This window comes from Bacillus sp. MN7755, assembly GCF_054771475.1.
On the sequence record NZ_BTRL01000013.1, the window covers coordinates 1 to 57,671 of the forward strand.

Below are 57,671 nucleotides of genomic sequence, written 5' to 3' on the forward strand. Positions count from 1 at the left end.
ACTTTTAGGGGTCACTTCAATTCCTCCATACAATAAAATATGCTTGTCCGGTTAAAAGGTGAAAAGGCTTCATAAAATCATTATTTTAAAATTAAAGAGCACCTAAGAGAGCGCTCTTCGATCACAACAATATTAAAAAATATTTGATATTATATGTAATCTTTTTAGCTTTGTGATTAATTAAAAGTTTTTCGAATGGTTTTTGGATGGTAGTACATGCTGTTCTATTTTTTCGTAAAGATTAAGTAGTTGTTTGATGAATGTAATTTGTGGTGTTAACCAATACGAAAATAGTGCTGAAATAATTCCTATTAGAGCTCCTGTAAGGACATCGAAAGGATAATGAACTCCTACCCAAATTCGGGAAATAGCTACGCAGAATGCAAGCACAAGCCATAACCATCTAGCCTTTTTATGAACAAGCCAGAATGAAAAACAAATTGAAAAAAATAGAATCGTATGATCGCTAGGAAATGAATTATCAACTGCATGATCGACAAGTTTATTAACATTAGGTAAAACTGCAAATGGTTGATAATTTAAGTGTAATTTCCCTGCTAATTTTCCAATTATTTCAGCAGTTATGAAAGCAATCATTGCTTGAATAATCACCATTTTGTTTTGTCTAGATTGAGTAAACCAATAAGCGATAATAATTAAACCTAAAAAATACACCATATATTCTGCTAAAAATACCATAGTTGAGTTTAGAGATGAATATTGCTTCCCTAAATCATTGATAGCTCGAAAAGCATCAATATTTAATTGAGAAAAAGACATTTTTAAATCGCTCCTTATATTGTGTCTATAACTTTATTACGTGAAAAAATTTTTAACTGAGGCTTAACAGTCTCTTAATTAATTCTTAGTTATTTCTTAACAATTCTTGTTTGTGTATAAGGGAAATTATAGTAAAGAGTTTATAGTGAAAAAATTGATTTTAGTGACATTAGTATTACAAAACTGTAAGGATTAGCTCATTAAAGATTATTAATAAAATAGTTATTTTGGAGAAAGGAAGAATGAATATAGAACGAATCGAAACTGCTGAGGAATTACTTGAGGATATGAAGGAATGCTTTTTGAATGGAACATCTTTAAAGGTGATTTTAATCTCGTATCTTCGTTGATTGAAGAAGTGAAGCGTATAACAAAATAAAAATTTCATTTTGTAGAAAAGGGGAATGGATATGTGTACTTATTGGGAAAATGCAGTTAAAGAATTCTTCAAGAAGCAAGAGCAGGAACGAAATAAAAGAGCAGCTAGCAAAAGCTAACTGCTCAATACAAGGAGATACAGAGAAGACTACTTTAAATGAATGTTGGCATACAGCCTACATACAGTATTGACCGAATATTTATTTTAAATCCAATTTATTTTAGGAGTTTTTTCTTTGTTTGAAAGTTCGAAAAGATATATAATAATTTTCTGACTATTAAACTGGAGGGATACAAATGAAAAATGAAACGTTACATATTCAAGAAGATATTATTGAAATGCTTGATTCATTATTAAGACCGGCAGAACCATTTTGGAATGAATTTTATAAGAATAGAGAAAAGGATGTTCCGTTTTTTGAAAATGTTCCAGATGAGAACCTAGTTTCGTATATACAAAAAAAGCGGGTTTCGAAAGGAAAAGTACTAGAACTTGGATGTGGTCCGGGTAGAAATGCAATTTATCTAGCAAATGAAGGGTTTGATGTAACAGCGGTAGATTTATCTATAGAGGGCATTAATTGGGCGAAAGAGAGAGCGTTAGCAAAAGAAATAGAAATTCACTTTATTTGTGATTCGATTTTTAATTTAGAGGGTCAAAATGATTTTGACTTTGTATACGATTCGGGCTGTTTACATCATATTCCACCGCATAGAAGAATAAATTATGTGAATTTAATTAAAAACTCCTTGAAATCGGGTGGTTATTTTGGATTAACATGTTTTGCGGCAGGTGATTTAGATGAACGAAATGGCTCGGAAATATCAGATTGGGACGTATATAGAGGATGGAGTCTGCAGGGTGGTCTTGCATACTCTGAAGAGAAATTAAGAGAGATATTTAAAGAATTTGAGGTGATTGAAATTAGAAAGATGAAGCAAATTGAACAACCAAATACTATGTTTGGAGAATCATTTCTTTGGACAGCATTATTTAAGAAGAAATAAGAAAGTAGATAATTGACAAACTTATCGTTTTTATAGACAATAAACTCATGGGAATGTACGTTCGTTTTTTGTTGGCCGATGTATGTTTTACATAAATACATAACAAGGGGTTGTCTCTATATGAGTAACACAAATCAAAAAATTACTACGTTTTTAATGTTTGAAGGTAAAGCTGAAGAGGCGATGAACTTTTACACGTCGCTATTCGATCAATCAGAAATTGTAAGTATCTCTCGCTACGATGAAAACGGACCTGGTAAAGAGGGTACTGTAATTCATGCAACTTTTACTTTACACGGACAAGAGTTCATGTGCATAGATAGTTATGTAAATCATAATTTTACATTTACACCAGCTATGTCTCTTTATGTAACTTGTGATACGGAAGAAGAAATTGAAACGGCTTTTAATAAACTAGCTCAAGATGGAGCAGTACTTATGCCTTTAGGTGCCTATCCGTTTAGCAAAAAGTTTGGCTGGTTAAATGATAAGTATGGTGTGTCTTGGCAGTTAACGCTTGCGGAATAAAGATTTAAAAAGAAAAGCGTAACTATAAATAGGTTACGCTTTTCTTTTTAAGCATTTTGCTTTCCGAATCTTTTCCCAAGTTTAGCTAACAATTCAGGCTGATCCCCTTGGCTCATTATAACTTCAACAAAGATAAGTTGATTCTTATTTAAAGTTATTTCCGTTAAAACTTCTGCTAACCCTGTTTCATATTCCACTTTAAATGTTAGGCTTTTCTCTTCTGATCCGAATACGTTCGCTAGTTTTGTGTAATCCCACATTTGTATGTCATTATACGGTTCGTTTTGACCATGAATTGCACGTTCAACAGTGTATCCGTTGTTATTAATTAAAAATATAATCGGTTTTAAATTTTGACGTAGTATAGTCGATAACTCTTGGACAGTTAATTGAAATGAACCATCACCAATAATTAAAATGTTGCGCCGTGATAAATCAGCGAGTTGTGTACCAAGTAGAGCAGGTAATGTATAACCAATCGATCCCCATAATGGTTGCGCAACATATGTAGTGTTGTTTGGTAAATGGATAGCGGCACTACCAAAGAAAGGTGTTCCTTGCTCTACGATTAAGACGTCGTTTTCTTGTAAGAACTGGTACATTTGCTGCCAAAAACGTTTTTGCGTAACCATTTGTGGCTTTGGATTAAACTTTTCAGTAATAGATAGTGATTCTGAAATAAATGGCTTAATATCAAGCGTTTCTTCATTCCGATGTTCAATTACATCACTTAACTGTTGTAAAACATCTTTCATTACAACTGGTCCATATTTTTTATCTATAATTTTAACAGTGTAGGGATGAATTTCTATAACTTGCTCTTTCGTAAAACCTTGTGTGAATCCGCCTGTAATAGTATCAGTCAATTTCACACCAATACTAATAATACAGTCAGATTCATCAATTCTTTTTCGTAAGTACGGAGAACTAACATCACCAGTATAAATTCCTATAAACTGAGGGTGTTTTTCAGGGAATATACCTTTCCCCATACTTAACGTTGCGATAGGAAACCCAGTTTGTTCTACGAGTTGATATAAATATTCTTTAGCGTGAAATCGATCTACTTCAAAATCCGCTAAAATTACAGGTTTTTTGGCGCTTTTTATTTTTGAAGTGGCATGTAAAAGCATTTTATCCAGCGTTTCTTTATTACTTAAAATCGGTTTATGTAAAATTGGTTCCGTAGGTTTATTAATTGGTTTATTATACACATCAATCGGCAAATTAATATGAACTGGGCGTTTCTCGCGCCAACATGCGCGTAACACGCGATCGATTTCCTCAGCTGCATGTTCAGGGGTTAAATTTGTTTGTGCTACAGTAATTTCTCGATACATATTGGAAAAGTGATCAAACTTTCCATCGCCTAAAGTATGATGAACAAGCTCTCCATTTTCCATTACTGTTGTTGGTGGTGTCCCCGTGATTTTTATAACTGGTACGTTTTCGGCATATGAGCCAGCAACTCCGTTTAGAGCGCTTAATTCTCCAACGCCAAAGGTGGTAATAAGAGCTGCAATTCTTTTTATGCGAGCGTATCCATCTGCAGCATATGCCGCATTTAATTCATTACAATTGCCAATCCACTTTAAATTTTCATGTGCCATCACATCATCTAAAAAGGCAAGATTATAATCACCAGGAACACCAAATATATGCTCGATTCCTAATTCACGTAGTCGATCTAATAAATATGTACTTACGGTATATTGCGTTTTCAAGTGAATCATCTCCTAATTGTGCAACGAATATTTCAATAAACTAAAGAAGTTCCAATGCGTTCATTAAAATATAGATTACTGGATTGTGGTATAATTTACATACAGGGGGAAAGTAGATGACACAACATAAAGAAGAACAGATGAATGAAGCATTAGCACTATTTTACTTTGCATATAAAACATTTACTGAAAAGCCAGATGAAATTATAAAAGAGTATGGTATACAACGAGTACATCACCGAATTTTATTTTTTATCGCACGCTTTCCAGGGATAAGTGTTAATGAGTTATTATCGCTGTTAGAAATAAGTAAACAAGCTCTTCACGGACCACTCCGTCAACTTGTGGAAAAGAGCTTAATTGAGAGTAATGAAGCTACACATGACCGCCGTGTGAAACAGTTGTCTTTAACAGAAAAAGGTGTGAATTTAGAGAGAAAACTGAGCGATGTACAAAGGCAACAAATGAGTGCTATTTTTTCAAAATTTGGTGAATCATGTGAAGAAAACTGGCATCAAGTTATGAATGAAATGGCAAATAGTCGTTCTGGTTTTGATGCATGGATATCAAAACGAGAAATACCAGTTGATCAAAAGTAATGAATAAAAACTTCTGTTTTATAGTTTGAAAAAGATAAAGTTTTATCCATACATTTGGCAAATATGAATAAATCATAGTATGTGTGGATAAAAAAATTACATTACCAAAAACTTTATATGTGCACGCAATGGAGCATTAAAATTCATATTTCCGAGAGGGGAATTATAATGATAAAACTTGTACTTATTCGTCACGGACAAAGTTTATGGAATCTTGAAAATCGTTTTACTGGATGGACAGATGTTGATTTATCAGAGAATGGATTAAGTGAAGCGAGAGAAGCAGGAGCGATATTAAAGAAAAATGGATATACTTTTGATGTTGCTTATACATCTGTATTAAAACGAGCTATTCGGACGTTATGGATTGTACTTCATGAGATGGATCTTGCCTGGGTCCCAGTACATAAATCTTGGAAGCTAAATGAAAGACATTATGGTGCATTGCAAGGGTTGAATAAAGATGAAACAGCTCAAAAATATGGTGAGGAGCAAGTTCATATTTGGAGAAGAAGTATTGATGTAAGACCACCTGCTCTTACTGAGGATGATCCTAGGTATGAAATGAATGATCCAAGATATAAAGCACTGAAAAAAGGTGAGTTTCCATTGACAGAATGTTTAGTGGATACGGAGAAAAGAGTACTTGATTATTGGCATTCAGAAATTGCGCCGAAATTAAAGAATGGTAACAAAGTAATCATTTCATCACATGGTAACACAATTCGCTCGCTAGTAAAATATTTAGATAATCTTTCAAGTGATGGTGTTGTTTCATTAAATATTCCAACGAGTATACCGCTCGTTTATGAATTAGACGAAAATTTACGTCCGATTCGCCATTATTACTTAAGTATGGATGGAGAAGTACCTGAAGGGGAAATTCCGAAACATATTACTTTTTAACATGAACATTTGAAAAGCATGCTTGTCTACATATACAATGTAGATTCAAGATAAAAGACGTGGCACCTTCTAATGTATATGCGATGTAGCTAAATTTAGAAGCTTGTCCACGTCTTTTGTCATAAAGAGAGCTGCTTGTGCATGTAATGATATCGTGAGTAGTTTTTGAATGGAGGGTGATGTCATTGGTGATCTCTAACATTCGAATCGGCCTATTTATTTTAGCAATCGTTTTTCTAGTACTTGTTTTCTTTTATTGGAAAAACGAAGAGTTGTACGAGGAGAAGAAGCAACGTATTAGAAAGACTTGGTATGGGTTGTTTATAATATCAGTCACCGTGTATTTCATGATAAAAGGAATTGATTTAACCCTCTGGAAAAATCTTTTAATGTTCACTGCAATGGTTATTTTTGTTGATATCGCATTTATTTTAACACCAAATATTTCAGAAATATGGGGAGCGAAATTTAGCGATATCGGTAAGACTGTCCAATCGATAAAACGATCATTAATTGCTTCTAAAGCAAGAGGAGAAATTTACACAACAATTATTCAAAATGTCAATCCAGCAGTATTCGGTACGATGGAATGGCATACGGAAGAGGAATATACAAAGAGCTTAAACGTGTTTTTAGATTCATATGGGGAAAAGATTGGGGCGAAAATAGTTGTATTTGAAGCGGCAAAGGAATTAAATACAAACTTTCGTGGTATTCGCTCTCAATTTAGTATTATGGTTCCGTTTGAACACATCGAGCAATTGAATGAGCAGAAAGCAGTGCAAGTAGAGAATGTCGGAATTATACCAGCAAAAATAGTGAGTGATGTTTTCATTGTTATTGACGGGAAGAAAAATAATCTTCAAGATCGGGATTTTGAAAATGTATATAATTTAACAATACATCATAGTTATTTTAGTAAATAAGGACAGGATTTTTTTCTGTCCTTTTCACTTATACATAAAGGTAAAGCGAATTTAGACAAACTTGTATAAAATCGGACAATCATTCCTACACTAGCACGTAGAGGTGATTGTAGTGATAAAAGATAATAACAATGATTTTTTTAAAGAAGATAATGAAGATACAACAGATTTCTCTTTAATAAAAGGAGATACTTTGCAGCAAGTAGAAGAATTAGAAGAAGAATTAAAAAGAAAATGATACGTGTACACCCTGTCTGCATTTGCTATATAATATAAATAAAAGGTTGTATCTTTTTGAAAAGGGGGAGAAGAGATGGCTGAAGTAAATGTACAAAAGTCTTCGTTTTTTAAAGAAAAAAAAGAAGAACCCAATACAGATTTCTCTCTTGTGAAAGGTGCATTGACTCAAAATGTGGATCGATTAGAAAAATTTGTAGAGGCAATTCCGTATAAGTATATAAAAGAGGGTAATGTAAAAGAGAATGCGTAAAAACATTCTCTTTTACATTACCTCTTTATGATTTGTTTATGCGTTATTTCTTTTTTGTTTAAAAATGATTTTATACATATAATACCCAAGGGCTGCAAAAATGAATCCAATAGCAGCACCAACTATTTGTTTCATAAACAATAAGTATAACGAAGCAATAATTAGGGTAAATAAGATTAAAATTAATACATACTTTGAAATAAATTCTAACCCTTTGTACACTAGTAGAATGACACCTGAAAGAATAGTGATGATAGGTAATATCCTATTTTCGAAAAAGCCTTCCTTTTTTTTGCTAGAATGCTGTTGTTTATTCAATATAAATATACTCCCGTCTTAAAGGATTAATCTTTTATTAGTTTTGCTATTTCATTTTCGAAAAGATTTTTGGTTAAATAGGTTATATCAAAGGAATCATTTATTATATTTCGAGTTAATAGCCATTGGGTGTTTGGTGATTCAATAACAAAGAATCCATTGTCAGAAATAACCTCATTCTTTTCGGTTGTATCTAGACGCATAATAGTGTAAATAGAATGTGTTGATTTTAAATCTATTATAAAATTTTCAGCATATAAGGAATTAAATCCATTCTCTATTAACATTGTTTTCCCTTCTTGAATAGACAAAGGGGAAAACTTTTCGATATTTTGTACGATATGGTTGGGAAGAGTTCCTACAATGTTACTTCCTTTTTCCTCTTGCTGAAATACTAGCTGTAATAAATTTTTAGATTCTAAAAATAATCTATTGTCTGAAATTTCTTCGATTTTATGTGCAATACCATCTAAACTCTGATATGTAACGTTTGAAGTGTTATCAATATAAATGTTAGCAGTAATCGTTGTTTCGTTTATAAAATCGACTTTTTGAAGTAATAATGGAAGGTGCGGATTACATAAAGTGCTGAATAATTTCTCTATACTAGGTTGTAACTGTATTTTTTTATTAATCTCTTTGTATGAAAAATTATTTTAACCAAGAGTATATTAGATGGAAATCCCATTAAAATCTACTTTTTTATAATATCAAATATTATTATTAAATAGTAGATTAATATTGTTAATTTTATGATAATTAACAAAAATAAAAAAGAGAGAATGCCAGCTAGGAGTTAAAGGCACATCAGATTTCTCGTTAATAAAAGGAGATACGATGCAGCAAGTAGAAGAATTAAAAAGAAGATGATACGTGTACACGCTGTCTACATTTGCGATATAATATAAATAGAAGATTGTATTTTTTTGAAAAGGGGGAGAAGAGATGGCTGAAGTAAATGTACAAAAGTCTTCGTTTTTTAAAGAAAAAAAAGAAGCACCCAATACAGATTTCTCTCTTGTGAAAGGTGCATTAACGGAAAATATAAATCGGTTAGAGAAATTAATGAATAATAGTACTTCAAAATATATGAGAGCAAAAAAAGAGAAAGAAAATGCATAGTGCATTTTCTTTCTCTTTTTATATGTAATTTAAATGTTTAACGAGCAGATATTAAAGTATGAAATAGAAAGTGAAAATAATGAATCATGGTATAATGATAAAAGACTTACATATTATTTTGTTATTTTGAGAGGAGCTTAAAAATGTATTCTACTTTAGAACAATTAACAAAGCACCCTGTATTTTATCATTTTGCAGAAATTTCAAAGATTCCTAGAGGATCAGGTAATGAAAAGGAAATTAGTGATTTTTTAGTTGGCTTTGCGAAAGAGCGTAATTTAGAAGTAGTTCAAGATGAAGCATTAAATGTCATTATTAAAAAAGAAGCAACTGCTGTTTATGAAAATGTACCAGCTATTATCATTCAAGGTCATATGGATATGGTTTGCGAAAAAAACCAAGCAACCGTACATGATTTTGAAAAAGATCCAATTGAATTACGAATTATTGGGGACATGTTATATGCAAATCAAACAACTTTAGGTGCTGATAATGGTATTGCAGTTGCATATGCATTAGCTTTATTAGATTCAAAAGACATTCCGCATCCAGCACTTGAAGTAGTTATTACTACTGAAGAAGAAACGACAATGGGCGGAGCTTTTGCTGTTGATTCAAATCATTTTGAAGGAAAGATTTTTATTAATATTGATTCTGAAGAAGATCATAAATTACTAGTAAGTAGCGCAGGTGGTGCGAAAGCTGTTGAAACAATTCCAGTAATTTGGGATGAAGCGCCAGCAAATATGGATGCATATCGTCTATATATCGGTGGTCTAAAAGGCGGACATTCGGGAATGGAAATTGATAAACAACGCGGGAATGCGAACAAAGTATTAGGACGAGTATTACATGATTTATTAGCAAATATTCAATTTGATGTAAGTGAAGTTCACGGCGGATTAAAAACGAATGCAATTCCGCGTGAAAGTGTAGCTACAATTGTATTACGTACAGAAGACGTAGAGAAGGTAGAAGAAATACTAGAATCATGGACACGAGTATTACAAGAAGAAATGCGTGCTGTTGATCCAGATGTTCATGTTACACTTACAAAATTGGATGAGAAAGTAGAAAAAGTATTTGCTAAAGAAACACAAAAGCAACTTATTTCATCATTATTCTTAATTCCAAATGGCATTCAAAGTATGAGCATGGATATTAAAGGTCTAGTAGAAAGCTCAACAAATTTAGGTGTTATTGAAACATTGCAAGATGAAATTAAATTACGTAACGAAGTGAGAAGTTCTGTAAGTAGTTTAAAACAGCATATTGCAGATGAGATTAAATGTATTGCCGAATTAGTTGGTGCAACATTTGAAATAGAGTCAGAGTATCCAGAATGGCCATACAATCCGAATTCACAAATTCGTAATTTATTTGAAAAAGTGCATCAAGAAAAATACAATAAAGATGTTGAAATCTTCGCTGTACATGCAGGGATTGAATGCAGTGTATTCGTTCAAAAGATGCCTGAATTAGATGCAATTTCATTCGGTCCAGATATATTCAACGTCCATACTCCAGATGAACATATTAGTATTTCTTCTGTTGTGAATAACTGGGGATTCTTCGTTGATGTAATGAAGGGTACGAAAGAATTAGCTAAGTAATAATGATGAAATGAAAAATAGCCTATAAAACTTTATAGGCTATTTTTTATATAGAGTTTTATTAGAAATTCGTTTTTATGTAAGTATTTAATTTTTGCTTTTATTTCTAAAAGAGATTGTACCAAAGATTGCTCCGGATATTGCTCCGATTAAAGTCATAAAAATTGCACTCCAAGCTGCAATTGACATTATTACACCTCCAAATAATAAATTATTGTTTCTTATTCCTTTTAATAGAAATGATGATTGCAACAACTGCTAAGAAAATAAGAGGAGACCAAGAAAAGAAAGACATGTAGCATTCTCCCTTCAATAATTATGTAAGATATTTATATAAATTAATTATCACATGTTTTTAAATCGAACATGTGTAATATGCAATATTGCATATTGGATTGTAGAACTTAAAGAAGTGGAAACAGTTATTGAATAAAAATGATAATTTATAAAGAAAGTAAGGATTTTTTCTAACCTTAAAAAGGGCAAACAATTAAAAAACTCCTCTATCTTATATAAGGTAGAGGAGTTTTTAAAATGGTTTTTGTTTAAGAAAAATAGTATTCAATATTTATTTACTGGTGAGATAAACGTAAATTATTTTGAGATTTTAAAGCTGCCCCCATAATAATAATTTTCTCCAAGTTTCATAACAGCTACATATGTTCCTGGATTATAAGCCTTAGTAATAGGCGTTACAAACCTACCATAATTATGTTTTAAACCAGAGTCATAAATGGTTTTATATCTATGCAAGTTTATTTTATCATTTTCATTTCCACTCAATTGATATATTTTTACAATACCAGTATCCTTACCACCAGTATATATAGTAACATCGAATGTATCTCCATGCTTTAAGTCACCAACTGCTAACTCTTCTATAAAATCTGCATTATGATGTAATAAAAAATAACTTTGCCACCGCCAAGTATCTACAAATCGTGATTCTTTTTGTGTAAGTTGCGATTCAGCAGAAACAGGTGGGAGTGTACTAATTGTATTCGAAAATAAAAATCCTCCAACAGTCAATGCACCAATAATTGTTGATTGCCTTAAAAGTTTCATCCTCTAAACCTCCTATTTACTTAAGGATTCAGAAATCGTTTTTGTGAAAAACTAGCTGTGAAATCTAATGGATGATAATATCTTCTATAATTATATTAACATTTATTGATTTATCAGACAAATTAATAAATAATAAAACTATATCGAGGGAGTTAAGGCTAATATAAGAAATAAGTTAGTTGTATAGCTAAGATATCTTTATTATATATAATTGGGATTTTTTATTTGAAAACTCGATTGTTTTAATGTTGAAATTTCAATTCACACTTTAAGTTTTAGTACATAATTTTACAATTTGACTTATATAATTTATCACGTTATGATTTTTTTATTATAAAAGAAAGGCTTGAATATAATGATTCGTCGTTTGAAAAAGCTAAAAAATGTAGCAGTCGTAGTAAGCTTCTAAGTAAATTGCAAAAATCTACACTACTTAGAAGCGAGGAATAAAGTTATGAAGCATCCATTATATAATCATTGGTCAGAAACGAAGTATTTAAAAGATATAGTAACAAATCCACTCATTGAGGTAGGAGAGTACTCCTATTATTCAGGTTATTATGGTCATCAAAATTTTGAAGATGGCTGTGTAAGGTATTTGTGGGGGGATGCTAAGTCCCGAGCACTGTTCAATCCAATTGAACAGATGGGATGGCATCTTGATAAACTCATTATTGGGAATTATGTTTGTATTGCCAGTGGAGTAGTCATTTTAATGGGTGGTAATCACAATCATCACTCAGAATGGATTACAGTATATCCATTCGCTGAGCAAATTGAACATTCATATGAACCGAAGGGCGATACAGTCATTAAAAGTGATGCTTGGATTGGAATGAATGCTATTATTATGCCTGGCGTTACAATCGGTGAAGGTGCAATCGTTGCAGCAGGATCTGTCGTAAGTAAAGATGTTCCGCCGTATACAATAGTGGGCGGAAATCCTACTAAAGAAATAAAGAAACGGTTCACTGATGCAGAAATAAATATGCTAATGGAAATGCGTTGGTTTGATTGGGATAGAGAATTAGTTGAGAAGGCAATTCCTATTTTATCTAGTTCATCTATTGAATTATTATATGATTTTTATAAAAAGGAACTAAAAAATAGATAGATCTGTGAAAAAACTACATTCTATATAGGATGTAGTTCTTTTATTATAAAAATGAATAGTCTAGACTAAGGAAAATTCATCTCTAGTATGAGTTTAGCAAATAGCTGAATTAAATAATTAAAATCCTTGATAGCTAATAAAACCAGTGTGTCTCGATATTTAATCGGGACACACTGGTTTTATTTTTTGAAAATGTGGAACAAATTTATAATTTTGATTGTCTATTCATTGTAATCCTAAAAAATATGAAAGTACGGATTATCTTGAAAAATACAAAGGTATTAAAAATAGGGATGTGTGTAGGAATACAAAGTATCAGTGCGCCTAAAAGTGTGGGATGAGATGGTCTATATGAAAGCAATCCTAACGTCTTATATGTATATAGAATTTGAGAATACTGTCTATTTTTTGAGGATTATGTAAGAATAACATTTTTTTGAGTACAAAGATATTGGAGGTAACAGAAGTGAAAGGTATGTTTTGCAAGAGAAGTATTGCAATAGTAACAGTGCTTACACTATTTTGTAGCATGGTAGTTACATTTGGAAGAGCATCAGCGGAAACAGTTCCTGCTATAGACGTAGAAGCAGGATCAGCAATTTTAGTAGAAGCAAATTCCGGGAAAATTTTATATCAAAAAAATGCAGATGAATCATTAGCAATTGCTAGTATGACAAAAATGATGAGTGAATATTTAGTTCATGAAGCGGTGGATAAAGGAAAACTTAAATGGGATCAAAAAGTTAAAATCTCTGAATATGCATATAAGATTTCGCAAGATCGCTCATTATCAAATGTTCCATTAGAAAATGGTGGCTCTTATACAGTAAAAGAGTTATATGAGGCAATGGCAATTTACTCTGCAAATGGTGCAACAATTGCTTTAGTTGAAGAAATTGCTGGAAAAGAAGTCGATTTCGTGAAAATGATGAACGATAAGTCAAAAGAGTTTGGAATGAAAAATTATAAATTTGTAAATTCTACAGGTTTAACAAACCAAGATTTAAAAGGATATCACCCAGAAGGGACAACTCTAGACGAGAACAATAAAATGTCCGCAAGAGATTGTGCAATTTTAGCACAACGTCTTATTCAAGACTTCCCGAAAATATTAGATACAGCAAAAATTCCCAAAAAAACATTCCAAAAGGGTGGCAAGTATCCAATTGATATGGTGAATTTTAACATGATGTTAAAAGGTTTAATTAAGCAATATGAAGGTGTAGATGGGTTGAAAACAGGAACTACTCCAGAAGCCGGTGATTGCTTCACTGGTACAGTAGAAAGAAACGGTATGCGCCTAATCTCTGTAGTGATAAAAGCAAACTCTCATACAGCACGTTTTGATGAAACGAAGAAATTATATGATTACGGATTTGCGAATTTTGAAGTGAAGAAGCTATATGGAAAAGATTCTATGGTAAAAGGGCATGAAACAGTGCGAGTAGCAAATGCAAAAGACAAAGACGTAGTTGTTCAAACGAAGCAGGCTATTTCACTTCCAATGCCGAAGGACAATAAAGACGTTTATAAAAAAGAATTTAAAATATCGAATAAAGTACAAGAAGCGCCTATTAAAAAAGGTGTAAAAATAAGTAAAATGATTATCTCGCCTAAAGATAGTACAGATCCTGGGTTCTTATCAGGTAAATCATTACAAATAGACCTTGTAACAAAATCTGATGTAGAACAAGCAAATTGGTTTACACGTTTTATGCGTAAAATCGGTTCTTTTTTCAGCGGTATGTGGGATAGCGCGATTGATATAGTAAAAAGCTAACTTGATAAGATAAAAATCCATATTAATCTGAAACAAAGAGTTTCAAAGTATTATGGATTATTATGTAGATAGTTTGACATGGAATATTGCATTAATTCTCAAATTTGGTTCTTCAGAACTATTGGTAGTGATATCAAGCTAAACTAAATTTGTATCTATATAATCAAAAAACGCTATTCTTTTTGTAGAAATATACAGAAAGGATGGCGTTTATTATGAATTTTTTGATTTAAAGCATTCTAGTACAAGGTTAGTTTAATAAAGTTACATGAAGAACAATCATCCATTATTTCATCAAATGATAATAAAAATTAATATCCGGTATTTATTTCTGTAATTAGATTTTATGAAAAATTAATAAAATCTTTTCTTTGTATTAACTATTTTGTTTTAAATTATTTATATAAAGAAATGGAAATCAGAAAACAGATACATAGATTAACTTTGAACTGCTTATATGAGGGATCTAAATAGACATTATGTACAATTTTCCCACTACGGCTATTATAGCGGCCTTTATGAACAGCAAAATCTACAATATACAAGGAGAACATTTTATGAGTAAGAGAATAAAAGAATTAGATTCCATACGAGGGTTAGCGGCACTTACTGTGGTATTTGGACATTTTTGTTTAATGCTACCATCGTTGCCTAATTCTATTAAATTTTCCCCACTTAGGTTTTTATGGGCAGGTGGGGAAGCAGTTATCGTTTTTTATGTACTAAGTGGTTTTGTTTTATCTATGGCACTTTATCATTCAAAAACAAATTATTGGGGATATTTAATTAAGAGATTTGTAAGAATCTATATTCCTTATTATTTTTGGATAATCATTACCTTTGCTTTATTTATTTTGTTTTCGCCGTATGAAGTGGTAGGACTACGGGATTGGTTCTATGATAGGTGGCAAGGGTCTATAACAAAATTAGATATTATAAACCACTTTGTGCTTCTTAATAACTTTTTTACCGAAAATTATAATCCAGTTATTTGGTCATTGGCTCAAGAAATGCGTATATCTATTGTGTTTCCTTTGTTATTCCTTCTTTTTTATAAACTGAGTTGGAAGAAAACGATACTATTTGCTTTGAGTTTTTCTTTAATTAGTGTTTTTCTTAATATGTTGCATATTGGGAAAGCTGAGGGGTTTTATAATGGTTATGCAGATACACTACATTTTACATCTATGTTTCTGGTTGGAATGTTACTTTTTAAGCATCAGGAAAAACTTATCTACTCATATAGGAATATGAAAAAAATTAATAAAGGATTTCTGATTGTAATAGGGATTATTTTATATTTATATTCCATTTTAATCTATGGTTTTTCCCGTAATGATACTACTTTCTTATTAAAAGATTGGGGTGTTGTAATGGGTGTTAGTATATTTATTATAATGGCCATGAGTAACCTAAAAGTAAAAGTATTTTTAAATAAGGGTGTGTTTGTATATTTAGGAGAAATTTCATACAGTATCTATTTGTGCCACTTTCCAATCATGATGGTACTATTTAAACTTTTGTATACAAAGATACCTATCTTTTTCCTTCTTATTTTGTGCATTACAGTGACACTACTTTTTTCTATGGTTTCGTATCATTTAATCGAAAAGAAATGTATCAATTGGGCAAAACAAAGAACAACAAATTTTTTGAAAAAAGTATAATGCCTAGAGAGATTTTATTTCTTTAGTAAATATATGAATATGACCGATTCCTAAGCATATTGGGAATCGGTCAATTTTGGATTCTACATGTAAATATAATAAAGTGGAATTTAATTGAAATCGAAAACCACTTAGAAATAACAATTACGTTGTGAGCTATTGTATAGTATAAATATGGTTAATAATAAAGGGGGAATACATATGTGGAAGCGATTTGTAGCGATTGGTGATAGTTTTACAGAGGGGATAGGGGATGAAGTTGAGGGAATTGCATTAAAAAGCTGGGTAGATCATTTTGTTCAACTATGTGTAAACGATATAGAATATGCTAATTTTGCAAAGCGTGGGTTAGTAACTAAAGAAATTCGCTCACAGCAATTGGAAAAAGCATTAACTTTTAAACCAGATTTGGTTAGTCTCATTGCGGGTGCAAACAATGTATTAAAAGGACGTTGGAATCATCAAGCATATAAGAACGATATGGAATTTATGATAGATACATTAAGTAAAACAGGTGCTGATATTATGATAGCAAACCTTCCAGATTTTACAGTGAGGCTTCCTTTTTCTTCTGAAAAAAAACAAGTGTTAAAAGAACAATTATTAGAGGCAAATGAAGTTATATTTTCACTGAGTAGAGAGTATAAGCTTCATCATGTTGACTTTTGGAATCATCAGTTAGTTAATGACAATACGCTTTGGTCTAAGGATTTCATTCATCCAAACTCAAAAGGATATGTAAAAGTTGCTGAATTGATTTTTAATTGTTTACATGTACATGACTCTTCTAAATAAGCTGGAGAATGACCTAAACTCCTGTCACATGCTGCACAGGGGGGGGTGATACAAAAAGAAGTATATAGAGTGCCTAAAATTATACTTTAAGTAATTCTTTTTATTGTTTATATTTTTGATATTTTCTGTTGCAGAACCCTTAGTATAAGGGTTCTTTTTTGTGTGAAATATATACAAAAAAGATACGAACGGAAAACTCGAACTGAAAGGTATTTTAAATAAAATTGTTAAAACAACACTAATGACGAAAGCAATTGTTAAATAGAATCTTAAAATCTTCCCCCTCGAATGCAACTTAACCATAGAATTTAATTTTTCTATAAATGTGGAACAATTTCATTACTTACACTGTCTATTAAGCGTTAAAACATTTTTTGTTTAATATATCAAGAAAGGAATAAATATTTTTTAACTAAGGGAGAAGATTGAATTGAAAAAATTATGGATGCTGCTTTTCTTTTGTTTTGCAGTTATGTTGGTGGGATGTAATAAAAATGAATCGCCAAAACAAGCATTTGAAGAATATATCAATTTATGGAATGATAAAAAATTTGCAAATATGTATGATTATTTATCAGAACATGCAAAAAAAACGATTTCTAAAAAGGAATTCACAGAGAAATATCAAAAAATCTATGAGGGTATTGGAGTTAAGAATTTAAAAGTTAAAACGAAAGGAGAGAATACGAAAGATAAAGAACTCTTTCTTTTTGAAGTTAAGATGGATACGGATGGAGGACCAGCTTCATTTATCCATGAGGTAAAACTTGTGAAAGAAAAAGAATCTTGGAAAATAGATTGGACACCAGATTTTATTTTTCCAGGTATGAAAAAAGATTACAAAGTACGTATGCAAACAGAACAAGGAAAACGTGGAGAAATATACGATCGAAATGGGAAAGGTCTAGCAACGAATGGTAAAGCGACTGAGGTTGGAATTATTCCAGAGAAACTAGGCGAAACGGCGGCGCAATCAAAAGAAATAGTTGCACAGTTACTGGATATGTCTATAGAAGAGGTCGATCAGAAGCTTACAGCGAAATGGATAAAGCCAGATTCCTTTGTACCAATTGGTATTTTAAAAGAGGGAACTAGACAGAATGATTATATCGAATTAGAAGGGGTATCATCTAGACCAGTCAATATTCGTACGTATCTATTAGGTGAAGCAGCGGCACACTTAACTGGCTATATAGGAAAGGTGAATGCAGAGGAGTTAAAATCGCTTCAAAAAAGAGGTTATCAAGCTGATGATTTAATAGGTAAGACAGGTTTAGAGAAAGTACTGGAGAATAAATTACGTGGTGAAAAGGGTGGGCGCGTATTTATAGAAGATGAGAGTGGGAAAGAGATTAAAAACGTAGCAAAAAAAGAAGCGAAAGCAGGGGAAAATGTTACATTAACAATTGATGCTGCAATTCAAGAAAAAATCTATAATGAGATGAAAAATGAAGCAGGCTCTAGTGCAGCGATCAATCCTAAAACAGGTGAAACAATCGCGCTTGTAAGTAGCCCTGCTTATAATCCAAATATAATAGTTAGAGGAGCCTCAAAAGCACAAAGAGAGGTGTGGACTAACGACGCGAAACTACCAATGATGAATCGCTTCACACAAGCATTCGTACCAGGTTCCGTATTTAAAACGATTACAGGTGCAATTGGTTTGGAAACAAACGCAATAAATCCTAAGGAAGAATTTAAAATTCAAGGATTGAAGTGGATAAAAGATTCATCTTGGGGAAATTATTATGTAACACGTGTGAAGGATGCAAGTCCAATTGATTTTGATAAGGCGATGAAGTACTCTGATAATATTTATTTTGCTCAACAAGCTTTGAAAATAGGAAAAGAACAGTATGTAAATGAACTGAAGAAATACGGTTTTCATGAAAAATTACCAATCGAATACGAATTTCCTATGTCAATCATTACAAGAGATGGGATAAAAAATGATATTCAACTAGCAGACACGGGATACGGACAAGGACAAGTATTAATGACACCACTTCATTTAGCATTAACATATGCACCGATTGTGAATGAAGGGAATATTCCGTCGCCTCATCTTTTAAAAGAAGCAAGAGTAACGGGAAATTGGAAAGAAAATGTGGTGTCTAAAAAGAATCAAGACATATTAAAGAGTGCATTAACAAAAGTCATTAATGACCCTGATGGTGCGGGGAGAATTGCTAAGGTTGATGGTGTAACGCTTGCTGGTAAAACAGGTACAGCAGAACTGAAAGAGTCGAAAGAAGTGGACGGAAAAGAACTTGGATGGTTTGCAGCTTTTGATGCAAATGAGCCAGACATGATTGTAACCATGATGATTGAAGATGTAAAAGGAAGAGGAGGGAGCAATGTTCCAGGTGAAAAAGTAAAACATGTTTTTCAGAAATAATACCTTAAGTATAAGGTGAAATCTTTTAGTAAATTCACTATACGTTTGCTTAACGTAAAGAACAATTAAGTATCACAAAAGCATTCTTCCTAATCGAGAATGCTTTTTCTATTTTGTTATGGCTCGAGGAAGTTGATACTTCATCATTTACATTGTTTAAATCAAATTCTATGGTTTTAAATGTGATATTATGGAACCTGTCATTTAAGAGAATATATAGGTAATTATTTAAGGGTTCTACTATTGAAAAAAGATAATCAATGGAACAAATGAAACTTGTATCTTGTCTATATATTGAAACCATAATAAAAGTGAGGGTAGTTTTAGGTTTATTCAAATAAGTTTGAGGTGTGGAAATGGAACAGACGTTTATTGAAAAGTGTAATCATGATGAGCTGGACTATGTTATAAAAGACTATTGGCAAGATGTATGGAATTATTCATTTATTATTACGAAAGATCCACACTTATCAGATGATATCACGCAAGATGTATTTATAAAGGTATTTAAAAATTGGAATTCATTTCGAAAGGAGTCATCTATTAAAACGTGGATATTAAAAATCACAAGAAATACGGCAATAAACTATTTGAAATCATCTTATTTTAAAAGAATATCTTTAGTAGGATTTTTTAGTGACGATAAGCAAACTCTGTCGGCAGAACAAGAATTTTTTAAGCAAGAAGAAATGAATGATGTGTGGAAAGTTGTATTAAAACTACCTAAAAAGCACCGTGAAATAATAATATTGGACGCAAAATATGAATTATCTTATGAAGAAATAGCTGAAACACTAGGAGTATCCATTGGAACTGTAAAATCTAGATTAAGTAGAGCAAGAAGTAAGGTTTCAAAATTAATAGGGGAGGGTGGTAGTGATGAACAATAAACAAAATCCTGACTGGTATAGAAAATTAAAAAAAGGCCCAATGGAACACCGTAAAGACGAAGAAGAATATATTTATAAAATAAAGCAATCTATATATCAAAGTAATGAGGTAGGTTCTCCAAAACATACAAGACCATTTCGTAAAAAAGCATTGCCAATTGTAGTGGTTTTAGCTTGTACATTTTTATTTTTTATTGTTCAACAACCTTGGCTTGATGATAATAAATCACCGGTACAAAGTAGTACACAAATTAAGCCTAAAACAAAAGATGAGTCTGCTCAAGATCCAACATTAAAACAATTTATGAATGATTTATATCAAAGTACAAATGCAAAAAATGAAAATGACTTGTATAAAGCGTTAAACGATGAAGTTCAATTTAAAGGGAATAGCTATAAGAAGGATGAATTGAAGTTTGATGAAGATATTTTTCATGAGTTGCAAGTCGCTCTTACAATGGGGGGAGAATTTGCAAATGATACAAAACAAGTATACAAAGTACCAAGTGGATTGACAGAAAGTAACCAACCAAAACAAGCACATTTTATATATGCAACTGTTACTGGAAATAAAACGAAAATTTTAGCTGAACCAAAGCGAGAATCACAAGTTTTATATGAAGTATCTAATGAAATGGTAAAAGCTTGGATTCCAGAAAAAGTGCAGAAGGATGGATATATAAAAATATCGACAATTAACGGTAATACTGGATATGTACAAAAAGAGTACGTTTTAACTGATATTAAATATTCATTTATGTTCGAAAAGAATAATGAAGGTATATGGAAAATTATAAATATAGATTCTATATGGTAAAAGAGGAAGGTTCACTTTAATGAACCTTCCTCTTTGTTTTTATTTTCTTTTTGAAGAGTATTCCAGGACTCTAAAATTTCTGATGTAACTAGAGCGGCAATGTTTTTTTCTGAATTACTACTAGGAATAACGACAGAAACGGCAATCTGTGGATCTTCGGTAGGAGCATATGCAATGAATAGAGAATGATTTATCATTCTTTCTTGCTCATTCGGAAAACCTGTAATACCTGTTTTACCTGCGACGTCAAAGGGCAATTTTTTAATCTCCTCTATATTTTGACTCATTCCACCTTGCACGACATTCCAAAAGTTCATCGGGTAACGATTTGAACTTTCTAAAATGGGTTTAAACTTTTTTGTTTCCTTACCATCTTGACCAATAATAGCACTTGCCATTTGAGGTTTATATTTATCACCTTTACTTGCCAAAGTTGCTGCATATTGAGCGAGTTGAAGAGGAGTATGCACTTCATTTCCGCCCCACGACGCATTTAATAAAGCGGAGATTCCGTTTTCAAACTTATTAGAAGGATGAAATTCATATTGTCCGTCTTCTTCAAAGGGTAAATCAATCCCGGTTTTAGAACGTAGGCCGAATTGCATTAAATAATCTGTCCATATATGTGCCACCTTTTCTACATTGCCATTATTTTGGTTAAATAATGGCAGAGCTACTTTTGCAGTCATAAATGTGTTAGATGAATTAATGATAGCCTGCCTCGGTGTAATCTCACCTTTTGGCGTTCCAGGTGCATTCGTAATGTTATTTTGATTATCATACTGAAAAGTACCTTTATCTAAATATGTATCTTCAGGTTGAAAAAGTTTTTCGTTTAATCCAATTAAAATAGTAAGTGGCTTTATAGTAGAAGCCATATTTACATAAGATCCACCATACTTTAATTTTTGAATTGCTTTATTTTGCGAAAGTGATTTTATGTTATCTACTTTAGTTGATACATGTGTATGTAATATATTTGGATTAAAAACTGCTGAGTTGGCCATAGTTAAAATTGCGCCAGTTTTTACATCGCTCACTACAGCATAACCAGCTTTAGCATCAGGTATTTTCTTAATTTGAGACCTTAATGCTTCCTCTGTTTTTTGCTGTAATCTAGAGTCTAAAGCTAGCCGGACATCTTTTCCTTTTTGTACTTTTTGAATGTTCCATAATAACTTTTTATTACTTATTTTAAAAATAAGAGTTTTACTTGGTTTTCCTTTTAAATCATTTTCATATTGCAGCTCAATCCCACTTTTCCCAACAGCCATATACTTTGAAGTATGGTCATTTTCTACATACCCAATTACCTGTGAACCAATTTCGTGTTTAGGATAATATCGAATCCATTCATCTTTAATTATTACATTATTGGGTTTGTTTTTGTTTATGAATGCAAGTTCGTTCTCAGTTATATCAGGGTATAACGGTATATCATTCATAGTCTGCTTGTTACAAGATTGTTGTAATTGAGATTTTATGTTCTCTGTAGAAATATCATGTTGAAACTCGCTTGAAAATTGATTAAAAAAAGCTAATGTGTTTGATGTATCTTGTTTCGATAGTTTTTCATCATTAGAAGTGCAATATAGAGACTTAACCTTCTTATTTGTAGCTAGTATTACACCATTTTGATCAAAGATTTTTCCTCTTTCAGCTGAAGAAGTTGCGATAGTTATTGAAATGAAGTTGATTTTAAATAAAATTAGTAAAATCAAACCTACAATAGAAAGAACCGCAAAAAATCTCCATCTTTTTGTATGTAACATATAACCCTCCCTTATGTAGCCTATTTCATCTTATAGTTAATTATTTTTTTTGTAAATGTGGAACAACTTTATTGTTTAGGTTGTCTATTAAGTATTACAGCACGAAGAAAGGAACAATCAGTATGAAAATTTACTATCAAGTCTAAGTGTAAGTTTAATAAGAGTCATTATACAGTTTAGCATTTCTAATGCAAGCGACAAAAAAATAGAGAAAAAACAGGAAGGGAGAGTTATTAACTACGTAGCTAAACGAAAAGGAATGAATGCTTACAAGGAGTAGGTAAAAAATTGAGACGATAATTTATAACCGGTCATCGGTATCTAAAATATAAGGAATGCTTTTAGTATTTGTAGCAATTCCTGAAAGAATTATATGGAGGATTTATGAAAGAACAAAAAGGAAAGAAGCAGAAGACATATATATCTATTCGATTAAATATAATGTTCCTTTGCATATTTTTACTATTCTCAGCTATTATTATGCAACTAGGAAAAGTGCAAATCGTAGAGGGAGAGGCTTATAAGAATCAAGTGGAAAGCAGTCAAAATGCAACAACTAGCATTCCAGTTCCGCGTGGACAAATACTAGATCGAGAAGGGAAAACAGTTGTTAATAATAAATCTCTTCGCGCGATTACCTATACAAGGGTAAAGGGGATTACGAGTGAAGAGATTTTAAAAACAGCAAAAGACTTGGCGAAAGTACTTGAAATGCCCGAACAAGATATAAATAAGTTAACCGATATTGATAAAAAGGATTTCTGGATGCAGTTAAATACGAAACGTGCGGAGACAAAGATCACTAAAAAAGATATAGAAACGTTTAAAGAAAAGGGAATAGAGGGAAAAGAGTTAGACAAAAAAATTGAAGAATTAAGACGAGACCACGTTACAGAAGCTGAATTGGCAGAATTAACAGCACAAGATTTAAAGGTGTTAGCTATTAAAAGTAAAATGAGTTCAGGTTATCAACTGACACCACAAATTATTAAAAAAGATGTAACAGATGCAGAGTATGCGCGGATAAGTGAAAATCTTGCGGAGTATCCTGGAGTAGATGCAACGGTTGATTGGGAACGTAATTATGTAAATGGTAATTTATTTCGTTCTGTATTAGGTAATATTACGAGTAGTGAAGAAGGTCTGCCGAAAGAAAACTTAGATTCTTATTTGGTACGTGGATATAACCGTAATGACCGTGTCGGAAAAAGTTATATTGAACAACGATATGAAGATGTATTACACGGCACAAAAGAAGAAGTGAAAAATATTACTGATAAATCAGGAAACATTATAAACACAGAAATCATCTCTAAAGGAAAAAGTGGTAATAGTTTAACATTAACGATTGATATGGAATTGCAAAAGAAGGTCGAAGAAAGTATAGAGAAAAATTTGAGAGCTTTTAAAGGTTCAGAACCACTGTTGGACAGAGCTTTTGTCGTAATGACGAATCCAAATAACGGGCAGATTTTATCTATGGCAGGAAAAAAGATTGTAGAAAAAGAAGGGAAAATAGAGATTGAGGATTTGGCATTAGGTAACATGACAACCTCATATGAGCTAGGTTCAGCTGTAAAAGGTGCTACTTTATTAACTGGATATGAGACAGGAGCAATACATCCAGGAGATCAATTTTATGATGCACCGATGAAATTTAAAGGTACACAAGCTAAGAAATCGTGGAATGTATCTGGATTTGGTAATATTAATGATTTACGAGCTCTACAAGTATCTTCGAATGTATACATGTTCCAGACAGCTTTAAAAATTGCGGGAGTTAATTACGTACCAAATGGCTCATTGGATATTAAACAAGGAGCATTTGATACGATGCGCTATTATTTCAAGCAATTTGGTTTAGGTGTCCCAACAGGTATTGATTTACCGAATGAAATAATTGGACAAACGAGAAAAGTAGATAGTCAACCTGGGTTTTTACTAGACTTTTCTATCGGTCAGTATGATACGTATACGCCATTACAATTGGCACAGTATATTTCAACGATTGCTAATGGCGGTTATAGAATGCAGCCTCAAATTGTACAAGAAATACGAGAACAATCAATAAAAGAAGAGGTTGGAAAAGTTATACGCTCTATAGAACCTGTCGTATTAAATCGAATTGATATGAAGACAGAACATATTGATCGTATAAAAGAAGGGTTTAGATGGGTATTCCAAGAAGGTGATGGAACTGGCGTGAAGTATTTCAAAAATGCTTCATATAAACCAGCAGGAAAGACAGGAACAGCTCAAACTGTATATGGTGGAGAAGACCCAATTGGCAGAAATGCAAAAGGAGAACGTATGGAATGTTACAACTTAACATTAGTTGGATATGCTCCATATGATAATCCAGAAGTAGCGTTTTCTGTAGTAGTCCCATGGCTTCATAATGATAAAAGTGGAATTAATTCTATAATTGGAAAGGAAGTTTTAGATGTATACTTTGATTTAAAACAACAACGTATACATGGTGAAGCTGCTAGTACAGATAGTTTTAATCAAAATTAGTAAAATGTGAGTACTTTTCTCAAGGGAAGAGACTCTGTTTATATAAAAGCCTTTAAAAGTTAAAAGAAGATTTGAAATAAGAGATAGCAGCTATCATAGTTGCTATCTTTTATTTTGTTAATAATACCGATATTAGTTATAAAGTTTTTTTAGTTTATGGAACAAACTTGTTTCGGTGATTGTCTATTATGTGTAAGTAAAAAAAGTGTTAAGAACTTGAAAGGAATGATGATTTTGAAAAACAAGAGGATGCTAAAAATAGGAATATGCGTTGGTATATTAGGTTTAAGTCTTACAAGCCTAGAAGCTTTTACAGGAGGACCACTGCAAGTTGAAGCGAAAGAAAAGAAAGGACAAATAAAACATAAAAATCAGGCGACGCATAAAGAGTTCTTTCAACTTGAGAAAAAATTTGATGCTCGATTAGGTGTATATGCGATTGATACTGGTACAAATCAAACAATCGCTTATCGACCTAACGAAAGGTTTGCCTTTGCATCAACTTACAAGGCTTTAGCGGCAGGAGTATTACTGCAACAAAACTCTACTAAGAAATTAGATGAAGTTATTACTTATACGAAAGAAGACTTAGTGGATTATTCACCTGTTACAGAGAAACATGTAGATACTGGAATGACACTAGGAGAAATTGCGGAGGCTGCTGTTCGTTACAGTGATAACACTGCGGGGAACATTTTATTTCATAAAATAGGCGGACCGAAAGGATATGAAAAAGCGCTTAGACAGATGGGGGATCGGGTTACTATGTCTGATCGTTTTGAAACAGAATTAAACGAGGCTATTCCAGGAGACATTCGTGACACTAGTACAGCGAAAGCAATTGCTAAGAATCTTAAAGATTTTACGGTCGGAAATGCGCTTCCGGATCATAAACGTAACATTCTTACAGAGTGGATGAAAGGAAATGCTACAGGAGACAAACTTATTCGTGCAGGCGTGCCAACTGACTGGGTAGTTGCAGATAAATCAGGTGCAGGAAGTTACGGGACACGAAATGATATTGCGATCGTTTGGCCACCAAATAGAGCACCTATTATCATCGCAATTTTATCTAGTAAAGATGAAAAAGGGGCTACCTATGATAATCAACTCATTGCAGAGGCGGCTGAAGTTATAGTTAATGCTTTTAGGTGATAATCTCTCAATTCTTTATGTAATGTAATTGAAAATATGAACTTGGAAAGCGATTCTTTTTAATGTGAAAAGAATCGCTTTTTTTGTATTCCTAATACATTTATAATCCAGGTAACAAAAGAATTAAATATATATGTAGCATTGCCAATAGCTATACTGGTTAAGATTCCTATGAAGGCACTTCCTATGATATCAAATGGATAATGATGGCCTAGCCAGATACGTGAAAAACCTGTCAAAATTGCTAAGAACCACATGATTGAGCCAAATAAACGTTCACGAAGTAAGACGGAGGTCGCTAAGGCAAATGCTAAGACTGTATGTTTACTAGGAAATGAGGAATTATTCTTTGATGGGATAAGTAAACGCACACGATGTATAACAAATGGACGAGGTTTAAAATAAAAGAGCTGGATAAAGCGGTTTATAAATAATGCGAATCCTACTAATAACCCTGCAAATAAAATGATTTTTTTATAGGGATTGTTTCTAAACCACATTAAGGCTAATAAGAAAATGTACAGGAATCGAGTCTTTTGTGAAATAAATATCATAAATGTATCCAATGTTGAGTTACGACCAGCTAGACGATTGATAGCCCTAAACATCTTATAATTCATGCAGATTCTCTCTAAATGTCTAATAAGTAAATCAGTCAAATATTTTTCTACTGGTGTTTCATCAAGGCTGATTAATTTGTAAATATGAAGTACTACGCTCAAAGATAGAAATACTTACAAATTTTAAAAGAATTCCTTTTGTGTACCAAGAAGCAAAATATATTTATGATAAAATATAGAAAAAGATGATGAAGAAGGGACAATTAAAGTGAAACCAACAATTTATGATGTTGCGGAAAAAGCAGGTGTATCAATAGCGACTGTATCCAAGGTAATTAATCAAACTGGGCGTATTAGTGAAAAAACAATAAACAAAGTAAATCAGGTAATGGATGAATTAGATTACCAACCAAGTAGTGTAGCAGCAGCGTTAACAGGTAAAAAAACATATACAATTGGTGTACTTGTTCCAGATATCTCAAATCCCTTTTTTGCTGAAGTAGCAAGAGCTTTTGAAAATAGTGCACGAGAATCAGGGTATACACTCATTTTATGTAGTACAGACCATCAAACAAAACGTGAACATGAATACATTGATTTATTATTTAAAAAGCAAGTAGATGGCATTATTATTGCAACGGAGCTAAATGATTATAAACTTGTAAAAAAAATCGTGAATCGAGATTTGCCACTTGTATTATTCACTGTAGATCATCCTTCCATCACGACTCATGTTGTGACAACTGATGATATGAGGGGAGGCTATCTAGCTGGAAGTTATCTAACGCAAAAAGGCCATACATCTTTAACGATTATGACGGAGAAGGATAGAAAAAGTAGCTTAGGGAGATTGAATGGTTTCAAACAAGCTCTTACGGATTCGGGGATTTCGTTAGATGATGAGGCTATCATTAGCTGCTATTCGACAGTGGAAGATAGTAAACGTGCAAGTAAGGAATTACTTCATTTGCCTAACAGGCCTACAGCCGTCTTTGCTTGTACAGATTTGATTGCTATATGCCTTATGAATGAAGCAAGAAAACAAGGACTTTCAATTCCGAAAGATTTATCAATAATCGGATTTGATAATACAATCTATGCTGAGATTGCAGATCCAGGGTTAACAACAATTGAGCAGCCAATTAAACAAATGGCAGCCTGTACGTTTGAACAACTGCTAAAAACGATGGAAATGAAGGAGCATGCTAAGCAAAAAATTACAATTATTCCTCAGTTAGTAGAGCGATCCTCAGTAAAGGATAATACATGATAGATTTTTTATAAGCCTATTTGAATGGAACAAAAGAAGGTCATCGTAACTAAGTATAGTTAGGATGACCTTCTTTTATATTTAGAATTTATACAGAGAATTGTTCACCGCTTTTCGTATTTAAATCATGCTCCATCTCACTTTCCTTTGGAATAGTAAGGAAATGAGTTAAAAATGCACCAAAGAAGTACAAACCAGCAAAGATCCACATCACGCCACCAACACCTAATGGACCGATGAAGACAGTTACTACTAATGGCCCAACGAATGCTGATAATCCTGAACCTAAATTTAAGACAGACATTGCAGCTCCTTTATTGTCAGGAGATAAAGATGGGACTAATGCTGTAAGAGGTACATAACCGGCAAGTGTTGCTCCATAGCAACAGGCAACAAATAATATAGCCCAATAATTATGCCCTACCATTTGTGGTACATAATAGAGTGCAAGAGTTACAATTCCGCAACCGACTCCTCCGAACCATTTAATCGTATTTACCCAACCAAACTTGTCTCCAACGATACCAAAAATAATATTAAATACCATATTTACAAAGAAAAGAGTACCCCAAATTTGAAGCCATTCTGTCATCGTAAAATTATATTTCATCATATAGGTAGGTAGGAAAACAACAAATCCAAACTGAGCGGCCGAGTTTATAATTTTTACAATACCGCCTATACCAACTTTAGGATTTTCAAATGCAATGGTAATGCCTTTTAGTAACTCACTTGATTTGTTAGCGCTTACGGTTTGTGCTTTAAATCTGTCCTTATTTACAACTATTGAGAACAATCCCCCGACGACAACAAAAATTAAAGCACTCCATAAAGTAGCGATTTCTCCGATTTTAGGAACCATATAGCTAGAATAAAAGGCTCCTATAACACTAAGCCCTAGCTGGAAGACGAACCAGAACCAGCCAACTGCTCTTGAAAGCATTTGTTGAGGCGTGCTGTAAGATACCCAAACTAAGAAAGAATAAGCAAATAAGGGATAACCAAACCCTCGTAGGGCATAGCAAATTAATATTACGGGGTAATTCATATGTTGAATTCCTATCCCGATGAACCCGATTGAACCTAAAATGAATGATACTAAACCAAACGTCATGACTTTTCTTGGCCCCCACATTTGTACAAATACCCCCGAAAACCAAGAAGAAGCAGATACAGTAATTCCGTAAATAGTAAACAGGAAAGCAGCGTGTTCTAGCGTTAGTCCTTTTTCAACGAGATAAGGGGATAACCATCCCTGTTCTAACCCGTCCCCAATCATAAAAACAATAATCCCTATGTATCCCCAAGTTAAATTAGAAGGGATCCCAATCCTGTCCATAAATGTTTTGTTTGAACTAATTGCGTTCATTCTCCCACCACCGATAAGTTATTTTTGGTTAAGCGCTTAATTCTTTTTGATAAAAAAAGTATACGCTTACATTATGAGGTCGTCAATTAAATTTTTTGACAATTTACAACTTTCTTTTATAGAACATTCTATTTACTTATTGGAGAATAAAATAATGGTGAGTATGAAAAGAAAGAAATACCTTATAGATGGGGGACTACTATTTAAAGGCTCGGTTTTCTTTGTTATATCAGTATTTTAAAAGAGTATATTTGTAGCTTTTTAGAGTGTTTATTTTTAATTATTAATTTTTATTTTTATGTAATACGTATATTGAGGAAATTCAAAATTCGGATGAAAAGAGGAGTATTCAAAAAAATAAAAATGTTTTCAATTTAGAATCAAGTGTGTATAATGAAGAAAAATAGGGAAAGCGCTTAACCGATTTGGTATGCTAAACCCTATAGACTTTCATTTTGTTTCTTAAATTTTAATATAGAGGGAGATATCATATGAACGTTTTAACAATTGGGATTATTGGTGCTGGACGAATTGGGAAACTACATGTTGATAATTTGCAGCTTATGCCACAAGTAAAAATTAAAGCGGTTTCAGATGTAGTAATTAGTCATCTAGAAAAGTGGGCTCAAGATAAAGGGATTTCCACTCTGACTACAAATTATCAGGATTTATTAACTGATCCAGAAATTGATGCTGTCTTTATTTGTTCACCAACAAATACACATGCGCAAATTATTAAAGAAGCAGCTCTTGCGAAAAAACATATTTTCTGCGAAAAGCCTGTTAGTTTCTCGGTAGAAGAAACATTAGAAGCATTAGAAGTGGTAAAAGAACAGGGAGTATCTATTCAAGTAGGCTTTAATCGTCGTTTTGATCCGAACTTCAGGAAAGTTTATGATCTTATTCAACAAGGTGAAGTCGGACAGCCACATATTTTAAAAATTACGTCACGCGATCCACAACCGCCAAGTATAGAATATGTTCGCTCTTCAGGCGGATTGTTTATGGATATGATGATTCATGATTTTGATATGGCTCGTTATGTGATGAATAGTGAAGTCGTTGAAGTATTTGCATATGGAACAACATTAATTGATCCATCCATTCAGGAAGTAAATGATGTTGATACAGCAATTGTCACATTAAAATTTGCGAATGGAGCTTTAGGGGTAATTGATAATAGCCGCCAAGCTGTTTATGGATATGACCAGCGTGTGGAAGTGTTTGGTGAAAAAGGCGCGGTTGCTGCAGATAATTGCTGCCCAACAACAGTTCAAGTGTCAAAAACAGAAGGTGTTGTAAAAGATAAGCCGCTTTATTTCTTCTTAGAGCGCTACACGCAGGCCTACATTGAGGAAGTAACACAATTTACAAAGTCAATTATAGAAGGACAAGCTGTTATTTGCAGTGGTAATGATGGATTACAAGCGGAGCGAATTGCGAAGGCTGCGAAGGAATCCTTACTAACAGGAAAACCTGTACAAATTGAACATAAACAGCCTGCATTAAATCAATAAAAAGAGCGCTTACTTCTAGATAGATAAAGAGTAATGAATAGTAGGTTTATAAAAATATGAACCTTATCATTCATTCTTTCATAAAGCATGGGAGGTAGTAATAATGAATCCACTTATTTTTAAAGAAGATTGTCCATTAGACCTAATTGCAGTTGGACGTTTATGCGTTGATTTAAATGCCAATGAAACACAACGTCCTATGGAAGAAACAAGAACGTTTACTAAATATGTGGGAGGTTCTCCTGCGAATATTGCGATTGGTGCGGCTCGTCTTGGTTTACAAACGGGATTTATCGGTAAAGTGTCCGATGATCAAATGGGCCGTTTTATTACAGGGTACTTAAAGGAAAATAAGATTAATACAGACCAGATACGTATTGATCGTACAGGTGCAGTGACAGGTCTAGCTTTTACAGAAATTAAAAGCCCTGAAGATTGCAGTATTTTAATGTACCGCGACAATGTCGCAGACTTAAACCTTGATCCAACAGAGGTATCTGAGGACTATATTAAACAATCAAAAGCACTCTTAATTTCAGGAACAGCTTTAGCGAAAAGTCCTTCTCGCGAGGCGGTATTTTTAGCGCTAGAATATGCGCGTAAGCATGATGTAATTGTATTTTTTGATGTGGATTACCGCCCTTATACATGGCAGTCAGAAGCTGAAACGGCTGTGTATTACAATCTAGCGGCTGAAAAATCTGATGTCATTATTGGAACGCGTGAAGAATTCGATATGATGGAAAAACTATTAAACCATGAACAATCTAATGACCAAGTTACTGCTGAAAGATGGTTTTCTCATCATGCGAAAATCGTTGTAATTAAACATGGCGGGGATGGTTCAATCGCCTATACGAGAGACGGTCAATCTCACCGAGGCGGTATCTTTAAAACAAAGGTGTTAAAGACGTTTGGCGCTGGCGACTCGTATGCATCTGCGTTTATTTATGGCTTAATGCAAGGGCTTGAGATCCCTCAAGCGATGCGATTAGGAGGCGCTTCTGCTTCGATCGTTATTTCTAAACATAGCTGTTCTGATGCAATGCCAACAAGGGCAGAGATTTCTGCATTCGTGGAAACGGCTGAGGAATTGGTATAGAAACGTCATGAATCAATAAGCAAGTAAGGGCGTATCCTATTGGACGCTTCTACATTACATAAAAGGGAGAGAATGAATATGACAGTACAAACAGCACAAATTGTAAAAAACTACATTGGCGGCGAATGGGTAGAATCCAGTTCAACTAAGATGGAAGCTGTATATAATCCTGCAACAGGAGAAGTAATCGCTCAAGTACCACTTTCAACAAAAGAAGATGTTGAGCAAGCTGTATTAGCAGCAAACGAAGCGTTCAAATCTTGGTCTAAAACCGCTGTACCAAAACGCGCTCGTATTCTATTTAAATATCAACAATTACTAGTAGATAACTGGGAAGAGTTAGCGAAACTCATTACGATTGAAAACGGAAAAAGCTATAACGAGGCTTACGGTGAAGTTCTTCGTGGTATTGAGTGCGTGGAGTTTGCAGCGGGTGCTCCTGCATTAATGATGGGAAAACAGCTACCTGATATTGCAACAGGTATTGAGTCTGGTATGTATCGTTACCCAATTGGTGTTATAGGCGGCATTACACCTTTTAACTTCCCAATGATGGTTCCATGCTGGATGTTCCCACTTGCAATTGCTTGTGGTAATACATTTGTATTAAAACCTTCAGAGCGTACACCACTTTTAGCAGCAAGATTAGCAGAATTAGTTGCTGAAGCAGGCATACCAAAAGGTGTATTAAATATCGTAAATGGTGCTCACGATGTAGTAAACGGTCTTCTTGAACATAAATTAGTGAAGGCAATTTCGTTTGTAGGTTCTCAACCTGTCGCAGAATATGTATACAAAAAAGGAACAAAAAACTTAAAACGCGTGCAAGCATTAGCGGGTGCGAAAAACCATTCCATTGTATTAAATGATGCGAATCTTGAACTAGCAACAAAGCAAATTATTAGTGCTGCATTCGGTTCAGCTGGTGAGCGTTGTATGGCTGCTTCTGTTGTAACAGTAGAAGAAGAAATTGCAGATCAATTAGTTAATAGATTAGTAGAAGAAGCGAATAAAATTGTGATTGGCAATGGTCTGGATGAAGATGTATTTTTAGGGCCAGTTATTCGTGATAACCATAAAGAGCGCACAATTGGTTACATCGATTCAGGTGTAGAACAGGGCGCTACATTAGTTCGTGATGGACGTGAAGATACAGCTGTAAAAGGAGCTGGTTACTTCGTTGGGCCAACAATTTTTGACCATGTTACAAAAGAAATGAAAATCTGGCAAGATGAGATTTTTGCTCCTGTTTTATCTATTGTTCGTGTGAAATCATTGGATGAAGCGATTGAAATTGCCAATGAGTCTCGTTTTGCAAATGGAGCTTGCATTTATACAGATAGTGGGGCAAGTGTACGTCAATTCCGTGAAACAATTGAATCAGGTATGTTAGGTGTGAATGTTGGGGTTCCGGCGCCAATGGCATTCTTCCCGTTCTCTGGCTGGAAAGACTCTTTCTATGGTGATCTTCATGCGAACGGTACGGACGGCGTTGAGTTTTATACAAGAAAGAAAATGCTTACATCTCGTTGGGAAAAGTAATCTTTAAGTGAAAAGTAGAATCTGTCTAGTTGCTTGTAAGCAAAAGTAAGGAAAGTAGTAAAACATAAGAAGGAAGTATTAGGAGTCTATCAAATTCCTAATACTCCTTTTTCATATGCAGAATGACTGTTAGAGATAGAAAGGAGCAAATCATATGCAAACTGTTAGAATGACGACGGCGCAAGCATTGGTAAAATTTTTAAATCAGCAATATGTAGAGTTTGATGGAAAGCAACAAAAGTTTGTTAAGGGAATCTTTACGATTTTTGGTCATGGAAACGTAGTAGGCCTAGGTCAAGCTTTAGAAGAAGACGCAGGGGAATTAGAGGTATATCAAGGGAGAAATGAACAAGGAATGGCAAATGCTGCGATGGCTTTTGCAAAACAAAAACATAGAAAACAAATTATGGCATGTACTTCTTCTGTTGGTCCTGGATCAGCAAATATGATTACTTCTGCAGCAACTGCTTCTGCAAATAATATTCCCGTTTTATTACTCCCAGGAGATGTATTTGCAACGAGACAGCCTGATCCTGTTCTTCAACAGATTGAACAAACACATGACTTATCTATTTCTACGAATGATGCTTTTCGTGCAGTAAGTAAGTATTGGGACCGGGTAAATCGTCCTGAACAATTGATGACAGCTATGATTCAAGCCATGCGTGTTTTAACGAATCCGGCAGATACAGGAGCTGTAACAATCTGTTTACCACAAGATGTCCAAGGAGAAGCATGGGATTTTCCAAGTTACTTCTTCCAAAAGCGTGTTCACCGTATTGAACGCCGTCTACCTACAAAAGCCAGCTTAGCGGATGCAGTGGAAATGATTAAGAGAAAGAAAAAGCCAGTTATGATTTGCGGTGGTGGTGTAAGATACGCAGAAGCGGCAGAAGAACTCAAACAGTTTGCTGAAACATTCCACATTCCATTTGGAGAAACACAAGCTGGAAAAAGTGCAATTGAAAGTAGTCACCCATATAATCTAGGCGGCATTGGGGTAACGGGAAATATAGCAGCTAATACAATTGCAAAGGAAGCGGATCTTGTTATTGGGATCGGGACGAGATTTACTGATTTTACAACGGCATCGAAACAATTATTTCAAAATGAGGAAGTTGAGTTTTTAAACATCAATATTTCAGAATTCCATGCGAATAAGCTGGATGCATTAAAGGTTATAGCGGATGCGAAAGAAGCGCTTCTTACTCTAATTGATGAACTGCAAGTAATGGATTATCGATCTAGTTATACAGTAGAAATTGCTGATGCAAAAGAGGCTTGGGAAACAGAATTATCACGTCTACATAATATTCGCTTTACAGGTCAAGATTTCACACCAGAAGTAGAAGGCCATTTTGATGAGAATTTAAATGAATATGTGGACGCACTAGGTACACAATTAACACAGACTGCAGTTATTGGACAAATCAATACATTACTTGATGAAGATGCAATTATCGTTGGAGCGGCAGGAAGTCTTCCAGGTGATTTACAAAGAATGTGGGCATCAAGAAAACCAAATACATATCACATGGAGTATGGATACTCTTGCATGGGCTATGAGGTTGCGGGCGCACTAGGTGCAAAGATAGCTGAACCATCGAAGGAAGTATATGCAATGGTAGGGGATGGTAGTTACCAGATGCTTCATTCTGAGCTTGTCACAAGTCTCCAAGAAAACAAAAAAATTAACGTCTTATTGTTTGATAACTCCGGATTTGGTTGCATTAATAACTTACAAATGGGCAATGGAATGGGGAGCTTTGGAACAGAGTTTCGCTACCGAAACCAGGAAACTCGTAAATTAGACGGGGCAATTATGAAAATTGATTTTGCAGCTAGCGCAGCTGGATATGGTGTGAAAACATATCATGTTACATCACTAGAACAATTACGGGAAGCGCTTATAGATGCGAAAATACAAACAGTTTCTACATTAATGGATATTAAAGTATTACCAAAAACAATGACAAATGGATACGAGTCATGGTGGCATGTAGGTGTTGCAGAAGTATCTAAAAGTCAAAGTGTACAAGCTGCGTATGAGAGTAAAGTAAGTAACTTGCAACAGGCAAGGTCTTATTAGATTAGGACACAAAGAGAGCTTTTTATCTACATGCATATTGATTAGGAAGCTCTCTTTTTAATGATCAGTTAAGAGAATTTGGCGAAATTCTATCACATTTTGTAAAGAGGAGAGACAAGGGGATGTTCAAAGAAAATACAATTAAGCTTGGAATTGCACCAATTGCTTGGACAAATGATGATATGCCGGAGCTAGGAGCAGAAAATACGTTTGAACAATGTATTAGTGAGATGGCACTAGCTGGATTTAATGGAAGTGAAGTAGGGAATAAATATCCGAGAAATACAGTTGTATTAAAAAAATCTTTGGAATTACGAAACTTGGAAATTGCTAGTGCATGGTTTAGTACGTTTTTAACAACGAAGCCGCTTGAAGAGACGGTAGAAGAATTTATTAAGCATAGGGATTTCTTGCATGACCTGGGTGCAAAAGTCATCGTTGTTTCAGAGCAAGGGCATAGTATTCAAGGTTTAATGGATGTACCACTATTTAAAAATAAGCCTGTTTTTACAGAAGAAGAGTGGGATAACCTTGCGGATGGATTACATCACCTCGGTAAATTAGCTCAGGAAAAGGGGCTACATATTGTATACCATCACCACATGGGTACGGGTGTTCAAACAACGGCAGAAATTGAAAAGTTAATGGAAATGACTGATCCAGCGCTTGTATCCCTGCTTTTTGATACAGGTCATCTTGTTTTTTCAGGAGAAGAGCCGCTTTATATTTTGAAAAAATATTTACCTCGCATTAAACATGTACATTTAAAAGATATTCGTCAGGAAGTAGTAGATGCTGTAAAGGAAAACGAACTAAGCTTCTTGCTGGCAGTCAAGAAGGGGGCATTTACAGTTCCCGGGGATGGCGTAATAGTATTTGATGAAGTGTTTACTATCCTTGCAAACTCTGATTATAAGGGTTGGTTTGTGGTAGAGGCAGAACAAGACCCAGCTTTAGCGAATCCTTTTGAATACGCATTAAAAGCTCGAAAATTTATACATGAAAAAGCAGGTCTTTAATTTCCGCATTTTGAGATTATCCCTAAGTTAATGATATGGCAATCAACAGGTCTTTCTTACAAAAGGAATAAAAAGACGAGAAGGTTGGTTTTACATTTAATAAATAATATTGAAATAGGTGAGTATGTAATGCCATTAGTTCAAATGAAAGATATTTTAATAAAGGCCAATCAAGAGAAATATGGGGTAGGAGCTTTCAGTGTCGCTAATATGGAAATGGTAATGGGAGCTATTCAAGCAGCAGAAGAATTGTGTTCTCCACTTATTCTACAAATTGCAGAAGTTCGTTTGAATCATTCGCCAATTCATCTAATTGGTCCTTTGATGGTAGCTGCGGCGAAAAAAGCCACTATCCCAGTAGCAGTTCACTTTGATCACGGTATGACGTTTGAAAAAATTAAAGAGACATTAGAAATTGGTTTTAGTTCGGTTATGTTTGATGGCTCTCACTATCCGTTAGAAGAGAATATCCAAAGGACAAAAGAAGTTGTGGAGCTTGCGAAACACTACGGTGCGACAGTAGAGGCTGAGATTGGCAGAGTAGGTGGTAGTGAGGACGGATCAGAAGATATTGAAATGATGCTGACGAGTACTAAAGAAGCAAAAAGATTTGCAGAAGAAACAGATATTGATGCGTTAGCTGTTGCGATTGGAAATGCGCACGGGATGTACAATGGAGACCCTGATTTACGATTAGACCGCTTGCAGGAGATTAATGGGATAGTCGATATTCCTTTAGTATTACATGGTGGGTCTGGCATTAGCCCAGAGAATTTCAAGCAATGTATTCAACATGGTGTTCGAAAAATTAATGTAGCAACAGCGACGTTTCAGAATATAGTTTCTAGGGTTAACACTGCTGCCCTAAATACTCCTTATTCAGATTACTTTACGTATCATCAAGATGTAATTGAGGCCGCATACGAAAACGTTAAAAATCATATGCTCATATTCGGAAGTGAAAACAAAGCACAACCAGAAAAGCTTTCTTCATTAAATAATAGAAGGAACTCATAATTTAGTTAACTGACAAAGGTAGAGAATGAGAGAGTAGCCATTAAAAAAAGGAGGAGAACATCATGTTAGGTAAATTAGGTGAATTAAATGAAGGATATAATGTATTAACAGAAATGAACGGTCATTGCAGTGATATGTTAATGGATATAGGCATATATAAGATGTCTAATGGAAAAGAAGAGTTGTTATTTGATAATAAGAATGAAACGGCAGTACTTTTACTAGAAGGGGCAATACGTTTAGAGTGGGAAGGGATGGAACAAGTTATTCAAAGGCAGTCTGTTTTTGAAGAAAACCCTTGGTGTTTACATGTGGCTAAAAATGTGAAGGTTACAATTACTGCTCTTTCAGATAGTGAAGTGCTTGTCCAAAAAACAGATAATGACCAAGAATTTGCGTCAAAGTTATATACTCCAAATGAGTGTCAAAGTGTCGTAGCTGGAGGAGGCGTATGGGAGGGAACAGCGCAGCGTGTTATTCGTACAATTTTTGACTATAACAATGCAGCATATTCTAACATGGTAGTAGGAGAAGTTATTTCTTATCCAGGACGATGGTCCAGTTATCCACCACATCATCATGATCAACCAGAGGTATATTATTATCGATTTAATAAGCCACAGGGATTTGGATGTGCAATGGTAGATGAGGATGCTTATCGCGTTGTACATAATAGTTTTATTACAATTCCAGGTAAGCTAGACCACCCGCAAGCAACTGCGCCTGGATATGCAATGTATTTTTGTTGGATGATTCGGCACCTTGAGAATAATCCATGGAATGATCGTATTATGGAGGAAGACCACAAGTGGTTATTAGAACCAAACGTGAAAATTTGGCCAGAAAAGGAATAGATGAAAATAAATACGAGCACGCCTATTTATAGTGATAGGATGCTCGTTTTTCTATTTATTCGCAGAAAGGAAAATCCTTCTTACTGTTACTGTCGGGCTATTGTCCTGCACACATTTGAAGAAGGAGGATTCTTTTAGTAAGTATGTAGAAATAACCTTTTATTTTTAGGTTTGCTTTTGACCTGATAGTTATTTTTTTATGGGGAAAATTAGTTTACTGATTATTAAGTTTTTTCGTTGTAATTTATTTTTTGGTTGTTGTTCTATCTACATCTGAAATGGCTGAGTCTGTGCCGTATAGGTCTTGGTTACTATTTTTATTGCTAGCATTATTGTTATTGTTTGGGTTATGTTTCACTTGGGATGATGTTTCTAGCATTTGTTCTTGTTCCTTACTAGGGGTATTCAGGGCATCCGATGGGATGCGATTAATCTGTTCGCTCAATAGATTTTCTTTGTCCATATTATACAGCTCCTTTTTGGAATGAGATAAGAAATAATGGAATTATTAATAGACACTCCGATATTTTGTGTCTTTGAAAGGAATTATATACAAACTTATATTGCAAAGTTAACTAACAAAAAAATGTTAGTGATGAATAAAGAGGTATAGAATTGAAGTTCGAAAGTGTGGTTCTTCTATCTAATAAAATATGATTTGATATTTTATTAGTTTTGGTTCGTTAAGCTTATATACTTAAAGTAAAGGGCTTAATTTCAATTAAGGGGGAGGATAATTTGGAGGTGTATAACTCAGCTGCTCCTGCACAAACAAATAATGAAGAGTTACCATTCGATATTTCTTGGATGACCGATTGGATTGTAGACTGGTTTGGTTCTTTGTTTAATGGCGGCAGTGATGTAATAAAAGAAGGGGGAGATAAAATAGATGGTGCAGTCCATGCGAGTGTACCTGCATTCTTTGATGTTATTTTCCTTATACTTTCTGTAGTAATTTTAATATCATTATTAGTTTTTGGGGCTTCTTTATGGTTTAAACATATAAAGTGGAAAAAAAGATCTATATATTTTGGAGTAGGTTCATTTATCCTCATACTTTTAATAAGGATTCTACCAGTGTTAATGTTGACAACACGTTCTTTTGATTTTCAAACCTTTATGAGTAATATGGTGGGCTTAATTACTTCTATAATTTTAGGAACAGCTGTATTAATGTTTTTGATATCTTTAGCATTAGGTATGCTTTATAAGAAATTTGAACATCCCAAATATGGAAAATGGAGTTCAAGTTTGAGATATAGTTCCATTTTTATATTTGTAATGACATTGCTAGTACCGGCCTTACTGCGTCATTTATAATTTCGGTTTATAAAAGGAGAAGGAGGAATAGTGCAAGTAATTTCTATAATATTTCTGTGTAATGATGCTAGTGCTCGTTCTCCTGTAGATTTCAAGGTAAATCTAATAGATTAAAAAAATATATGATACGAAGTTTTGCCATAGGGGGAGAGGTACTAGTGACTACTTTTGTTGTAATGGTAAGTATATTCTTGATTCTGTTCGTAATTGGTCCAAAAGCAACTAAGAAAAAAGAAGAAAGAGACAGAATTAAAAAGGAACATGAAGAGAAAATGGAGGTTTTAGAGGAAGAAAAAATTGACTTAGATATTAATGGAATTAAAGTAAGGTTACACAAGAAGCCTAAGCTAAAGAGTAGTATATATAAAATAAAGGGTGACAGATAAATTCATAATAGGATAATCGGTTTCAAATTTATTTACAAAGCTTTAGTACAATCAGAAAGGATGATTCGATGGGAGCTGAAGTTAAATACCAATGGACAACTAGCATTTTTAATTACAAAGGTAAAGGAGAAGAATGGAAATGAAATAGAGAAGAATTTTTCAATTCTTGTGACTGATGTAGAAGGTGAAGATTTAAAAGCCATTTTTGTGGATCAAGAAACTGGTGAGCAATATTCTATTGATACACAAGAAATAACGGCATCTGCTCTTCCTTTGGTTCCTGTTCTTGTTGCATTCATAGTTAAAAGCGGTCTAAAAGCAGCTATAAAAAAATATGGACCAACTGCTATTAGAACTCTAATGAAAAACTCTGAACCTCTTGCTAAAGCAGTTGCAAGCAGATTGGGATACGCAGAAACAAACTATTACTCTCATGGTGCAAGAGTATATTATAACAAAAAGGAAAACCTAAATATATAACTAGAGACAAAGATGGCCACAATGGTGGAGCTTTTAAAGGTGCTGATTCAGTAAAAGCTCTTGGAAGTAAGAAAACTAGATCTGGAACTTATGATTTAGAATTAAGAAGAATCGGAGCTTAATAACTAATTATGGATAAATTTAAAAAATTCAAAGTAGATTTTACAAATAATGAAGAAACTCCCTTTTTTCAAGTAACTTCGAATCATAGAATTAGATTCGATATGGATTTATTTGTGAATAATAACACTCGATTATTAAAAAATATCTTGGATAATTTATTCAATCAAAACGAAAAAATAAGTTCTTCCTTTATCTGTGGATATATTATAAATGGTAAAAGAATTCATGAAAATACAGGTTTAGGTAAATTTACTAAAATTAGAAATTGGAAAGAAACATTAATAAAAAACGATAATTTTACAAGTTCAACAATTTTTGCATCTATAAAAAATTTAAATTATCAGGATGTATATAAATACTGTCAAAATGTATCACAAGGGCATCCATCAGCATATATCTCATTTTATAATGACAATTATTTATTATATATAAATCAGGATGTACTTGATATAATTTCATTTAATGAGAAGTTAATAGAACAATTAAAAACTAAATATGCAGTGGAATATGATAAATATTATGAGTAATCGATATATTTTAAAGGAATATATTTATGAGATTATAGAGAATTTCAAAAAAGACCAGCCCCTTATTTATTAAGGGATGGTCTTTTTCAATTTTTTCTCCCATAATGAAGTATTTAATTACATTGATTGTTGTTATTTATCCGAACATATGCAATGTTCTCAACTAATTGGAAGCCATTTTCTATTAATTTGGTAATAAATTCATTCGAATTGTTTTTCTTATCAATTTCATCTAATAAAACAAAATCACCTAATTTTTTTCTTTCCTCAATTGGTAGGTGTCTATTTTCAAGTATAACGTTTAGGATACCTAATTCGATATTAGAGAATGTATGCTGCTTTGTTAATTTATTAGCTAGATGAAATGCAATTAATTGATGAAAGGTTCTAATGTCATAAGGCATTGGATGAGCATCCCTATAACCAGTTGCTAGTTCATTAAGTACATACAATAGATGATCAAATTCCATAGAAGATAATGCGGAAATATCTACAACTGGGAGTTTAGGTTTCTTTTTTCTAAGTAAATCATTGTAATTTGACGTCTAAGTAATTGTGAAATGGTTTTAGTAACTATGGAATCATTTAATGGATTATATAAAGTCTCAACTTGTTGGGGATTTTCCATTACGAATATAATATGGTGCTTTGATCCAGTAGCATGAACTATTTCTCCTAAACTATTTGCGATTAAAGGATTATCTTTCTTTATATGAGCAATACAGTTAGGGAGGAATGTTTCTAATAATTTGCTGGTTTCCCAAGTGATTTCTGGTAATACGATATCTTTTGCTGTTTCTTTAGCTTTTGGATCACGATAAATTTGGATATTTCTGCGTCTTTGATTAGATATTGGTTGTTCTTTTTGTTTTTCATATTCGTCTAAGCGCTGATTGAATGTTGCGATGGTATCAAGTAAGCTTTGTAACAATGTCTGATTAAGCTCACTAGAAGCTTCATTTTCATTATTTTGGATATTCGGTTGGTTCATTGATATTTCCTGCTCCAGTTGGAGTATCTTAACTAATGCAATTTCAATTAATGTCGCTGCATATACAGAACTTTTTATTTTATACTGTACCGTTGTAAGTTCTTCAAGAATACTTGGAATCTTGGATAATGGTATTCGCTCAGCAAGATTTATAAAGGCATTATTATAAATGGCCACTTTAAACATGTCAGTTTTTTGAGATAGATTGAATATCATGAGGTCTCTGTAGTAACCAATTAAATCGCTTAAAAAGAAATCCGCTTGTTTTCTCTCTAGGATAGTTTGCAAGGAATCCAAAGTGCTGGTTAAATCTTTCTCAGTTATATAATGTATTAGTTTTTCAATATCCTGAATTGCTACCTTACCAACGACTGTTGCAACATGGTCTATTGTTACATTATTTGTTGCGTATGCGATTACTTGGTCCATTATGCTAAGGGCATTTCTTAAACCACCTTCAGCTAATTGGGATATTAAATGCAATGCTTCATCTGTAATCCGAATCCCTTGATCATGGGAGATGAATTTTAACCTTTCAATCATTGCTTGAAGTGGGATGTTTCGAAATTCAAATTGTTGGCATCTAGAAATGATAGTTTTAGGAACTTTTTGTGGATCTGTTGTAGCTAGTATGAAAATAACGTGTGCTGGTGGCTCTTCTAATGTCTTTAATAGAGCATTAAATGCTGAATTTGAAAGCATATGCACTTCATCGATAATGTACACTTTATATTTTCCTGTAACCGGTGCTAAATGTACCTGATCTCGTATCTGCCGTATTTCTTCTACTCCATTATTGCTTGCAGCATCAAATTCTAGAATGTCCGCGAATTTATTATTATTGATATCACTACAGTTGGCGCACTTTTGACAAGGCTCACCATTACTTAATGGAGCTAAGCAGTTAACGCCTTTTCCAATTATTTTGGCAACAGTTGTTTTACCAGTACCTCGTGGTCCAGATAGTAGGTAGGCATGAGCTACTTTTTCTAGTTTAATCGCATTCATGATTGTCGTTTTAATATGATCTTGCCCCACTAAATCATTAAAGCTATTTGGTCTATACGCACGGTATAGTGCAACATAATTACTCATCAATATTCCTCCCATAAATATCAAATTTTATTAAATGGCAATCCTTTTAAATGCAAAAAAGCAGCCAAATGAGTAGAGTTACTGTTCACATTTTCATGTGTTAACTCAACCCAAAGGGCTGCTTTTAATTTAAAGAAGAAAAAACAAAAAAGTAAAAAATTATAAGAATATTATAACTCTTGGTTTGGTAAAAAGGAAGATTAAAAACTTAATGAATCGATTTGACACTCATAATTCCACATATTACTATTTAGAGTAGTTATCAGAAAATTCTATTTTGGAGGGGGTTAAAAATGGGTGAATTAGTTTCGATTACAAAAAACAACGGAAAAGAATCAATAGATTTATTTAAACATTACAGTGAGTGTTTTGAGGAAGGAGATTCTATAGGTCAAGATAAAATATCTGATGAATTATTTACAAAAGTGAAAGATGCTGTTTTTCAGTATTGGTTAGAATCTACGGAATCATTATCTGATGTTGTTGATTTGTACATTATTATTTCTTTAATAGAAAGTGATTCATCGAAACACAAGAAAATAGTTACACGTTTTTTCAATGACTGTAAAATTTTCTTAACAGCGAAGGAAAAGAAACAGGGTAAACGAGGGAAAATCGATCGCTTGTTAAAAGAATATAGTAAACCACAAATGAAAGAAAGGCTTCAAAAGAATTTAAAAGTCGCTGGTGAAATTGAGATAGCTCAATTACAAGCAGCGTATGATCAAACAGATAATCAACAGAAGAAAATTAAAGATGTACAAGAAGTAATTGAGAAGTACGGAATGCATTTCACAATTTTTATCACTGCTTATATAAAAACTCAAGGAACAGATGATATGCATGATTTGTATTTAGAAGCTGCTCCATTCAGATACATTAACATTCTTGCAGAATTAGCAATATTTCATCAGGAGAGATATCCTAGTCAAGAAAAGGCCGAAGAGATTTCGTTTAAAGAGGAGCGGAATAAACTTCAAAGTAAGTTAAACGAGTATGAAAAAAAGCTTAACAAACAAGAGAAAGTGTTAAATAAATACAAAATGGAAAATGAACATTTGAAAAAACAAAAAATCTCATCAGATGATAAGGCATCAAGAGTTGTTAAACAAACAGAGAGGTCAGTAAATGAATTGATGACTGATTTGGCAACTGAGGAGGAAATCAAGTCAGAACAACATAAAAAAAGAAATAGAGTATTTAAATAAAATGATTGAACAAATGGCTCAAGAAATCATTCAATTGCAGAAAGAAGAAGAGCCGGAAGGAAATGTGCATAAGAATGATTTGTCAGGAAAGAAAGTGGCTGTAATTGGTGGAAATAAAGAAAGATACTATAGAGAGTGCGTTGAAAAATACAATGCAGAAATTATATTTGTAGCAGAAGATCAGCATCGTAAGATAGATAGTGCAGTTAAAAAGGCTGATGTAGTCTTTTATCTAATAGAATTATTGAGTCATATATATCATGAATTAATTATTCCAGCCGCAGCTCGCTATAACACTCCTATCCGTTTTGTAAATAGTAAGGGGATTACCTGCTTTAGATGTATCAACTTCGCCCATATGAATTACTTTGTCAGTAATATCGCCATCTTCTTTATCAATAGCTTTAACGCCAGAAAGTGGGTTGTATTTATCGCCGACATGAATAGTTACTTCAGTAGGTACAGTTAAAACTGGATCTTCATCTTTTGTTTCTACGTTTTGTTTCACTGTAACAGTTTGCTTAGCGATAACTGTATGCCCTTTAGAAAAAAGAAACAATCTCGACTAAAATTGACTTTGCATAAGCTTAGCTTGATGGGCATGGGGTAGTACCACATGCCCATCCACTTAAGAAATGTAAACACCCCCAAAATAAAAAATGAGCTAACTTCTCAAAATAACTAACTGTAGAGAAAGAGAATTTTCATTTAGCGGGTACTTTTATGCTAGAAAAAAGGCTTATAAAGTTGGTAGCTCAAAAATTAAATTAGGATACTCCGTAAGTATATGCTAGACTTGGTTTACCATTTGATTTACTATTTTCATGACCTTTACGAGTCGGGGGTTCTTTGTTTCACGGAAAAAAAGCAGACTCTTATAAAAGAGCCTGCCTTCCCTGGTTTATAAAATTAAGAAGCTTTACGTACGTTTGAAGCTTGAGGTCCACGTTGACCTTGCTCCAAATCAAAAGTCACTGCTTGACCTTCTTCTAAAGTTTTGTAACCTTCGCCTTGAATCGCTGAGAAGTGAACGAATACATCGTCTCCACCTTCACGTTCGATGAATCCGAAGCCTTTTTCGCCATTAAACCATTTCACATTACCTTTTTCCATTTGTATTGCCTCCTAGTGTGTAAACACACACAATGTAATACTATCCTTGCTTTCAGTGATCATAAAGGTGAAAAGTTACAAATCCTTTACACCGAACAAAAATAATTCATTTTAACAATAACATTTTTTGTAATAAATGTAAAGGTGAAGAAAAGACAGCTACTATGTTTATGCAAATGTTAGAGCTAAAGAAAAACACGTTTCATAAAATAATGACGGAATATGAGGAACTAAAGTAGAATCTCTCTTATTAGAAATCCTACTTTTTCTTTGGTTGTAAGAATCCTGATGTTTTTGTATCAGAATAGTATTGTGTATATCGAAAAAAATAAAAGACAACTCCAATTAAGAGTTGTCTTTTTGTGTAATAAAATCCCCAAAATATGAAAATATACAAACGAATATAATACGCTATGGTTGATATTATAACAAAACCGAAGAGTATTGAAAATAAAAAGAATGTTGTAATGATTTTTTAAGATTTTAGTTAAAAAAGCCTCGAAAATAAACCTTTTATAAAGGTTTATTTTAAATATGATTATTGTATTTCGAGGGAATCCTTATAAATCTTAGCTATATAGTTTACAAATTCAATGACAGGATAGTGTATGAGTGAACGGTGCTGCGTAAAACGAACCCCTGATTTTTCCATTTTTGAAATGAGTTGTTCAACTTCCAACTCTTTTTGTTGTATTCTATTATAATTTTGATATACAATGTTTTTCCATTGATAGGAAGAGCCGTGAAAATAACTCTCTCCTTTTACCATGTGACTAAATATAATTTCTATTTTTTCTCTACGTTGTTTTTCCTTCATATGCGCTTCCGTTGACTGCATGTTTATCGCCTCTTCCCTTTGTGTTGTATACCGTTTCACAAAATTTGGTCTAACTCATCCATAGCCAATGTACATTGATCTGGTTGGGAATTGTCGTTTAAGGATATCTAATCAACTATATTTGTTTTTCAAGCGCTTAATCTAATATATTGGATTTTACATCTAAATAAGCTGATAGTGTGTATAAAACACTATCAAACTTTATTATAAAACCATTCTTTATAGACATGCACCTTTTTACACTCACCAAGATTTACAACATGAGGAGAATCTTCATCCATGAATGTTATTCTGTATTTACTGAGGTTAGTTTTTTTATTTAGGCTAATTAACATATTGTATGCCTCAGTATCTATTTTATAAAAAAGAAAATAGATGAAACGGGTCCCCCTTTTGATATAAAAAAATCCTATAAAAATATAGCGCTCTTAAGGAATTTTATTACAAATTTATTATGTTTGACTTTAAAAAAGGAACGTAATATTTATTTGTAGAAAATTTTAAGGGTAAAAATAAAATGACAATTTATATGATAAGAAAAGGGGGCACTTATAGATGCTAACAAATGATTTAGATTTCCGATTAGAACCACGTTTAAAAGAACTGTATGAACAACATAAAATAAGAGCGCAGAAGATAGACTGGGGTTATCATGAGTTTTTACCATGGGATAAGGGCATGGACTTTAAAAGAGTTCCTTGGGATGAAAGTCAAGTTACTCTTCCTTCTGGTGTAATTACAGCAATTGAAACAGCTTTATTAACAGAAGTGAATTTACCATGGTTTACAACGTATTTATCTGCAACTTTTAAAGGATCCCTTTCTGTTATTACGGACTTTATTCACACATGGACTTCAGAAGAGGATCAACATTCGAATTTATTGGAGACATATTTACTACTCACTAGAAGTGTGAACCCTAAACGAATACATGAATTAAGAAAGTCAGTCGTTGAGGGTGGATTTGAGCCAGATTTTCATACACCAATCGAAGCCATGACGTATACGACGCTACAAGAACTTGCAACGATGGTGTTTTACAATAATGTGGCTAAGGTTGCAAGTAAGCATGATCCAGATCTTGCTACATTATTACGCCGTCTTGCAAAAGATGAAACGCTTCATTATGCGTTTTATCGAGACGTGATTCGAACACATTTAGAATTGGAACCTAATTATTGCTATCATATTGCCAATGTGATTAAGAATTTTAAAATGCCAGGTGCCGTCATGCCTGATTTTGAAAATAGAATGGCTGTGATTGCAAAAGAAGCGAATTATGGACCACTACAATATTTTGATCAAGTACTTGATGTAGTGGTTGATTATTGGGGGTTAAAAGACTTACGACCAATTGCACCTTTAGCTGAAAAAGCAAGAATTGAGATTTTGGAATACTACACAAGATTGAAAAAAATACGGGATCGATTTGGTCGTTTTTAAGGGAAAGCTGATCTACGTTAATGAGTAGAGATTTCAGAATATAAGCGGGGGAATTCCCCTGCCCTTTATTGGAAATCTGACGCACTCCCTATTGTTTTGGGGGTGTTTTTTACTTGATTTAATTTTTGTCAAAAAAGTTGTTGATGATAAAAATGATTTTATGATATTATAAAAAGTTTGATAAAAAATTACATATGTGTTAAGGTTAAGAAGGTTACCATATATGGAGGTGGATTATATGTTTCAAATTGGCGATAACATTGTTTATCCAATGCACGGAGCAGGTATAATTGAAGCCATAGAAGAAAAAGAATTCTCAGGAAAAAAACAACAGTATTATGTTATAAAAATGTCAATCAGTAATATGCAAGTCATGATTCCTATGGGTAAAGTACTAAGTTCGAGTATACGCCCAGTTACTGATATACTTGCATTAAAACACATTATACACATTTTTCAGCATGGGGAATCAGATAAATCATTGCCGTGGAAACAAAGGTATAAAGTGAACACGGACAAAATAAAAACGGGTGAAATACAAAAAGGTGCTGAAGTTGTACGTGATTTAATGCGTATGAAGAAAGAGAAGGCACTGAATACAAGCGAAAAAAAAATGTTGGATAACGCACATGAATTTTTGATTAGTGAACTAGGATTAATTAAAGGGATCACTGAAAATCAAATAAAAAGTTTCTGTTAAGATTCATAATAGATAATGTATTAAATCCCCCGAAAATATCCTGAATTTTTCGGGAATATGATGATTATTAAAAGTAAATCATTTCAAAGACATTCAACTTCTTCAACTCACTTTTAGAGTAGGAACCTCTTTTGTTATTACTTCAATCTTATCCATTTTTATTTTTAAATTTCTTTTACGAACGTTCGAAGTTTCATCAAATAACTCGATTAAATAGTCACTTGATTTTTGCAATCCTGATTCACACTGGCACGGACAAGGATCCGTAAGGATGGAAGAGAGGTAGGGCTTTCATTGTTTTAGGTAATATATTATCTAAGTCATTATTTCTAGAAGAAAAAACAATCAATCTCACCGCTATCTCTTTAAGAGTTCCTTACATCTACTGAGACAGTGAATAGTAATTGTTTATCTTCTTTACGTAAAATTGATAAACGAACTGGTAACACCATATGGTCAACTACAAAAAAATGGTTTCCAGACCAGGAAACCATTTTTAATCTTATTTACATTACAATAGTAAATGAAGCAGTAAGAAGGAGTGCACAAATGAAAAAAATGTTAACAAAAGAATTAAGTAATGAATTACAGAAGCGAGAAGGCGTCATTTCTATTACAGTTGAGTCTTATGAAAAAATTGAAGTTGGTGGAATTCGTGTAGATGGACCAGCTGTTATTCTAATTAATCAAGAATAGCTAAAAATAGTTGAATGAAAGAAGAAAAGGATCAACCTTTACGAGAAGGGAAGATCCTTTTTGTTTGCTACAGCTAATATGGGATATACGTAACTTTTATCTGATGTGTTGGGGTTAAAAGGAAGGAGAGGGTCGGGATTATCATGGTGGAAAGCTTAATATTGGTAGGATTTCTTTTTACGTTATATAAATTAGTTGATAAAAAAACAAACTAATTATTTAAAACGATATATTGTTTCCTTTTTAAGGGCAAGATTTATTTGAGAGTGAAATGGATAATTTAAAGGAGGAATTTAGATGAATGCAAGGAAAGAACGCATAAAATACGAGAAGATGTCAAAGAATTATGATCGTATTTATTTAGTTTCGTTTATCCTATTAATTGTACTTGTTTGTAGTAGTGTGATTATCATAGGAGCTACAGGAGGAAAATATGGAGTGTTTTTATTGTTAGCAATTTTACTTAACGCACGTATTACGAAAGAATCTCAAAAAAAGTATGAGCAGTATGCTAACAAAGGGCGTATTTAAAATGACACATATCTTGAAAAGAACAACCTAAATGTACATTCAAAATATCCCTATATCATCACCTATTAACTAACAAAAGGAACCGTATATAAATAATTTTTTAGTGATCTAGGAATAGAAAACGTACCTTATTAAAATGTTATTTTTGTTCCTATAATGAATTATTCTTCTAGCATATTTATAAGATTTATATCATATATTAAGAGAAAGAATGTAGGTTAGAAAGAAGTTTTATAGATTGAGTTATTTGGAGGGAAATGACTTGAGTGAACAAAATATGGTAAGTGTACCTAATCCCTACGTATATCAGACATTACAATCGGTAATTGGTAAACATGTGGTTATTGAAACTGTAAGAGGTAATGTAAGAGGAAAGTTAAAGGATGTGAAACCAATCATTTGCTAATTGAAGATACGGTACCGTATATTGTACGAATTCAACAAATTGTATGGATTATGCCAAAACAATGATTAAATTACATCTAATTTGATTTATAACAAATTGGTTTCATAGACGTCCAAATAAAAACACAGGGTTTTATCTCTGTGTTTCTTCAAATTTTCTTTTTTGGATATATGCTTGAGCATGGATAATTTCTTTCTGAAGTTCTTTTAATTCTTCCGTAGATCCTGATTCAATCCTCATGTACGTAGTAACTAGACTAATCATCATATCCATCTTCTCTACTATATTTTGAATGACCTGTTCAGATTGCTCTTTTTTAGGATGTTGTATTGCTATTAATACATTTTCTATATAATTGTTCTTTCTTTGCTGAATATCATAAATAAACAGTTTTGTGTTTGAGTTCATTTGTTTTTCCTCCATTTTGGATATACTTCTATTCTATTATATTCGAATGGAAAATATTAGATTATCCTAAATATACACCTGTCTCCCACATCTCCTCAAATATACAAACTAATCCTTTAACGTAAAGGAAGCTAAGAAAAATTTTTATAAAGAAAAAGCCGATTTCCCTATATATTAAGGGCATCGGCTTTTGTTCATATTCTTTTACTTAATCAATTTCTGACATAAAACTTATAATAATAAAATTACTTTTACTAAATAGAAAAGGGTTTATACTGTACATTTTAAAATATCAATTAAGCACTAATATTTTGGTTATGCACTATTTCACCTTTATGGGAAACATAACTGTGTGCTATCATTCCTAGCATTATTACAAACATCCCAAACCAAGATAAAATAGAGGGGAATGAAGAATGTAATAAGATTAGTTCTCCGATAACAGCAAAAAGCACCTCCATGGATTGTGTTGCTTCAACGGTTGCAAGTTTCTGCATATCTCCTTTAACCATATCAGTCGCTTTAAAAAATAAGATAGTTGCAATTACACCAGAGCAAATAGCAACTAAAATAGATTGCATAGTTTGCTCCTTACTAGGTATTCCTGCTGTAAAAAGACCGTACAAGGATAGTGAAAACCAAAACGGTAAGCTAGCTAATGTCATTCCAAGGACACGTTGATAAGCATCTAGACGATCTCCACAAACCTCCATCATCTTACGATTCCCGAGTGGGTAAGCAAAAGAAGCTACAATTACAGGGATAATACCTAACATAATATCTTTTACAGCAAGTGATTTTGCTTGTTCCATTTGCATAAGGAAAATACCAAGAAGAATAATCAATGACATACTCATACCCTTCATTGGAATTTTTCCTCTTTTCTTAATAATTCCATCTGGTGTTTGATAGGTTTGGATAAAAAGAGGAGCTAACAAAGATCCTGATATAATAGTAACTTGCCATGTCCCCGCAATAATCCATCCTGGTGCATGTGCAGCAGCAAAACATAATGGAGCATAAAATAGACCAAAACCTACAAAACTCCATAAAAACCATGCACTTAAATCCTCTCTCATAACTTGTAATAATACTTTTAATTTTTTTCGACTCATAACAAGAAGTAAAAGGAATGGAAGCATGAAAATAAACCTTAATGAAGCACTCCATATCCAGCTACCACCTGATAATTCCATTGCTCGATTCAGTATAAATGTGAAAGCAAAAAAGAAAGCCGCACATATACCTAAAAAAATAGGGCGCAAATTTCTCACCTCAATCTATCTCATAAGTCATTAATTTCTCAAGACTTAACCAGTTTTGTTCTACAAGATGTGCTGTTGTCTCTTTATCTTTATTTTTGCATGCCTCTATAATTTGCTGATGTTGTTCTACTGACTTTAGACCATTTATAGAAGTGAACTGAGAAATCTCGAGACGTTGGATCTTAGATATACTTCGTTCTAACGCACGAATGATTTCAGGATTTCCTGCCACATCTAAAAAAACATTGTGGAATAACTCGTCAGCTTCAATTGCTTTTATAATATCTTTTTTCTCAATAGATAATAGTAATGCCTTATTACTGAACTCCAATTCTTGAATATCCGACTCTTTTAATAATGGTACTGCTAAACGAGCAGCTAACGAGTGTAAAACTGCTACCACAGTAAATGCGTGTTTCGCCTCCTCAATATTTAATGGTGCCACACGAGTAAATGAACCAGGAATAGATTCAACAAGTCCTTCATCCTCAAGACGCTTCAACGCCTCTCTAACTGGAGTACGGCTAATTCCAAATTCTTCTGCTAACTCTTTGTCATTTAAGCGTTGCTCCGGTTGCAGCTCTAATGTAACGATTGCTTTTTTCAAAGTTAGATATACTTCATCTCTAAATGACATACGTTTAATGGGTTTAATAATATCTTTTTTCATAAAACCAATATATCGGATATTGGTTTTATGGTCAACTCTAATTTTCCAATAAAATATACTCGATTATCAAATTCTAAAAACGAGCGTTTAAGGAACTCTATTTAGTACTAACAAAACTTAAAAAATACGGTCAAAAACTAGTTCTAAAAATCATTGCCAAAAACAAAGTATCATAACAATCATCAAATACCGCTTAAGGAACCTTCTTAACGTATGAAAAAACCAAGTTTTTTAAAGAAATAAATCCTTAGCGTACGAAATTCGCGTTTTATTGGTGGAACTCCCTAATTAATTTGCTTAATGGATTCGGTCTCGTCTGTTTTGGATACTATTTTTATTTCGGATAGATTTCTTGCGAAATATGTATCTAGAGCCGTATTTTAATTTAAATGTGATACGATAATTGTATATATGCATTTAGATGGTAAAAGGGGATGAGTGTTGATGAAAAACCATACAATGGTAAACGGAAAACTCCTTCAGACATATAAAAAGTGGTCAAATCTCCGGCAAAAACAAAAAGATCATATTTCTAATTGGTTATGTAGGGATTACATACAGTTTGTAAGAACGCATCATCGAAAACCTAGAAAAAACGAGCATGATGAGATTTTTCATGAAGTGATGAATCAAATACAGGAACAAGAAATATGGATTCCATATGGTGAAGTGAAAAAATATTATGTAAGCAAAATAGGAAAATGGTTTAGAAAAATAGAAGGTGAATGGGAAATACAAATAGACAACAATGAGCGGCAGCAAGTATTAAAAGAAAAGTAGATACAAATAGGGGGCGTATTTCATGTATAACTTACAAGAAGATATGTATGAACAATTGAAAGAGAAAAAAGGGGAAGTTACTGTATTTTTAACGAATGGTGTTCCAGTACGTGGGCAGATCCTTGCAACAGATAAATTTACCGTCCTAATGATGGTTCATGGTAAGCAACAACTAGTCTACAAGCAAGCAATTTCCACAATTCTTAAGTAATTCTTTTTACTTTTTTCGAGAAAAGAGGAAAAAACACAAAAAAATAGAAGATTGAGATCAATCTTCTTTAAAAAAGGAACAGATGACAGATTACTACTCCAACTCTTAATCAATTATAAATAAGCACATATAAATATTCAATCCATTCTGAGTTTTCTCAACACATTTGTCTTATTTTTAAATTATAATATAAGTAATTCTTTTTATTATTATATGTTTGTTCTTTCCTGTTGCAGAATCCTTAAGATATTAAGGATTCCTTTTTTTTATCTAAAATCCAAAAATAAAAAGATAAGATCCGGAAACACGATCTTATCTTTAGCACAAGGAGTAAACAAAAGGATAACCATCATATTGTTATTATAATTTATTTTTTGTTAATTTCGAATATTAGAACCGTAATTAATAAGTATATCTATATTGAGAAATTTATTACAAAATTAGTTATAAATGATTCAAAACTCCAATGTAAACTTTTATTTTATTTCAATCACTGTTTTTATAACATTTCTTCGTATATCGAATAAATATCCAAAAAATTACACATTCAAAACACTGTTATTGTGGCTGTTGTAAACAAACGCTACTTTTACATAAAAAACACTCGAACAGCTTAAGAATTATATTTACGTGTCCAATTAGCTAAAATGATTTATCAAATCAAAAAGGAGAGTGGGGCACATGAAAATAAAATTCAGAGTTGGTAAATTGAAAGTGAATTTCGAGATTAAAAAAGCTACATTTAAATTAATTGGCGAGTTAATAATCAAAATGTTTTTATAATGGACAAGAGGGTATTAGTTTATTTTGTTACTTAAGTACCTATGAAAGTAGGTGCTTTTTCTTTGTTATGGGGTACCGCCACATATCCATCAAGCTAAGATTTTAAAGTATCTCCTAAACGGAAATTCTATATTTTTTATAGTACAAAAGTTTAATTTTATCGTTTTGGGGAAGAATGTGTTTCTTAAGTTGATAGCGATGGGGACGGCCCCTCTAACCCTTTAACTGAAAGAAAACTTGTTCAATATTGCCTCAGTACCAAGTATGACCGTGTTAAGCTCATTCCCTCGGCTATCTTGTCCCCTTCTGAAATAGAGACTGCGTAAAAAATTCTTGCTGTTCACGCGAGCAATCACCTGACTGCGACTTCTCGGCAAATTGCAGCATTGCGCTAAGCCGCTAATCCAATTAGCGATTTCTTGATGTGGAAGTAACTCTTTGTCAATCATCGTATCCACGATGTTTACCAACCGCTCATCATCCTCATCGCTAAAAATGTGTCTACCATTATGAAGCATGCCAGAAATAGCGACAAGAACCTCACGCAGCATTGCGACGCTGCTCTCCTCGCACTGCACCAGCTCAACAAAAACATCCGCACCATGAGACGCGCTGTGAGCCCAGCCTCCTACTGAAAGGTAACCTCGCAGATCCTTCTCCTCTTTATAATAACGGAGCATCACATGCATTAATTGCTCAATTTCCGCTTGATTTAAAAATGGATTCTGTCTGTGGCGTTGCACAATCAAAGCGATAGGTAAGGCAGAGAACGTCCTTGTAAAAACTGACTGATCATCCTCGCTACCAATACTATAGAACAAATGGTTCTCATCAGTCAGAACAGTTAAGAGGCTTCGTAACTCCTCTTCACTGAATCTATTCTCTTCCTTAATCCACATATAAAACATCGAATAAATCAGGTTATCCCGTAATTCTGGCTGAGGATCGCCAATATATTGAAGTAACAAAGGTAAGAAATCTTGATGCTGCTCACCTTCGTGTAACTGATACTCATCCTTCTCAATTCTTTGTAAATCCAGCATCAATTTAATCCTTGTATCGCTCATTTCCCCATCTCCTTCAACATTAACATAATCTCCTCTATAACAACTTCGGGCTCATCATGATGAATATAATGTCCACTTCGACTAGCAATCCGGTACTTGCTTGACGTTGATAGCCATTGGAATTCTGCTTGGAGTTTTTGCTCAATTTTCAATATTTCTTGAGATGGCCATCCCTCTTCAACATTGTCAGGTAAACCTCTTGTAATAATTGCAAGAGGGAGGTTACTTTGATTTGAATGATCAACGATTTGCTTATAACTTTGTATTTTATCAATCTTCTCACTATTCAACATAGGATTCTCGTAATATTCCCTATTTCTTGCAAGCAGATTTTCGGGTAGAACCTTTTCATAGGCAAGTTCTTTATATTCCGGTGCAGCGTCAACCAAAACCATACCACAGATGTTCAGTGGATAAAGGCTGGCATATAATCTAGCGACCAAACCACCAAAAGAATGCCCCACCAATATATAGGGCTTCTCCACTTCAAGCGCTAGCAACAATTCGTTGAGCTCCTCGACTAGATCATAGCAAGTCGTCGGGACGGATGCGACTTGACTCCTGCCAATACCCGACCTGTTATAGGAAAAGGTTGATGTTTTTTGCGATATTCGGTCTTGGACTTTTTTCCATGTCTCATAGCTATCGCCTAACCCTGCTATGAAGATTACGCTTGGAATACTGTTACGTGAATATTTATTTAATAGTCTGCGGTTATCACAGATATCAATTATCTTTTCATTTTGTATAGTCACTTTTAATCACCCAGTTCAATTATAAGCTTCACACTATCATTATTTCTACAATAATTTGATTATTTTATTTTTTGTGAACTTTCCTGTTTTTTATTTTTTAACTTCAGCTGAAACTGAAGAAGAACAAGTAAATGCCTTAAGAAAAATTTTAATTGCATTTCATGATCGATTAACTAGAGAAGAAGTTTCGATTTTTGCCCAAAACGATCATTTATTTTCTAAATTTAAACTTCCTTTAGATATGCTATACAGCCCAGAAAAGCCTAATTTAGATGAGTTTAAACTATATATCACTAAGATTTTTTATCAAGAATTTGAATTGAAATACTTATTATTAAGTTTAAAAAAACAATGTATTTTTGTGAATGTCCGTGATTATCTTTTAGAGCAATTAAAAATGAGTAATAACGTTTGATTATATAGATATATAAAGGTGGCATAAATAATTATTAAACGGCTATTTGGTACCGCTACATCGCTATAAAACTAAGGTTTTGCACTATCCATAAAGCAAAAAAGGCGTTATCCTTTCTGTAGAATTATAGGAAAGGATGGCGTTTTTTATGTCTGTTTCTGTGTCTGATGAATTACAACTATTTGCTCAAGAGATTCAAAGTTTTTTATCTCCAAATACCTTACGGGATCTTGCTAGAGATGTTGGTTTTGTACAACGAACTAGTAAATATCAAGCAAAAGATTTAGTCGCTTTATGTATATGGATGAGTCAAAATATCGCTACAACCTCTTTAGCTCAGTTATCTAGCTGTTTAGAAGCATCCACAGAAGTACTCATCAGTCCAGAAGGGCTGAATCAACGGTTTAATACATCAGCCGTTCAGTTTTTACAACATATATTGACTAACCTTCTAAATAAAAAATTAACTTCATCTATGCCACTTTCTTCTCCATACACCTCTGTTTTCAAGCGTATTCGCATTTTAGATTCCACTGCATTTCAGCTTCCAGATATATTTTCAACCATTTATCCTGGGGCTGGAGGATGTAGCCATACTGCTGGGATGAAAATTCAACTTGAATATGACCTATTAAGCGGACAATTCCTACATATCCATACAGGTCCAGGGAAACAACATGATCGAACCTATGGTTCTCTGTGTGTTCCAACTGTAACACCAAATGATTTATGTATCCGTGATTTAGGGTATTTTCATTT

At 33.3% G+C, this 57,671-nt stretch carries 56 protein-coding genes and 5 pseudogenes (1 of these 61 running past the window's edge); 42 read left to right on the forward strand and 19 right to left on the reverse strand.

Annotated elements, in window-relative coordinates; genetic code table 11:
- Positions 1-180: 180 nt before the first annotated feature.
- Positions 181-780, reverse strand: a complete 600-nt coding sequence (locus ACYVEC_RS14970) for an undecaprenyl-diphosphatase (protein WP_063223866.1) — start codon at positions 778-780, stop codon at positions 181-183.
- A 675-nt stretch (positions 781-1,455) separates the two neighbouring features.
- On the opposite strand from ACYVEC_RS14970, the gene ACYVEC_RS14975 reads away from it, so the two are divergent.
- Complete coding sequence (locus ACYVEC_RS14975) at positions 1,456-2,166, forward strand: class I SAM-dependent methyltransferase (RefSeq protein ID WP_063223867.1); 711 nt, start codon at positions 1,456-1,458, stop codon at positions 2,164-2,166.
- A gap of 120 nt (positions 2,167-2,286) precedes the next feature.
- Entirely contained in the window at positions 2,287-2,694 is a 408-nt protein-coding gene (locus ACYVEC_RS14980) for a VOC family protein (RefSeq protein ID WP_063223868.1), read from the forward strand.
- Positions 2,695-2,741: 47 nt separating this feature from the next.
- Here the strand turns inward: ACYVEC_RS14980 and ACYVEC_RS14985 are convergent, their stop codons facing one another.
- Positions 2,742-4,427: an alpha-keto acid decarboxylase family protein gene (locus ACYVEC_RS14985; RefSeq protein ID WP_098556931.1), complete on the reverse strand. Its 1,686-nt coding sequence runs from the start codon at positions 4,425-4,427 to the stop codon at positions 2,742-2,744.
- Between the two features lie 107 nt (positions 4,428-4,534).
- On the opposite strand from ACYVEC_RS14985, the gene ACYVEC_RS14990 reads away from it, so the two are divergent.
- The 5 genes from ACYVEC_RS14990 (at position 4,535) to spoIISB (ACYVEC_RS15010) (ending at position 7,339) form a co-directional block, all read left to right on the forward strand.
- The gene (locus ACYVEC_RS14990; RefSeq protein WP_063223870.1) at positions 4,535-5,017 is read left to right on the forward strand and encodes a MarR family winged helix-turn-helix transcriptional regulator; all 483 of its coding nucleotides are present in this window, start codon (positions 4,535-4,537) and stop codon (positions 5,015-5,017) included.
- Positions 5,018-5,185: 168 nt separating this feature from the next.
- Positions 5,186-5,923: a 2,3-diphosphoglycerate-dependent phosphoglycerate mutase gene (gene gpmA / locus ACYVEC_RS14995; protein WP_063223871.1), complete on the forward strand. Its 738-nt coding sequence runs from the start codon at positions 5,186-5,188 to the stop codon at positions 5,921-5,923.
- Positions 5,924-6,111: 188 nt separating this feature from the next.
- The gene (locus tag ACYVEC_RS15000; RefSeq protein ID WP_153039381.1) at positions 6,112-6,849 is read left to right on the forward strand and encodes a type II toxin-antitoxin system SpoIISA family toxin; all 738 of its coding nucleotides are present in this window, start codon (positions 6,112-6,114) and stop codon (positions 6,847-6,849) included.
- Between the two features lie 112 nt (positions 6,850-6,961).
- The gene (locus ACYVEC_RS15005; RefSeq protein WP_063223873.1) at positions 6,962-7,087 is read left to right on the forward strand and encodes a hypothetical protein; all 126 of its coding nucleotides are present in this window, start codon (positions 6,962-6,964) and stop codon (positions 7,085-7,087) included.
- Between the two features lie 75 nt (positions 7,088-7,162).
- Entirely contained in the window at positions 7,163-7,339 is a 177-nt protein-coding gene (gene spoIISB / locus ACYVEC_RS15010) for a stage II sporulation protein SB (protein WP_000852625.1), read from the forward strand.
- 36 nt (positions 7,340-7,375) lie between these two features.
- On the opposite strand, the gene ACYVEC_RS15015 is transcribed toward spoIISB (ACYVEC_RS15010), so the two are convergent.
- Together ACYVEC_RS15015 and ACYVEC_RS15020 are read right to left on the reverse strand one after the other, a co-directional pair.
- Positions 7,376-7,657 carry a hypothetical protein gene (locus ACYVEC_RS15015; protein WP_087956509.1) on the reverse strand — a complete coding sequence of 94 codons (282 nt, stop codon included), beginning with the start codon at positions 7,655-7,657 and terminating at the stop codon, positions 7,376-7,378.
- 26 nt (positions 7,658-7,683) lie between these two features.
- Positions 7,684-7,944 (reverse strand): hypothetical protein, encoded by a 261-nt coding sequence (locus ACYVEC_RS15020; RefSeq protein ID WP_142332847.1) that lies wholly within the window; start codon positions 7,942-7,944, stop codon positions 7,684-7,686.
- Between the two features lie 658 nt (positions 7,945-8,602).
- Between ACYVEC_RS15020 and spoIISB (ACYVEC_RS15025) the strand changes: the two genes are divergently transcribed.
- Positions 8,603-8,779 (forward strand): stage II sporulation protein SB, encoded by a 177-nt coding sequence (gene spoIISB / locus ACYVEC_RS15025; protein WP_063223876.1) that lies wholly within the window; start codon positions 8,603-8,605, stop codon positions 8,777-8,779.
- A 143-nt stretch (positions 8,780-8,922) separates the two neighbouring features.
- The gene (gene pepD, locus ACYVEC_RS15030; protein WP_098557436.1) at positions 8,923-10,392 is read left to right on the forward strand and encodes a beta-Ala-His dipeptidase; all 1,470 of its coding nucleotides are present in this window, start codon (positions 8,923-8,925) and stop codon (positions 10,390-10,392) included.
- A gap of 594 nt (positions 10,393-10,986) precedes the next feature.
- Here the strand turns inward: pepD and ACYVEC_RS15035 are convergent.
- Positions 10,987-11,457 carry a DUF5065 family protein gene (locus ACYVEC_RS15035; RefSeq protein ID WP_063223878.1) on the reverse strand — a complete coding sequence of 157 codons (471 nt, stop codon included), beginning with the start codon at positions 11,455-11,457 and terminating at the stop codon, positions 10,987-10,989.
- A 454-nt stretch (positions 11,458-11,911) separates the two neighbouring features.
- Between ACYVEC_RS15035 and ACYVEC_RS15040 the strand changes: the two genes are divergently transcribed.
- From ACYVEC_RS15040 to ACYVEC_RS15070, 7 genes are all read left to right on the forward strand, one after another.
- Positions 11,912-12,571 (forward strand): CatB-related O-acetyltransferase, encoded by a 660-nt coding sequence (locus ACYVEC_RS15040; protein WP_231428439.1) that lies wholly within the window; start codon positions 11,912-11,914, stop codon positions 12,569-12,571.
- 466 nt (positions 12,572-13,037) lie between these two features.
- Entirely contained in the window at positions 13,038-14,351 is a 1,314-nt protein-coding gene (locus ACYVEC_RS15045; RefSeq protein WP_269325810.1) for a D-alanyl-D-alanine carboxypeptidase family protein, read from the forward strand.
- Between the two features lie 518 nt (positions 14,352-14,869).
- Entirely contained in the window at positions 14,870-16,018 is a 1,149-nt protein-coding gene (locus tag ACYVEC_RS15050; protein ID WP_080468608.1) for an acyltransferase family protein, read from the forward strand.
- Positions 16,019-16,192: 174 nt separating this feature from the next.
- On the forward strand, positions 16,193-16,813 hold the full coding sequence (locus tag ACYVEC_RS15055; RefSeq protein WP_142332694.1) for an SGNH/GDSL hydrolase family protein: 621 nt from the start codon (positions 16,193-16,195) through the stop codon (positions 16,811-16,813).
- 430 nt (positions 16,814-17,243) lie between these two features.
- Positions 17,244-19,211, forward strand: coding sequence for a penicillin-binding transpeptidase domain-containing protein (locus tag ACYVEC_RS15060; protein WP_063223883.1), 1,968 nt, complete (start codon positions 17,244-17,246; stop codon positions 19,209-19,211).
- 356 nt (positions 19,212-19,567) lie between these two features.
- The gene (locus ACYVEC_RS15065; RefSeq protein WP_063223884.1) at positions 19,568-20,101 is read left to right on the forward strand and encodes an RNA polymerase sigma factor; all 534 of its coding nucleotides are present in this window, start codon (positions 19,568-19,570) and stop codon (positions 20,099-20,101) included.
- Positions 20,091-20,918, forward strand: coding sequence for an anti-sigma factor (locus ACYVEC_RS15070; RefSeq protein ID WP_098555320.1), 828 nt, complete (start codon positions 20,091-20,093; stop codon positions 20,916-20,918). The genes ACYVEC_RS15065 and ACYVEC_RS15070 overlap by 11 nt, the downstream gene beginning before the upstream one ends.
- 11 nt (positions 20,919-20,929) lie before the next feature.
- On the opposite strand, the gene ACYVEC_RS15075 is transcribed toward ACYVEC_RS15070, so the two are convergent.
- The gene (locus ACYVEC_RS15075; RefSeq protein ID WP_460507110.1) at positions 20,930-22,690 is read right to left on the reverse strand and encodes a peptidoglycan D,D-transpeptidase FtsI family protein; all 1,761 of its coding nucleotides are present in this window, start codon (positions 22,688-22,690) and stop codon (positions 20,930-20,932) included.
- Positions 22,691-23,074: 384 nt separating this feature from the next.
- On the opposite strand from ACYVEC_RS15075, the gene ACYVEC_RS15080 reads away from it, so the two are divergent.
- Together ACYVEC_RS15080 and bla are read left to right on the forward strand one after the other, a co-directional pair.
- Positions 23,075-25,207 (forward strand): peptidoglycan D,D-transpeptidase FtsI family protein, encoded by a 2,133-nt coding sequence (locus tag ACYVEC_RS15080; protein ID WP_063223887.1) that lies wholly within the window; start codon positions 23,075-23,077, stop codon positions 25,205-25,207.
- Between the two features lie 228 nt (positions 25,208-25,435).
- Positions 25,436-26,362: a class A beta-lactamase Bla1 gene (bla, locus tag ACYVEC_RS15085; RefSeq protein WP_445207557.1), complete on the forward strand. Its 927-nt coding sequence runs from the start codon at positions 25,436-25,438 to the stop codon at positions 26,360-26,362.
- 59 nt (positions 26,363-26,421) lie between these two features.
- On the opposite strand, the gene ACYVEC_RS15090 is transcribed toward bla, so the two are convergent.
- Entirely contained in the window at positions 26,422-26,982 is a 561-nt protein-coding gene (locus ACYVEC_RS15090; RefSeq protein WP_098557218.1) for an undecaprenyl-diphosphatase, read from the reverse strand.
- Between the two features lie 208 nt (positions 26,983-27,190).
- Here ACYVEC_RS15090 and ACYVEC_RS15095 point away from each other — a divergent pair, with 208 nt between their 5' ends.
- A complete protein-coding gene (locus ACYVEC_RS15095; protein ID WP_063223888.1) occupies positions 27,191-28,192 on the forward strand; it encodes a LacI family DNA-binding transcriptional regulator in 1,002 nt (333 codons plus the stop codon).
- Positions 28,193-28,280: 88 nt separating this feature from the next.
- Here the strand turns inward: ACYVEC_RS15095 and ACYVEC_RS15100 are convergent, their stop codons facing one another.
- The gene (locus tag ACYVEC_RS15100; RefSeq protein WP_199678172.1) at positions 28,281-29,561 is read right to left on the reverse strand and encodes an MFS transporter; all 1,281 of its coding nucleotides are present in this window, start codon (positions 29,559-29,561) and stop codon (positions 28,281-28,283) included.
- A 491-nt stretch (positions 29,562-30,052) separates the two neighbouring features.
- Here ACYVEC_RS15100 and iolG point away from each other — a divergent pair, with 491 nt between their 5' ends.
- The 7 genes from iolG (at position 30,053) to ACYVEC_RS15135 (ending at position 38,701) form a co-directional block, all read left to right on the forward strand.
- The gene (gene iolG / locus ACYVEC_RS15105) at positions 30,053-31,078 is read left to right on the forward strand and encodes an inositol 2-dehydrogenase (RefSeq protein WP_063223890.1); all 1,026 of its coding nucleotides are present in this window, start codon (positions 30,053-30,055) and stop codon (positions 31,076-31,078) included.
- A gap of 103 nt (positions 31,079-31,181) precedes the next feature.
- On the forward strand, positions 31,182-32,180 hold the full coding sequence (gene iolC, locus ACYVEC_RS15110) for a 5-dehydro-2-deoxygluconokinase (protein ID WP_460507116.1): 999 nt from the start codon (positions 31,182-31,184) through the stop codon (positions 32,178-32,180).
- Between the two features lie 78 nt (positions 32,181-32,258).
- Entirely contained in the window at positions 32,259-33,722 is a 1,464-nt protein-coding gene (locus ACYVEC_RS15115; RefSeq protein ID WP_199678170.1) for a CoA-acylating methylmalonate-semialdehyde dehydrogenase, read from the forward strand.
- Between the two features lie 154 nt (positions 33,723-33,876).
- The gene (gene iolD / locus ACYVEC_RS15120) at positions 33,877-35,811 is read left to right on the forward strand and encodes a 3D-(3,5/4)-trihydroxycyclohexane-1,2-dione acylhydrolase (decyclizing) (protein WP_098557213.1); all 1,935 of its coding nucleotides are present in this window, start codon (positions 33,877-33,879) and stop codon (positions 35,809-35,811) included.
- A gap of 122 nt (positions 35,812-35,933) precedes the next feature.
- The gene (gene iolE, locus ACYVEC_RS15125) at positions 35,934-36,830 is read left to right on the forward strand and encodes a myo-inosose-2 dehydratase (RefSeq protein WP_098557211.1); all 897 of its coding nucleotides are present in this window, start codon (positions 35,934-35,936) and stop codon (positions 36,828-36,830) included.
- 129 nt (positions 36,831-36,959) lie between these two features.
- Positions 36,960-37,847 carry a class II fructose-bisphosphate aldolase gene (locus ACYVEC_RS15130; RefSeq protein WP_098557210.1) on the forward strand — a complete coding sequence of 296 codons (888 nt, stop codon included), beginning with the start codon at positions 36,960-36,962 and terminating at the stop codon, positions 37,845-37,847.
- 62 nt (positions 37,848-37,909) lie between these two features.
- Complete coding sequence (locus ACYVEC_RS15135; RefSeq protein ID WP_063223896.1) at positions 37,910-38,701, forward strand: 5-deoxy-glucuronate isomerase; 792 nt, start codon at positions 37,910-37,912, stop codon at positions 38,699-38,701.
- Positions 38,702-38,945: 244 nt separating this feature from the next.
- Here the strand turns inward: ACYVEC_RS15135 and ACYVEC_RS15140 are convergent, their stop codons facing one another.
- Positions 38,946-39,164: a hypothetical protein gene (locus tag ACYVEC_RS15140; RefSeq protein ID WP_098557208.1), complete on the reverse strand. Its 219-nt coding sequence runs from the start codon at positions 39,162-39,164 to the stop codon at positions 38,946-38,948.
- Between the two features lie 257 nt (positions 39,165-39,421).
- Here ACYVEC_RS15140 and ACYVEC_RS15145 point away from each other — a divergent pair, with 257 nt between their 5' ends.
- From ACYVEC_RS15145 to ACYVEC_RS15160, 4 genes and pseudogenes are all read left to right on the forward strand, one after another.
- Positions 39,422-40,021, forward strand: coding sequence for a hypothetical protein (locus ACYVEC_RS15145; protein ID WP_063223898.1), 600 nt, complete (start codon positions 39,422-39,424; stop codon positions 40,019-40,021).
- Between the two features lie 158 nt (positions 40,022-40,179).
- Positions 40,180-40,407, forward strand: coding sequence for a hypothetical protein (locus tag ACYVEC_RS15150; RefSeq protein WP_063223899.1), 228 nt, complete (start codon positions 40,180-40,182; stop codon positions 40,405-40,407).
- 60 nt (positions 40,408-40,467) lie between these two features.
- Positions 40,468-41,009, forward strand: a pseudogene (locus ACYVEC_RS15155) (SAR2788 family putative toxin).
- Positions 41,010-41,018: 9 nt separating this feature from the next.
- Positions 41,019-41,537 carry a hypothetical protein gene (locus ACYVEC_RS15160; RefSeq protein ID WP_199678167.1) on the forward strand — a complete coding sequence of 173 codons (519 nt, stop codon included), beginning with the start codon at positions 41,019-41,021 and terminating at the stop codon, positions 41,535-41,537.
- A gap of 113 nt (positions 41,538-41,650) precedes the next feature.
- On the opposite strand, the gene ACYVEC_RS15165 is transcribed toward ACYVEC_RS15160, so the two are convergent.
- Complete coding sequence (locus ACYVEC_RS15165) at positions 41,651-41,941, reverse strand: hypothetical protein (RefSeq protein WP_257148986.1); 291 nt, start codon at positions 41,939-41,941, stop codon at positions 41,651-41,653.
- 86 nt (positions 41,942-42,027) lie between these two features.
- On the reverse strand, positions 42,028-43,623 hold the full coding sequence (gene dnaX, locus ACYVEC_RS15170; RefSeq protein WP_180230836.1) for a DNA polymerase III subunit gamma/tau: 1,596 nt from the start codon (positions 43,621-43,623) through the stop codon (positions 42,028-42,030).
- A gap of 293 nt (positions 43,624-43,916) precedes the next feature.
- Here dnaX and ACYVEC_RS15175 point away from each other — a divergent pair, with 293 nt between their 5' ends.
- Both ACYVEC_RS15175 and ACYVEC_RS15180 read left to right on the forward strand, forming a co-directional pair.
- On the forward strand, positions 43,917-44,831 hold the full coding sequence (locus tag ACYVEC_RS15175; RefSeq protein WP_275719363.1) for a hypothetical protein: 915 nt from the start codon (positions 43,917-43,919) through the stop codon (positions 44,829-44,831).
- 13 nt (positions 44,832-44,844) lie between these two features.
- Positions 44,845-45,114 (forward strand): annotated as a pseudogene (locus tag ACYVEC_RS15180) (DUF2325 domain-containing protein); the annotation flags it as partial.
- Between the two features lie 42 nt (positions 45,115-45,156).
- Here the strand turns inward: ACYVEC_RS15180 and ACYVEC_RS15185 are convergent.
- Both ACYVEC_RS15185 and ACYVEC_RS15190 read right to left on the reverse strand, forming a co-directional pair.
- Positions 45,157-45,378: pseudogene (locus ACYVEC_RS15185) on the reverse strand (immunoglobulin-like domain-containing protein); the annotation flags it as partial.
- Positions 45,379-45,740: 362 nt separating this feature from the next.
- Positions 45,741-45,944 carry a cold-shock protein gene (locus tag ACYVEC_RS15190; RefSeq protein WP_000410775.1) on the reverse strand — a complete coding sequence of 68 codons (204 nt, stop codon included), beginning with the start codon at positions 45,942-45,944 and terminating at the stop codon, positions 45,741-45,743.
- Positions 45,945-46,075: 131 nt separating this feature from the next.
- Between ACYVEC_RS15190 and ACYVEC_RS15195 the strand changes: the two are divergent.
- Positions 46,076-46,183: pseudogene (locus ACYVEC_RS15195) on the forward strand (integrase); the annotation flags it as partial.
- 299 nt (positions 46,184-46,482) lie between these two features.
- Here the strand turns inward: ACYVEC_RS15195 and ACYVEC_RS15200 are convergent.
- Entirely contained in the window at positions 46,483-46,782 is a 300-nt protein-coding gene (locus ACYVEC_RS15200; protein ID WP_098557428.1) for a hypothetical protein, read from the reverse strand.
- Positions 46,783-47,337: 555 nt separating this feature from the next.
- On the opposite strand from ACYVEC_RS15200, the gene ACYVEC_RS15205 reads away from it, so the two are divergent.
- The 5 genes and pseudogenes from ACYVEC_RS15205 to ACYVEC_RS15225 all read left to right on the forward strand — a co-directional run bounded on the left by ACYVEC_RS15205 (position 47,338) and on the right by ACYVEC_RS15225 (position 50,623).
- Complete coding sequence (locus ACYVEC_RS15205) at positions 47,338-48,225, forward strand: acyl-ACP desaturase (protein ID WP_098557446.1); 888 nt, start codon at positions 47,338-47,340, stop codon at positions 48,223-48,225.
- A gap of 238 nt (positions 48,226-48,463) precedes the next feature.
- Entirely contained in the window at positions 48,464-48,925 is a 462-nt protein-coding gene (locus tag ACYVEC_RS15210) for a CarD family transcriptional regulator (protein WP_161940526.1), read from the forward strand.
- 549 nt (positions 48,926-49,474) lie between these two features.
- Complete coding sequence (locus ACYVEC_RS15215) at positions 49,475-49,621, forward strand: BC1881 family protein (RefSeq protein WP_000738553.1); 147 nt, start codon at positions 49,475-49,477, stop codon at positions 49,619-49,621.
- Positions 49,622-49,918: 297 nt separating this feature from the next.
- Positions 49,919-50,152, forward strand: coding sequence for a hypothetical protein (locus ACYVEC_RS15220; RefSeq protein WP_063224391.1), 234 nt, complete (start codon positions 49,919-49,921; stop codon positions 50,150-50,152).
- Positions 50,153-50,390: 238 nt separating this feature from the next.
- Positions 50,391-50,623: pseudogene (locus ACYVEC_RS15225) on the forward strand (YuzF family protein).
- 67 nt (positions 50,624-50,690) lie between these two features.
- Here the strand turns inward: ACYVEC_RS15225 and ACYVEC_RS15230 are convergent.
- The 3 genes from ACYVEC_RS15230 to ACYVEC_RS15240 all read right to left on the reverse strand — a co-directional run bounded on the left by ACYVEC_RS15230 (position 50,691) and on the right by ACYVEC_RS15240 (position 52,901).
- Positions 50,691-50,966: a hypothetical protein gene (locus ACYVEC_RS15230; RefSeq protein WP_098557351.1), complete on the reverse strand. Its 276-nt coding sequence runs from the start codon at positions 50,964-50,966 to the stop codon at positions 50,691-50,693.
- A 296-nt stretch (positions 50,967-51,262) separates the two neighbouring features.
- Positions 51,263-52,231, reverse strand: a complete 969-nt coding sequence (locus ACYVEC_RS15235) for a DMT family transporter (protein ID WP_098557350.1) — start codon at positions 52,229-52,231, stop codon at positions 51,263-51,265.
- A 10-nt stretch (positions 52,232-52,241) separates the two neighbouring features.
- The gene (locus tag ACYVEC_RS15240) at positions 52,242-52,901 is read right to left on the reverse strand and encodes a GntR family transcriptional regulator (protein WP_063224393.1); all 660 of its coding nucleotides are present in this window, start codon (positions 52,899-52,901) and stop codon (positions 52,242-52,244) included.
- Positions 52,902-53,345: 444 nt separating this feature from the next.
- On the opposite strand from ACYVEC_RS15240, the gene ACYVEC_RS15245 reads away from it, so the two are divergent.
- Both ACYVEC_RS15245 and hfq read left to right on the forward strand, forming a co-directional pair.
- Positions 53,346-53,681: a hypothetical protein gene (locus ACYVEC_RS15245; protein ID WP_063224394.1), complete on the forward strand. Its 336-nt coding sequence runs from the start codon at positions 53,346-53,348 to the stop codon at positions 53,679-53,681.
- Between the two features lie 22 nt (positions 53,682-53,703).
- Complete coding sequence (gene hfq, locus ACYVEC_RS15250) at positions 53,704-53,892, forward strand: RNA chaperone Hfq (protein WP_063224395.1); 189 nt, start codon at positions 53,704-53,706, stop codon at positions 53,890-53,892.
- A gap of 1,004 nt (positions 53,893-54,896) precedes the next feature.
- Here the strand turns inward: hfq and ACYVEC_RS15255 are convergent.
- Together ACYVEC_RS15255 and ACYVEC_RS15260 are read right to left on the reverse strand one after the other, a co-directional pair.
- The gene (locus ACYVEC_RS15255; RefSeq protein ID WP_098557076.1) at positions 54,897-55,742 is read right to left on the reverse strand and encodes a DUF2785 domain-containing protein; all 846 of its coding nucleotides are present in this window, start codon (positions 55,740-55,742) and stop codon (positions 54,897-54,899) included.
- Positions 55,739-56,497 (reverse strand): alpha/beta fold hydrolase, encoded by a 759-nt coding sequence (locus ACYVEC_RS15260; RefSeq protein ID WP_075313662.1) that lies wholly within the window; start codon positions 56,495-56,497, stop codon positions 55,739-55,741. Before ACYVEC_RS15260 ends, ACYVEC_RS15255 begins: the two co-directional genes overlap by 4 nt.
- A 73-nt stretch (positions 56,498-56,570) precedes the next feature.
- Here ACYVEC_RS15260 and ACYVEC_RS15265 point away from each other — a divergent pair, with 73 nt between their 5' ends.
- Positions 56,571-56,912 carry a DUF1878 family protein gene (locus tag ACYVEC_RS15265; RefSeq protein ID WP_460507134.1) on the forward strand — a complete coding sequence of 114 codons (342 nt, stop codon included), beginning with the start codon at positions 56,571-56,573 and terminating at the stop codon, positions 56,910-56,912.
- A 148-nt stretch (positions 56,913-57,060) separates the two neighbouring features.
- Positions 57,061-57,671, forward strand: the beginning of a protein-coding gene (locus ACYVEC_RS15270; RefSeq protein WP_199678313.1) for an IS4 family transposase. 820 nt of this gene lie beyond the right edge of the window; only the first 611 of its 1,431 coding nucleotides appear in the window; its start codon is at positions 57,061-57,063; the stop codon falls past the right edge of the window.

Excerpts from the sequence above, each read along its gene's own strand:
- ACYVEC_RS14970 (WP_063223866.1), bottom strand. The coding sequence starts at position 780 with ATGTCTTTTTCTCAATTAAATATTGATGCTTTTCGAGCTATCAATGAT.
- ACYVEC_RS14975 (WP_063223867.1), top strand. The coding sequence starts at position 1,456 with ATGAAAAATGAAACGTTACATATTCAAGAAGATATTATTGAAATGCTT.
- ACYVEC_RS14980 (WP_063223868.1), top strand. The coding sequence starts at position 2,287 with ATGAGTAACACAAATCAAAAAATTACTACGTTTTTAATGTTTGAAGGT.
- ACYVEC_RS14985 (WP_098556931.1), bottom strand. The coding sequence starts at position 4,427 with ATGATTCACTTGAAAACGCAATATACCGTAAGTACATATTTATTAGAT.
- ACYVEC_RS14990 (WP_063223870.1), top strand. The coding sequence starts at position 4,535 with ATGACACAACATAAAGAAGAACAGATGAATGAAGCATTAGCACTATTT.
- gpmA (WP_063223871.1), top strand. The coding sequence starts at position 5,186 with ATGATAAAACTTGTACTTATTCGTCACGGACAAAGTTTATGGAATCTT.
- spoIISB (WP_000852625.1), top strand. The coding sequence starts at position 7,163 with ATGGCTGAAGTAAATGTACAAAAGTCTTCGTTTTTTAAAGAAAAAAAA.
- ACYVEC_RS15020 (WP_142332847.1), bottom strand. The coding sequence starts at position 7,944 with ATGTTAATAGAGAATGGATTTAATTCCTTATATGCTGAAAATTTTATA.
- spoIISB (WP_063223876.1), top strand. The coding sequence starts at position 8,603 with ATGGCTGAAGTAAATGTACAAAAGTCTTCGTTTTTTAAAGAAAAAAAA.
- pepD (WP_098557436.1), top strand. The coding sequence starts at position 8,923 with ATGTATTCTACTTTAGAACAATTAACAAAGCACCCTGTATTTTATCAT.
- ACYVEC_RS15035 (WP_063223878.1), bottom strand. The coding sequence starts at position 11,457 with ATGAAACTTTTAAGGCAATCAACAATTATTGGTGCATTGACTGTTGGA.
- ACYVEC_RS15040 (WP_231428439.1), top strand. The coding sequence starts at position 11,912 with ATGAAGCATCCATTATATAATCATTGGTCAGAAACGAAGTATTTAAAA.
- ACYVEC_RS15050 (WP_080468608.1), top strand. The coding sequence starts at position 14,870 with ATGAACAGCAAAATCTACAATATACAAGGAGAACATTTTATGAGTAAG.
- ACYVEC_RS15055 (WP_142332694.1), top strand. The coding sequence starts at position 16,193 with ATGGTTAATAATAAAGGGGGAATACATATGTGGAAGCGATTTGTAGCG.
- ACYVEC_RS15065 (WP_063223884.1), top strand. The coding sequence starts at position 19,568 with ATGGAACAGACGTTTATTGAAAAGTGTAATCATGATGAGCTGGACTAT.
- ACYVEC_RS15070 (WP_098555320.1), top strand. The coding sequence starts at position 20,091 with ATGAACAATAAACAAAATCCTGACTGGTATAGAAAATTAAAAAAAGGC.
- ACYVEC_RS15075 (WP_460507110.1), bottom strand. The coding sequence starts at position 22,690 with ATGTTACATACAAAAAGATGGAGATTTTTTGCGGTTCTTTCTATTGTA.
- ACYVEC_RS15080 (WP_063223887.1), top strand. The coding sequence starts at position 23,075 with ATGAAAGAACAAAAAGGAAAGAAGCAGAAGACATATATATCTATTCGA.
- bla (WP_445207557.1), top strand. The coding sequence starts at position 25,436 with ATGATTTTGAAAAACAAGAGGATGCTAAAAATAGGAATATGCGTTGGT.
- ACYVEC_RS15090 (WP_098557218.1), bottom strand. The coding sequence starts at position 26,982 with ATGAATTATAAGATGTTTAGGGCTATCAATCGTCTAGCTGGTCGTAAC.
- ACYVEC_RS15100 (WP_199678172.1), bottom strand. The coding sequence starts at position 29,561 with ATGAACGCAATTAGTTCAAACAAAACATTTATGGACAGGATTGGGATC.
- iolG (WP_063223890.1), top strand. The coding sequence starts at position 30,053 with ATGAACGTTTTAACAATTGGGATTATTGGTGCTGGACGAATTGGGAAA.
- iolC (WP_460507116.1), top strand. The coding sequence starts at position 31,182 with ATGAATCCACTTATTTTTAAAGAAGATTGTCCATTAGACCTAATTGCA.
- ACYVEC_RS15115 (WP_199678170.1), top strand. The coding sequence starts at position 32,259 with ATGACAGTACAAACAGCACAAATTGTAAAAAACTACATTGGCGGCGAA.
- iolD (WP_098557213.1), top strand. The coding sequence starts at position 33,877 with ATGCAAACTGTTAGAATGACGACGGCGCAAGCATTGGTAAAATTTTTA.
- iolE (WP_098557211.1), top strand. The coding sequence starts at position 35,934 with ATGTTCAAAGAAAATACAATTAAGCTTGGAATTGCACCAATTGCTTGG.
- ACYVEC_RS15130 (WP_098557210.1), top strand. The coding sequence starts at position 36,960 with ATGCCATTAGTTCAAATGAAAGATATTTTAATAAAGGCCAATCAAGAG.
- ACYVEC_RS15135 (WP_063223896.1), top strand. The coding sequence starts at position 37,910 with ATGTTAGGTAAATTAGGTGAATTAAATGAAGGATATAATGTATTAACA.
- ACYVEC_RS15140 (WP_098557208.1), bottom strand. The coding sequence starts at position 39,164 with ATGGACAAAGAAAATCTATTGAGCGAACAGATTAATCGCATCCCATCG.
- ACYVEC_RS15160 (WP_199678167.1), top strand. The coding sequence starts at position 41,019 with ATGGATAAATTTAAAAAATTCAAAGTAGATTTTACAAATAATGAAGAA.
- ACYVEC_RS15165 (WP_257148986.1), bottom strand. The coding sequence starts at position 41,941 with ATGCCTTATGACATTAGAACCTTTCATCAATTAATTGCATTTCATCTA.
- dnaX (WP_180230836.1), bottom strand. The coding sequence starts at position 43,623 with ATGAGTAATTATGTTGCACTATACCGTGCGTATAGACCAAATAGCTTT.
- ACYVEC_RS15175 (WP_275719363.1), top strand. The coding sequence starts at position 43,917 with ATGGGTGAATTAGTTTCGATTACAAAAAACAACGGAAAAGAATCAATA.
- ACYVEC_RS15190 (WP_000410775.1), bottom strand. The coding sequence starts at position 45,944 with ATGGAAAAAGGTAATGTGAAATGGTTTAATGGCGAAAAAGGCTTCGGA.
- ACYVEC_RS15200 (WP_098557428.1), bottom strand. The coding sequence starts at position 46,782 with ATGCAGTCAACGGAAGCGCATATGAAGGAAAAACAACGTAGAGAAAAA.
- ACYVEC_RS15205 (WP_098557446.1), top strand. The coding sequence starts at position 47,338 with ATGCTAACAAATGATTTAGATTTCCGATTAGAACCACGTTTAAAAGAA.
- ACYVEC_RS15210 (WP_161940526.1), top strand. The coding sequence starts at position 48,464 with ATGTTTCAAATTGGCGATAACATTGTTTATCCAATGCACGGAGCAGGT.
- ACYVEC_RS15215 (WP_000738553.1), top strand. The coding sequence starts at position 49,475 with ATGAAAAAAATGTTAACAAAAGAATTAAGTAATGAATTACAGAAGCGA.
- ACYVEC_RS15220 (WP_063224391.1), top strand. The coding sequence starts at position 49,919 with ATGAATGCAAGGAAAGAACGCATAAAATACGAGAAGATGTCAAAGAAT.
- ACYVEC_RS15230 (WP_098557351.1), bottom strand. The coding sequence starts at position 50,966 with ATGAACTCAAACACAAAACTGTTTATTTATGATATTCAGCAAAGAAAG.
- ACYVEC_RS15240 (WP_063224393.1), bottom strand. The coding sequence starts at position 52,901 with ATGAAAAAAGATATTATTAAACCCATTAAACGTATGTCATTTAGAGAT.
- ACYVEC_RS15245 (WP_063224394.1), top strand. The coding sequence starts at position 53,346 with ATGAAAAACCATACAATGGTAAACGGAAAACTCCTTCAGACATATAAA.
- hfq (WP_063224395.1), top strand. The coding sequence starts at position 53,704 with ATGTATAACTTACAAGAAGATATGTATGAACAATTGAAAGAGAAAAAA.
- ACYVEC_RS15255 (WP_098557076.1), bottom strand. The coding sequence starts at position 55,742 with ATGAGCGATACAAGGATTAAATTGATGCTGGATTTACAAAGAATTGAG.